49 protein-coding genes and 1 pseudogene (1 of these 50 cut by a window edge) are annotated in these 56,239 nt (G+C 72.6%); 25 read left to right on the top strand and 25 right to left on the bottom strand.

Annotated elements, in window-relative coordinates:
* Together ABZ454_RS17310 and ABZ454_RS17305 are read right to left on the bottom strand one after the other, a co-directional pair.
* Positions 1 to 1,159 carry the 5' portion of a GAF domain-containing protein gene (locus ABZ454_RS17310; RefSeq protein WP_359539095.1) on the bottom strand. The gene continues 101 nt to the left of window position 1, outside the view, so 1,159 of the gene's 1,260 nt are visible here — the first part of the coding sequence; its start codon is at positions 1,157 to 1,159; its stop codon lies off the left edge, out of view.
* Positions 1,160 to 1,434: 275 nt separating this feature from the next.
* Positions 1,435 to 3,072 carry an acyl-CoA dehydrogenase family protein gene (locus ABZ454_RS17305; protein ID WP_359538831.1) on the bottom strand — a complete coding sequence of 546 codons (1,638 nt, stop codon included), beginning with the start codon at positions 3,070 to 3,072 and terminating at the stop codon, positions 1,435 to 1,437.
* Positions 3,073 to 3,146: 74 nt separating this feature from the next.
* Between ABZ454_RS17305 and ABZ454_RS17300 the strand changes: the two genes are divergently transcribed.
* Entirely contained in the window at positions 3,147 to 4,259 is a 1,113-nt protein-coding gene (locus ABZ454_RS17300) for a YihY/virulence factor BrkB family protein (RefSeq protein WP_359539092.1), read from the top strand.
* Between the two features lie 15 nt (positions 4,260 to 4,274).
* Here ABZ454_RS17300 and ABZ454_RS17295 read toward each other — a convergent pair whose 3' ends face one another.
* Positions 4,275 to 4,631: a CU044_2847 family protein gene (locus ABZ454_RS17295; protein WP_359538829.1), complete on the bottom strand. Its 357-nt coding sequence runs from the start codon at positions 4,629 to 4,631 to the stop codon at positions 4,275 to 4,277.
* Positions 4,632 to 4,685: 54 nt separating this feature from the next.
* Here ABZ454_RS17295 and ABZ454_RS17290 point away from each other — a divergent pair, with 54 nt between their 5' ends.
* Positions 4,686 to 5,384 carry a helix-turn-helix domain-containing protein gene (locus ABZ454_RS17290; RefSeq protein ID WP_356312358.1) on the top strand — a complete coding sequence of 233 codons (699 nt, stop codon included), beginning with the start codon at positions 4,686 to 4,688 and terminating at the stop codon, positions 5,382 to 5,384.
* Here the strand turns inward: ABZ454_RS17290 and ABZ454_RS17285 are convergent.
* The 4 genes from ABZ454_RS17285 to ABZ454_RS17270 all read right to left on the bottom strand — a co-directional run bounded on the left by ABZ454_RS17285 (position 5,381) and on the right by ABZ454_RS17270 (position 9,338).
* On the bottom strand, positions 5,381 to 5,779 hold the full coding sequence (locus ABZ454_RS17285) for a VOC family protein (protein ID WP_359538826.1): 399 nt from the start codon (positions 5,777 to 5,779) through the stop codon (positions 5,381 to 5,383). The genes ABZ454_RS17290 and ABZ454_RS17285 overlap by 4 nt on opposite strands.
* A 199-nt stretch (positions 5,780 to 5,978) precedes the next feature.
* Positions 5,979 to 7,550 carry a 3-hydroxyacyl-CoA dehydrogenase gene (locus tag ABZ454_RS17280; protein ID WP_359539090.1) on the bottom strand — a complete coding sequence of 524 codons (1,572 nt, stop codon included), beginning with the start codon at positions 7,548 to 7,550 and terminating at the stop codon, positions 5,979 to 5,981.
* 46 nt (positions 7,551 to 7,596) lie between these two features.
* Positions 7,597 to 8,373, bottom strand: coding sequence for a CoA-transferase (locus tag ABZ454_RS17275; protein ID WP_359538824.1), 777 nt, complete (start codon positions 8,371 to 8,373; stop codon positions 7,597 to 7,599).
* A 47-nt stretch (positions 8,374 to 8,420) separates the two neighbouring features.
* A complete protein-coding gene (locus tag ABZ454_RS17270; protein ID WP_359539088.1) occupies positions 8,421 to 9,338 on the bottom strand; it encodes a CoA-transferase in 918 nt (305 codons plus the stop codon).
* Between the two features lie 158 nt (positions 9,339 to 9,496).
* Here ABZ454_RS17270 and ABZ454_RS17265 point away from each other — a divergent pair, with 158 nt between their 5' ends.
* A complete protein-coding gene (locus tag ABZ454_RS17265; RefSeq protein WP_359538821.1) occupies positions 9,497 to 10,393 on the top strand; it encodes a LysR family transcriptional regulator in 897 nt (298 codons plus the stop codon).
* 48 nt (positions 10,394 to 10,441) lie between these two features.
* Here ABZ454_RS17265 and ABZ454_RS17260 read toward each other — a convergent pair whose 3' ends face one another.
* From ABZ454_RS17260 to ABZ454_RS17235, 6 genes and pseudogenes are all read right to left on the bottom strand, one after another.
* Entirely contained in the window at positions 10,442 to 11,464 is a 1,023-nt protein-coding gene (locus ABZ454_RS17260; RefSeq protein WP_359538819.1) for a hypothetical protein, read from the bottom strand.
* Complete coding sequence (locus tag ABZ454_RS17255; protein ID WP_359538817.1) at positions 11,457 to 12,011, bottom strand: GAF domain-containing protein; 555 nt, start codon at positions 12,009 to 12,011, stop codon at positions 11,457 to 11,459. Before ABZ454_RS17255 ends, ABZ454_RS17260 begins: the two co-directional genes overlap by 8 nt.
* Positions 11,995 to 12,870, bottom strand: coding sequence for a S8 family serine peptidase (locus tag ABZ454_RS17250; RefSeq protein ID WP_356312376.1), 876 nt, complete (start codon positions 12,868 to 12,870; stop codon positions 11,995 to 11,997). The genes ABZ454_RS17255 and ABZ454_RS17250 overlap by 17 nt, the downstream gene beginning before the upstream one ends.
* Positions 12,867 to 16,139, bottom strand: coding sequence for an AAA family ATPase (locus tag ABZ454_RS17245; RefSeq protein ID WP_359538814.1), 3,273 nt, complete (start codon positions 16,137 to 16,139; stop codon positions 12,867 to 12,869). The genes ABZ454_RS17250 and ABZ454_RS17245 overlap by 4 nt, the downstream gene beginning before the upstream one ends.
* Positions 16,136 to 16,513: an aroma-sacti cluster domain-containing protein gene (locus ABZ454_RS17240; RefSeq protein ID WP_356312775.1), complete on the bottom strand. Its 378-nt coding sequence runs from the start codon at positions 16,511 to 16,513 to the stop codon at positions 16,136 to 16,138. Before ABZ454_RS17240 ends, ABZ454_RS17245 begins: the two co-directional genes overlap by 4 nt.
* Before the next feature lie 3 nt (positions 16,514 to 16,516).
* Positions 16,517 to 16,747: pseudogene (locus tag ABZ454_RS17235) on the bottom strand (helix-turn-helix transcriptional regulator); the annotation flags it as partial.
* A 261-nt stretch (positions 16,748 to 17,008) separates the two neighbouring features.
* On the opposite strand from ABZ454_RS17235, the gene ABZ454_RS17230 reads away from it, so the two are divergent.
* The 5 genes from ABZ454_RS17230 to ABZ454_RS17210 all read left to right on the top strand — a co-directional run bounded on the left by ABZ454_RS17230 (position 17,009) and on the right by ABZ454_RS17210 (position 22,989).
* Positions 17,009 to 17,206 carry an aroma-sacti cluster domain-containing protein gene (locus ABZ454_RS17230; protein ID WP_356312382.1) on the top strand — a complete coding sequence of 66 codons (198 nt, stop codon included), beginning with the start codon at positions 17,009 to 17,011 and terminating at the stop codon, positions 17,204 to 17,206.
* 104 nt (positions 17,207 to 17,310) lie between these two features.
* Entirely contained in the window at positions 17,311 to 18,675 is a 1,365-nt protein-coding gene (locus ABZ454_RS17225) for a radical SAM protein (protein ID WP_359538811.1), read from the top strand.
* A complete protein-coding gene (locus ABZ454_RS17220; RefSeq protein WP_356312388.1) occupies positions 18,675 to 19,268 on the top strand; it encodes a flavoprotein in 594 nt (197 codons plus the stop codon). The genes ABZ454_RS17225 and ABZ454_RS17220 overlap by 1 nt, the downstream gene beginning before the upstream one ends.
* Positions 19,269 to 19,375: 107 nt before the next feature.
* A complete protein-coding gene (locus ABZ454_RS17215; RefSeq protein WP_359538809.1) occupies positions 19,376 to 20,782 on the top strand; it encodes an MFS transporter in 1,407 nt (468 codons plus the stop codon).
* A complete protein-coding gene (locus ABZ454_RS17210; RefSeq protein ID WP_359538807.1) occupies positions 20,779 to 22,989 on the top strand; it encodes a radical SAM protein in 2,211 nt (736 codons plus the stop codon). The genes ABZ454_RS17215 and ABZ454_RS17210 overlap by 4 nt, the downstream gene beginning before the upstream one ends.
* Before the next feature lie 63 nt (positions 22,990 to 23,052).
* Here the strand turns inward: ABZ454_RS17210 and ABZ454_RS17205 are convergent, their stop codons facing one another.
* Positions 23,053 to 23,421: a VOC family protein gene (locus ABZ454_RS17205; RefSeq protein ID WP_356312397.1), complete on the bottom strand. Its 369-nt coding sequence runs from the start codon at positions 23,419 to 23,421 to the stop codon at positions 23,053 to 23,055.
* Positions 23,422 to 23,481: 60 nt separating this feature from the next.
* Between ABZ454_RS17205 and ABZ454_RS17200 the strand changes: the two genes are divergently transcribed.
* From ABZ454_RS17200 to ABZ454_RS17190, 3 genes are all read left to right on the top strand, one after another.
* Entirely contained in the window at positions 23,482 to 23,940 is a 459-nt protein-coding gene (locus ABZ454_RS17200) for a MarR family transcriptional regulator (RefSeq protein WP_359538804.1), read from the top strand.
* A gap of 185 nt (positions 23,941 to 24,125) precedes the next feature.
* The gene (locus tag ABZ454_RS17195; protein ID WP_359538802.1) at positions 24,126 to 25,352 is read left to right on the top strand and encodes an acetyl-CoA C-acetyltransferase; all 1,227 of its coding nucleotides are present in this window, start codon (positions 24,126 to 24,128) and stop codon (positions 25,350 to 25,352) included.
* 140 nt (positions 25,353 to 25,492) lie between these two features.
* Entirely contained in the window at positions 25,493 to 26,236 is a 744-nt protein-coding gene (locus ABZ454_RS17190) for an ATP-binding protein (RefSeq protein WP_359538800.1), read from the top strand.
* Between the two features lie 63 nt (positions 26,237 to 26,299).
* On the opposite strand, the gene ABZ454_RS17185 is transcribed toward ABZ454_RS17190, so the two are convergent.
* From ABZ454_RS17185 to ABZ454_RS17170, 4 genes are all read right to left on the bottom strand, one after another.
* Positions 26,300 to 27,757, bottom strand: coding sequence for a sialate:H+ symport family MFS transporter (locus ABZ454_RS17185; RefSeq protein ID WP_359538797.1), 1,458 nt, complete (start codon positions 27,755 to 27,757; stop codon positions 26,300 to 26,302).
* Between the two features lie 63 nt (positions 27,758 to 27,820).
* The gene (locus ABZ454_RS17180) at positions 27,821 to 28,501 is read right to left on the bottom strand and encodes an N-acetylmannosamine-6-phosphate 2-epimerase (RefSeq protein WP_356312603.1); all 681 of its coding nucleotides are present in this window, start codon (positions 28,499 to 28,501) and stop codon (positions 27,821 to 27,823) included.
* Positions 28,498 to 29,463, bottom strand: a complete 966-nt coding sequence (locus tag ABZ454_RS17175; protein WP_359538795.1) for an ROK family protein — start codon at positions 29,461 to 29,463, stop codon at positions 28,498 to 28,500. Before ABZ454_RS17175 ends, ABZ454_RS17180 begins: the two co-directional genes overlap by 4 nt.
* Positions 29,460 to 30,419: a dihydrodipicolinate synthase family protein gene (locus tag ABZ454_RS17170; RefSeq protein ID WP_359538793.1), complete on the bottom strand. Its 960-nt coding sequence runs from the start codon at positions 30,417 to 30,419 to the stop codon at positions 29,460 to 29,462. Before ABZ454_RS17170 ends, ABZ454_RS17175 begins: the two co-directional genes overlap by 4 nt.
* 152 nt (positions 30,420 to 30,571) lie before the next feature.
* Between ABZ454_RS17170 and ABZ454_RS17165 the strand changes: the two genes are divergently transcribed.
* Both ABZ454_RS17165 and ABZ454_RS17160 read left to right on the top strand, forming a co-directional pair.
* Positions 30,572 to 31,267: a FadR/GntR family transcriptional regulator gene (locus ABZ454_RS17165; protein ID WP_356312612.1), complete on the top strand. Its 696-nt coding sequence runs from the start codon at positions 30,572 to 30,574 to the stop codon at positions 31,265 to 31,267.
* 230 nt (positions 31,268 to 31,497) lie between these two features.
* A complete protein-coding gene (locus tag ABZ454_RS17160; RefSeq protein ID WP_359538792.1) occupies positions 31,498 to 31,902 on the top strand; it encodes a nuclear transport factor 2 family protein in 405 nt (134 codons plus the stop codon).
* Here the strand turns inward: ABZ454_RS17160 and ABZ454_RS17155 are convergent.
* The 4 genes from ABZ454_RS17155 to ABZ454_RS17140 form a co-directional block, all read right to left on the bottom strand.
* Positions 31,887 to 33,119 (bottom strand): FAD-dependent monooxygenase, encoded by a 1,233-nt coding sequence (locus tag ABZ454_RS17155; protein ID WP_359538790.1) that lies wholly within the window; start codon positions 33,117 to 33,119, stop codon positions 31,887 to 31,889. The two genes, ABZ454_RS17160 and ABZ454_RS17155, sit on opposite strands and share 16 nt — an antisense overlap.
* A 117-nt stretch (positions 33,120 to 33,236) precedes the next feature.
* Positions 33,237 to 34,676, bottom strand: coding sequence for an exo-alpha-sialidase (locus ABZ454_RS17150; RefSeq protein WP_359538789.1), 1,440 nt, complete (start codon positions 34,674 to 34,676; stop codon positions 33,237 to 33,239).
* Between the two features lie 314 nt (positions 34,677 to 34,990).
* On the bottom strand, positions 34,991 to 35,992 hold the full coding sequence (locus ABZ454_RS17145) for an acetylxylan esterase (RefSeq protein ID WP_359538788.1): 1,002 nt from the start codon (positions 35,990 to 35,992) through the stop codon (positions 34,991 to 34,993).
* A 187-nt stretch (positions 35,993 to 36,179) separates the two neighbouring features.
* A complete protein-coding gene (locus ABZ454_RS17140; protein ID WP_356312630.1) occupies positions 36,180 to 36,899 on the bottom strand; it encodes an FCD domain-containing protein in 720 nt (239 codons plus the stop codon).
* 170 nt (positions 36,900 to 37,069) lie between these two features.
* Here ABZ454_RS17140 and ABZ454_RS17135 point away from each other — a divergent pair, with 170 nt between their 5' ends.
* The 5 genes from ABZ454_RS17135 (at position 37,070) to ABZ454_RS17115 (ending at position 43,747) form a co-directional block, all read left to right on the top strand.
* A complete protein-coding gene (locus ABZ454_RS17135; protein WP_359538785.1) occupies positions 37,070 to 38,665 on the top strand; it encodes an ABC transporter substrate-binding protein in 1,596 nt (531 codons plus the stop codon).
* A 220-nt stretch (positions 38,666 to 38,885) separates the two neighbouring features.
* Complete coding sequence (locus tag ABZ454_RS17130; RefSeq protein WP_356312636.1) at positions 38,886 to 39,836, top strand: ABC transporter permease; 951 nt, start codon at positions 38,886 to 38,888, stop codon at positions 39,834 to 39,836.
* Position 39,837: 1 nt separating this feature from the next.
* A complete protein-coding gene (locus ABZ454_RS17125) occupies positions 39,838 to 41,811 on the top strand; it encodes a dipeptide/oligopeptide/nickel ABC transporter permease/ATP-binding protein (RefSeq protein ID WP_359538782.1) in 1,974 nt (657 codons plus the stop codon).
* Positions 41,808 to 42,815 carry an ABC transporter ATP-binding protein gene (locus ABZ454_RS17120; protein WP_359538779.1) on the top strand — a complete coding sequence of 336 codons (1,008 nt, stop codon included), beginning with the start codon at positions 41,808 to 41,810 and terminating at the stop codon, positions 42,813 to 42,815. The genes ABZ454_RS17125 and ABZ454_RS17120 overlap by 4 nt, the downstream gene beginning before the upstream one ends.
* Complete coding sequence (locus tag ABZ454_RS17115) at positions 42,812 to 43,747, top strand: dihydrodipicolinate synthase family protein (RefSeq protein ID WP_359538777.1); 936 nt, start codon at positions 42,812 to 42,814, stop codon at positions 43,745 to 43,747. Before ABZ454_RS17120 ends, ABZ454_RS17115 begins: the two co-directional genes overlap by 4 nt.
* A 73-nt stretch (positions 43,748 to 43,820) precedes the next feature.
* Here ABZ454_RS17115 and ABZ454_RS17110 read toward each other — a convergent pair whose 3' ends face one another.
* A complete protein-coding gene (locus ABZ454_RS17110; RefSeq protein ID WP_359538774.1) occupies positions 43,821 to 44,789 on the bottom strand; it encodes a chaplin in 969 nt (322 codons plus the stop codon).
* A gap of 505 nt (positions 44,790 to 45,294) precedes the next feature.
* Here ABZ454_RS17110 and ABZ454_RS17105 point away from each other — a divergent pair.
* The 6 genes from ABZ454_RS17105 to ABZ454_RS17080 all read left to right on the top strand — a co-directional run bounded on the left by ABZ454_RS17105 (position 45,295) and on the right by ABZ454_RS17080 (position 49,998).
* Positions 45,295 to 45,537 carry a hypothetical protein gene (locus tag ABZ454_RS17105; protein WP_359538773.1) on the top strand — a complete coding sequence of 81 codons (243 nt, stop codon included), beginning with the start codon at positions 45,295 to 45,297 and terminating at the stop codon, positions 45,535 to 45,537.
* A 100-nt stretch (positions 45,538 to 45,637) separates the two neighbouring features.
* Complete coding sequence (locus ABZ454_RS17100; RefSeq protein ID WP_359538771.1) at positions 45,638 to 45,922, top strand: hypothetical protein; 285 nt, start codon at positions 45,638 to 45,640, stop codon at positions 45,920 to 45,922.
* Positions 45,923 to 46,416: 494 nt separating this feature from the next.
* Positions 46,417 to 46,704, top strand: a complete 288-nt coding sequence (locus tag ABZ454_RS17095; RefSeq protein WP_359538770.1) for a hypothetical protein — start codon at positions 46,417 to 46,419, stop codon at positions 46,702 to 46,704.
* Between the two features lie 139 nt (positions 46,705 to 46,843).
* The gene (locus tag ABZ454_RS17090; protein WP_359538768.1) at positions 46,844 to 47,044 is read left to right on the top strand and encodes a hypothetical protein; all 201 of its coding nucleotides are present in this window, start codon (positions 46,844 to 46,846) and stop codon (positions 47,042 to 47,044) included.
* Positions 47,045 to 47,378: 334 nt separating this feature from the next.
* Positions 47,379 to 48,557, top strand: a complete 1,179-nt coding sequence (gene rsgA / locus ABZ454_RS17085) for a ribosome small subunit-dependent GTPase A (RefSeq protein ID WP_359538766.1) — start codon at positions 47,379 to 47,381, stop codon at positions 48,555 to 48,557.
* A 73-nt stretch (positions 48,558 to 48,630) separates the two neighbouring features.
* Positions 48,631 to 49,998, top strand: a complete 1,368-nt coding sequence (locus tag ABZ454_RS17080) for an AlkA N-terminal domain-containing protein (RefSeq protein WP_359539085.1) — start codon at positions 48,631 to 48,633, stop codon at positions 49,996 to 49,998.
* A gap of 98 nt (positions 49,999 to 50,096) precedes the next feature.
* Here ABZ454_RS17080 and ABZ454_RS17075 read toward each other — a convergent pair whose 3' ends face one another.
* Positions 50,097 to 50,579, bottom strand: a complete 483-nt coding sequence (locus ABZ454_RS17075; protein ID WP_356312664.1) for a DUF456 domain-containing protein — start codon at positions 50,577 to 50,579, stop codon at positions 50,097 to 50,099.
* A gap of 102 nt (positions 50,580 to 50,681) precedes the next feature.
* Positions 50,682 to 51,671: a helix-turn-helix domain-containing protein gene (locus tag ABZ454_RS17070; RefSeq protein WP_356312667.1), complete on the bottom strand. Its 990-nt coding sequence runs from the start codon at positions 51,669 to 51,671 to the stop codon at positions 50,682 to 50,684.
* Positions 51,672 to 51,880: 209 nt separating this feature from the next.
* On the opposite strand from ABZ454_RS17070, the gene ABZ454_RS17065 reads away from it, so the two are divergent.
* On the top strand, positions 51,881 to 55,651 hold the full coding sequence (locus tag ABZ454_RS17065; protein WP_359538762.1) for a S8 family serine peptidase: 3,771 nt from the start codon (positions 51,881 to 51,883) through the stop codon (positions 55,649 to 55,651).
* The last annotated feature ends 588 nt before the right edge of the window (positions 55,652 to 56,239 follow it).

The raw sequence follows: 56,239 nt of genomic DNA, 5'->3' as shown, positions 1-56,239 counted from the left end.
CGAAGCGGTACGGGCGGTGCGCCAGCACCTCCGCGAGGTGGCGCCGCAGCCGCGAGATCTCGGCCCGGACCGTCACCGTCCTGGTCGGATCGCCGAAGAGGTCCTCCGCCAGCTCGGACGCCGTACGCCCCTCGGGGCGCGCGGCCAGCGCGTACAGCAGCTCGGCGTGGCGCGGGGACAGCCGCTGCGTCCACGTGCCCACCGGGCTCACCACGTTCACCGCCAGGGCACGCGGCAGGCGCAGATCCAGCACGACCCGGCGCGGCGGGCTGTCCATCGCGCCGTCCGCCACCTGCACCAGCCAGCCGCCCGGCAGCGGCTCGACCCGGCACATCCCGAGCGAGGGCAGCCACACCCGGCCCGGCTGCACGGACTTCGGCAGCGGCAGCCGGTCCACCGGCGGCATCCCGGTGACCGCCGCCAGCCAGCCGTTGCCGTCCACCGCCAGCGCCCGGCCCCCCAGCCGGCACAGTATCGGAGCCGCCACCGAGCGCAGCCGGTCGATCGACTGGAGATGGCGGGACCTGATCTCGTGCTCCGCCAGCCGGGCCACCGAACCGACCAGGGCGAGCGTCGTGGGGTGGAAGGTGCTCGCCGGACCGCTGATGTCGACGATCCCCATCAGCCGCCCGTCCCGGGGGTCGCGCACCGGGGCAGCCGCGCACGTCCACCCGTGCAGACTGCGGACGAAGTGCTCCGCGGAGTGGACCTGCACCGGGGCGCGCGAGGCGAGCGCGGTCCCGATCGCGTTGGTGCCGGTGATCTCCTCCGACCAGGCGGCGCCCTCCGCCAGGCAGATGTCGTCGGCCCGGCGCAGCACCCCCGTGTTGCCCTCGCGCCACAGCACCCGGCCCTCCACATCGGTGACGACCATGATCTGCTGCGAGGCGTCCGCGATGCTGACCAGCCCGTCGCTCAGCAGCGGCATCACCTCGCCCAGCGTGGAACTCCGGCGCCGGTGCTCGACCTCCTCCAGCTCCAGCAGGACGCTCTGGGTGGACTGCTCAGGATCGATGCCGCTGCGCAGCACCCGGTCCCACGAGGCCCCGATCTCGGCCCGCGGCCGGACCGGCATCCTCTGCCCCGCGAGCCGCGCCTCCCGCGCGCGGTGCAGCAGGCGCGTGGGCCGGTCGGTCTCCTGCGCGGCCGGCCGCGTCATGTCGACAGGACCTGTCTCCACGTCGGTTCCCCCTAGGTACCGGCCCCCGGACCGTGCCAAGGGCCACGGCGTCCATCCTGCCGCCTCGGCGGCCCCGGTGTCGCAACTCCACACAATGGTTGCAACCCTCTGCAACTCTGGCGAGGGCCCTGCGACGGTACAAGAGTGGCGGTACACCGCACGGCGGGGCTTCGGCCCCGGAGTCCGGTGAGTACAGCATGGGGGGTGGTGCCGTGTCGGCGCAGCACCACCCCCCGTTGCTGGCTCCGCCCCCCTCAGCGCTCCACCGGCCGGGCCCGTTCCACCACCGACGCCAGGTCCAGGGTGTGCGGCAGCGTCCCGAAGGCCGAGCCCCGGTCCCCGCCCAGGCGTGACGCGCAGAACGCGTCGGCGACCTCCGGCGGAGCCCAGCGCACCAGCAGCGACCCCTGCAGCACCAACGCCATCCGCTCCACCAGCCGCCGGGCGCGCGCCTCGATCCCCTGCAGATCGGCGAGCTCCGTCAGCAGGTCCTTGATCGCCCCGTCGAGCCGGTGGTCGCCGCCGCGCGCCCGCCCGACCTCCTGGAGGAAGGCGTTCAGCGCCGGCGGCTCGCGCCGCAGGGCGCGCAGCACGTCCAGCGCCTGCACGTTGCCCGAGCCCTCCCAGATCGAGTTGAGCGGCGCCTCGCGCAGCAGCCGGGGCATGCCCGACTCCTCCACGTAACCGTTGCCGCCCAGGCATTCCAGCGCCTCGGCCACCAGCGGGGTGCACCGCTTCGTCACCCAGTACTTCGCCGTGGGCACCGCGATGCGCAGGAACGCCGACTCGGCCTCGGTCCCGGTGTCGTACGCGGCCGCGAGCCGCATCGCCAGGACCGTCGCGGCCTCCGACTCCAGCGCCAGATCGGCCAGCACGTTGCGCATCAGCGGCTTGTCGACCAGCACCCCGCCGAAGGCGCGGCGGTACGTGGCGTGGTGGACCGCCTGCGCCACCGCCTGCCGCATCAGCGCCGCCGAGCCGGTCACACAGTCCAGCCGGGTCGCCGCCACCATGCCGATGATGGTGCGCACCCCGCGCCCCTCCTCACCGATCCGGCGTGCCCAGGTACCGTCGAACTCGACCTCCGCCGAGGCGTTGGACCGGTTGCCCAGCTTGTCCTTGAGCCGCTGGATCGCGAACACGTTGCGCGTGCCGTCCGGCAGCACCCGGGGCAGCAGGAAGCACGTCAGCCCGCCGGGAGCCTGCGCCAGCACCAGGAAGCCGTCGGACATCGGCGCCGAGCAGAACCACTTGTGCCCGGTGAGCAGGTACTCCCCCTCCCCGGCCAGGGGCTCGGCGCGCGTGGTGTTGGACCGCACGTCGGTGCCGCCCTGCTTCTCGGTCATGCCCATCCCGAGGAGCGCCCCGCCCTTCTGCGCGGCAGGCCGCAGCTCCTGCTCGTACACGCGCGAGGTCAGCAGCGGCTCCCACTCGGCGGCCACCGCCGGATCGGTCCGCAGCGCGGGCACCGCCGCATGTGTCATGGACAGCGGGCACCCGTGACCCGCCTCGGCCTGCGTCCATACCAGGAAGCCGGCGGCCCGGCGCACATGCCCGCCGGGCCGGTCCCAGGCATCGGTGAGGCCCGCGGTGACGGCGTGGCCGAGCAGCCGGTGCCAGGCCGGGTGGAACTCCACCTCGTCGACGCGGTGCCCGTAGCGGTCATGGGTCCGCAGTCTCGGCGGATTCTCGTCGGCCTGCACCGCCCATTCCGCGGCCTGGGCGGATCCGGCGGACCGGCCGAGCTCGGAGAGCCCGCTCCGGGCGTCGTCGAGCCCGGCCGCCGGGAGGTGCCGCTCCACGGCTTCGGTGAGCACCCGGTCCGCGCCGAAGACGTCGTAGCCGAGGAGGGGAGGGGCCTGGTTGGACACTGTGTGGGTGGTGGCTGCCATGCCGATACGGTAAGGACGTGCAGGCAGCAAATGAAACACCCGAGCGGCCACCGGGCCGGCTCCACCGGGCCAGAGTGCTCTATCGCAACGTGTCCAAGCGGCAGCTGGCCTGGCAGTTGCTGAAGGACACCGTGAACTCGTGCATGGAGTACCGCATTCTGGGACTCGCCGCCGAGGCGGCGTTCTTCACTCTGCTGTCCCTGCCCCCGCTGCTCCTCGGGCTGATCGGCCTGCTCGGTTACGTCGACGAGTGGACCAGCACCACCACGGTCGCCTCCATCGAGCGCAACATCCTCAGCGCCGCCCACACGGTGCTCTCCGAGCGCGGTGTCAACGACTTCGCCAAACCGCTCCTGGCGGACGTCACCACCGGGGCCCGGCCCGATGTCATCTCGATCGGTTTCGCGATCGCGCTCTGGTCCGGTTCGCGCGCGGTCAACGTCTTCATCGACACGATCACGGTGATGTACGGGCTCGACGGGCAGCGCGGCATCGTCAAGACCCGGATGCTCGCCTTCCTGCTGTACGTGGTGGCGCTGCTGCTGGGCGCGGTCGTGCTGCCGCTGCTGGTGGTCGGCCCCGACCGGGTCGTGGAGTTCATCCCCTGGGGCACCGAGGTCATAAGCGTCCTGTACTGGCCCCTGGTGATACTGCTCTCCATCGCCTTCCTGACCACGCTCTACCACGTGTCCGTGCCCGTCCGCTCGCCCTGGATAGAGGACATGCCGGGCGCCCTGATGGCGCTGGCGATGTGGGTGGTCGGCAGCTTCCTGCTGCGGATCTACCTCACCAGCACGGTCGAGGGGCCCACGATCTACGGGTCACTGGCCGCCCCGATCGCGGTACTGCTGTGGATCGGCATCTCCGCGTTCGCGGTGCTGGTGGGCGCCGCCGTCAACGCGGCCATCGACCGGGTGTGGCCGTCGGTGGCGACGGCGGCGGCCCGTGCCGCCAACGACCGGGTGCGCGCGGTCCAGGCGGCCGAGTTCGTGGCCCGCGCGCAGGCGGAGAGCCGGTACGGCGTCCCGGACGACGACGGGGACGACGTCGACGACGGGGACAGCCCGTACATGCCGTCCGAGTTCCCGGAACGGTGGTCGCGGTTCCTGCCGCCGGACGACGTGAAGTCCCGGCTGCAGCCGACCCGCGAGAAGGAGTCGGACAAGCCGCAGCCGCACGGCGAGTGAGCGGCGGGAACGGTGTCAGCCGGTGGCGGGCGGCGCCGGCGGCGCCGCGGGGGACGAGTCCGGCGACCATGACAGCTTGACCGTCAGATGGCCCTCCAGCGCACTCTTCGCGATCACCGCCCCGGCCTCGGCGGTGATCTTCACACCGAATTCGAGCTCCACCCCGTCCGGCTTCAGGGTGCCGTCCCGGAACACCGCGAGCGCCGACTCGGCCGCCGACCGGATGCCCTCCAGGGCCTGGTCGAAGGTGCGCTCCGCCCGGGCCAGCGCATGACCGTCCCGGGCGACCAGCTGCGCGCCCGGAGCGTGCCGGTCGACCTCGACCGTCACCGTCTCGCCGCTGTCGGTGGTGAACTGCATCAGTGCCGCCATGACCGCCCCCGGGTGCCCGCTCCGCTCGCTCCGTCAGTGCACGACACTAGTGCCATGGGCGACCGGTACGAAGAGCGCGCGTCGCGGGTGGACGGTGCGAAGGTCTGGACCCTGACGGTGCCGCGGGGTTCGGTCCACCCGGTGCTCCCCGACGGCTGCATGGACCTGCTCTGGACCGGCGGCCGGCTCCTCGTCGCGGGCCCGGACACCCGCGTACAGCCCCCGACGGGAACGCACGGCGGCAGCTACGCGGGCATCCGCTTCGCCCCTGGCACGGCCCCCGCCCTGCTGGGCGTGCCGGCGCACGAACTGCGGGACCGCCGCGTCGCCCTGGCCGATCTGTGGCCGGCGGCCCAGGTCAGGGAGCTCACCGAGCGGGTCGCCGGCGCCGCCGATCCGGCCGCCGCACTGGACGGCATCGCCGTGCGCCGGGCAGCGGACACCGAGCCGCCGGACCCGGCGATGCGGTCCGTCGCCGCCCAGCTGGACAGCGGACGCACCGTCGCGCAGACGGCACGGACGGTCGGCCTCGGGCCCCGTCAGCTGCACCGCCGCTCGCTGGCCGCCTTCGGGTACGGCCCGAAGACGCTCGCCCGGGTGCTGCGGCTGCAACGGGCGCTGGCGCTCGTACGGACCGGGACACCGTACGCCGAGGCCGCGCTCGCGGCGGGCTGCGCCGACCAGGCCCACCTCGCGCGGGAGATGCGCGAACTGGCCGGCACCACCCTGACCGGGTACTTCGGCCCGCCCTAAGGGCCGTCGGCCGCGGCGAACAACGACACCGCGCAGCCGTCCGGATCGAGGACCACCGCGTACCGCTGCCCCCAGACCGCGTCCCAGGGCTTCAGACGGCCCCGGTATCCGGCGCCGGTCAGGTCGTCGTACACGGCGTCGACCTCCGCCGGGCTGTCGCAGAGGAAGGCGAGCCCCAGCCGCTCCCCGCCGTTCGCCCCGGCCCACTCCGGGTCGAAGGAGCGGACGACGTCCTCCGTGTCCCACAGCAGTCGTCGACCGCCCGGCAGCGTCACCTCGACATGGGGTGCGGATTGCGCGTCGGCGGGGATGTCGAGGCCGAGCCGGCGGTAGAAGGCGAGCGAAGCGGCCAGATCCGCGGTGGTGATGCCGATCGCGTCGAGTCGTGGAGTCATGCCGCGACCGTACGAAGGAACCCGCTGCCGGGTCTTGTACGAATCGGTCGTCACCCAGCCCGCGGGCGAGGACGCCGCACCGCCCGGCGCGGCGCCCTGCGGCTCCTCGGTGGTGCGTATGGCGGCGTCCTGCCGGCTCCCTGGTCCCGCGCGCGGGCTGACCCGACCGGGCGCGGGTCCGGGCAGGGCGCCGGGTCGTTCACACTGCGCTGTCGCCCTCCCCGCCGCCCAGGCAGTCCGCCGGCGAGGTGCCCGGGTCCGTCAGGGCCAGGCCGAGGGCCGCGCGTTCGGCGACCCAGCGGGTCGGGCGGTGACGCGGGTCGCCCGTCGTGGCGTACAGGGCCCGGTGCAGCTCCAGCATCCGGACCGCGCCGATCCGCTCGCCCCAGGCCAGCGGGCCCACCGGGTAGCCGAGACCGGTCGTCACCGCCAGATCGATGTCGGCCGGCGTCGCCAGCGCGCGCTCCGCGATCGACGCCGACACCGACACGATCGACGCGAGCAGCCGCTGCGCGATGGAGCCCGCCGTGTCCCGTACCACCGACACCGCGAACGGCTCCCCGCCGTCCGCAGCCCGCGCCAGCACCGCACGGGCGTCCCGGGCCGCCGCCGGCTCCGCGGCCGGGGTCACGGCCAGCACCCGGCGGCGCCCGGCAGTGGGCAGCGGGTCCACACCGAAGGTCCGCCCCGCGGGCAGCGCCTGCGCGGCCACGGCCGAGGCGACCGTGGTGCCCCAGACCGGAACCAGCACCAGCGCCCCGGCGGAGGGGGCCGCGCCGGTCCTGACCGTCGCGCCCGCCGCCGTCAGGGCCGCCCGGAGCGCGACGGCGTCCGCTTCCCCGGCCGGCGACGGGGCGACGACGTGCACCGGCCGCTCCGGGTCGCCGGTGACCGGCGCCTCCGGCGCGGGCGCGGCCGACTCGGAGCCGTACGGGAACCAGCCGCGCCCCGTCTTGCGCCCGTGCAGCCCGGCCGCCACCCGGTTCGGGGTCAGGTAGGAGGGGCGGAGCCGGTCCTCGTGCCGGAAGCCCGCCCAGATCGAGTCGATGACGGCGGCGGTCACATCGAGTCCGGTGAGGTCCATCAGCTCGAACGGGCCCATCCGCAGGCCCAGGACGTCCCGCGCGATGCGGTCGATGCCCGCCGGGTCGGTGACCGTCTCCTCCAGCAGGGCGAGCGCCTCCGTCACCAGTCCGCGCCCGGCGTGGTTGACGAGGAAGCCGGGGGTGTCGGCGACCGTGACCGCGCGGTGCCCACAGCTCTCCACGAGCGCGGTCAGCATCGGCGCGATGTCCGGGCGCGTGGCGGCGCCGGGCACCACCTCGACGATCCGCATCAGCGGGACGGGGTTGAAGAAGTGCAGCCCGGCCAGGCGCGTCGGGTCCTTCAGCGCGGCGGCGATCCGGGTCACCGACAGCGAGGAGGTGTTGGTGGCGAAGACGGCCGAGGCGGGCAGCGCCCGCTCCAGCCTGCCGAAGACCTCCGTCTTGGTGGCCAGGTCCTCCCGTACCGCCTCGATGACCACCTCGACCCCCGGGCCCTCGGCCCACGGGTCGTCCAGCGGGACCAGCCGGTCCAGGGCGCCGGCCGCGTCCGCATCGGACATCCGGCCCTTCGCCACGGCCCGTTCGAGCATGGAGCGCACGAATTCGGCCGCCTCCGTCACTGCCTGGGGCCGTACGTCGCCCAGCTCGACGGTGTGTCCGGCGACGGCCGCCCACTGGGCGATGCCGCGGCCCATGGCTCCGGCGCCGACGATCCTGATACGCATGGTGGTCATGGTCCTCTCGATGGTGCGGGACAACCGGCAGGGGGCTCTAGCGCAGGTACACGCGCTCCGGATCGACATCCTCGCGCAGCAGCCGCAACTCCGCCCGCGTCGGGGGCGGTACCTCGTCCACCGTGTCCGCGACCCGCAGGTCCCAGCCGGTCGCGGCGCGGACCTGCTCCACCGTGACGCCGGGCTGGACGGCGACCAGACGCAACTCCTCGCCCACGCCCTCGCGGGCCAGGATGCCCAGTTCGGTGACGACCCGGGTGACGCCGGCCCCCAGCGGTCGGATGCCCTCGGCGAGGGCGCGGTCGGGCCCCGGGGTGGTGCAGAAGTCGAGCTCCGCCGGGAAGGAGCGCGGATGGTGACGGCGCATCACCACGAAGACCTCGCGCGCGTTGGCCATCACCTCGACGCCGCCGCCCGAACCGGGCAGCCGCACCGACGGCCTGTCCCACGTGCCGATCACCGAGGTGTTGAGGCTGCCCCAGCGGTCGATCTGCGCCGCGCCGAGGAAGCCCACGTCGATGTGACCGCCCTGGAGCACGCAGCCGAACAGCACGGGCATCGGGATCACCGCCTCCGCCCCCGTGACCAGGACCGCGTCGGCGATGGTCTCCGGCAGCCGCGAGGGGTGGGCCCCGCAGACCCCGGACTCGTACACCACCTCGATGTCCGGGGCGACCGTCAGACGGGCCAGTTCGGTGGCGAGGGTCGGCAGGCCGATGCCGGCGAACACGGTGCGGCGCCCGGCCAGTTCGCGGGAGGCGACGACCGAGAGCAGCTCGGACGAGGTGACCGCGCCCGGGGCGCTGACGGTCATGGCCCCTCCCTTCCCGCGTCCCGCGGCGGCGGTTCCCCCGGACGCGCTCACAGCCGGCGCCCGTAGTCCACCGGCGCGCTGAGCGCCTCGCCGACCGCGAGCCCGGCCCAGAACTCCTCGCCGAGCCGGTCGACGTACTCCGCGTGGTCCGCCGTCCCGCGCACCCATGTGTCCAGCCAGTCCTGGAGGCGCCGCGGGTCCTTGCTGATGTGCGACCAGGCCCGGTAGAAGGCGTTGTCCCGGTCGTAGTAGCCCTGCGCGAACGAGGGATGCGCCCCACGCGGGCAGCAGACCACCGCGTCGACCGCGTGCGCGGGGACGAGCGTGCGGTTGGGGTCCGAACGGATCACCTCGTCGTCGACGATCTCCTCCACGACCACGACCGCCGTGTCCGCCGCGTACACCGCCTCGGCCTGCACGCCGGTCAGCCCCCAGATCTGGGTGTTCCCCCGGCGGTCGGCGCGCTGGGCGTGGATGATCGTCACGTCCGGGTTGACGGGCGGCACGACGTAGATCTGCTCGGGCTCACCGTCCGGACCGGGGTACGGCGAAGTCACCTTGCGCAGGCCGCTGTTGACGTTCGGCAGATCGCTGCCCGCGTAGGAGCGCAGCGGGTGGAACGGCAGGCGCTGCGCCCCGGCCAGATAGCGGCAGACCATCCCGTAGTGGCTGTACTCCTCGAAGGCGAGGGGCGCCGGGTCCGCGCTCTCCACCCGGCGCCGGAGCTCGCCGAGCGAGCCGGCCGAGGAGTTGCCCACGAACGAGGAGACCAGCCGGGTCACACAGCCCGCGGCGATCATCTGGTCCACCACGATGTCCGCGGTCATCCGCACGACGGTGAGGTCGCGCCGGCCCTGACGGATGATCTCGTGCCCCGCGGCGGTCGGGACGAGATGGGTGAAGCCTTCGAGGCAGACGGTGGCGCCGTCGTGGACGAAGGCGGCGATCGCCGCCTTCATCGACATCGTCTTGTCTTTCCGGTCCGTCGGGGCCACGGTGCTCCTCTGCGTGGGCGGGCGCGCGCGTCGCCCCACGGTGTCAGCGGCCTTTGTACGCTGTCCAATACCGAATTAAGCTCGGATCAAGACGTCGGACGGATCAATGGGTGCCGGAAGGGGTGGGCATGGAACTGCGCCACCTGTTCGCTTTCGTCGCCGTGGCCGAGGAGCTGCACTTCGGCCGGGCCGCGAAGCGCCTGCAGATGGCCCAGCCGCCGCTGAGCCAGCAGATCCGTCAGCTGGAGAAGGAGCTGGGCGTCCAGCTGTTCGAGCGCAACACCCGCTCGGTCCGGCTGACCAGTGCGGGGGAGTCCTTCCTCCAGCCGGTGCGGACCGTGCTCGACGACCTCGACACCGCCGTACGGGCCGCGAAGGCGGCCGGCCGCGGCGAGTTCGGGCGGGTCAGCATCGGCTTCGCGGGGGCCTCCAGCCACGCGACGCTGCCCCGGCTGACCCGGGCGGTGCGTGCCGCCCACCCCGCGATCGAGCTCGCCATGACGGGCCAGACGTACGCCAACGTCGCGCTCGCCCGGGTCGCGGACGGCTCGCTCGACCTGGGGTTCGTCCGCCTGCCGGTGACGCAGCCGGGCGTGAGCTTCCGGGTGATCGACGAGGAGGAGCTGGTGTGCGCGCTGCCCTCCGACCATCCGCTCGCCGCACGGGCGAGCGTCCCGATCGCGGTGCTGGCCGGGGAGCCGTTCGTCTCGTTCCCGGCCAACACCGGCTCCACCGTGCGCGACGCGATGGTCGGGGCCTGCGAGGCCGCCGGGTTCAATCCGCGGGTGGTGCAGGAGGCCCCGGACTCGTACACGATCCTGGCCCTGGTCGCCGCCGGTGTCGGGGTGACTCTGACCGTCACCTCCGTCCAGCACATCCAGCAGAGCGGACTCGTCTACCGGCCGCTCGCCGGGCCGCCGATCAGACGGCAGGCGGCACTGGCCTGGCGGGCCGACAACCCCTCGGCCGCCCTGCGCGCGGTGCTCGCCGTCGCGGAGAGCGCGCTGCCCACCCCCACCCGCTGAGCCGGCCGCCCCATGGGGCGGGCCCCCGGTCCCCAGCGCGGGCCCGGGTCACGACAGGGGCGGAGGGTGCGCGGGCGCGCGGGCACCGGAGCCCGCGCCGAGGAAGGCCAGCAGGTTGACGGCCGCGGGGCGGGGGTCACCCACGGCGGACCAGTGGAGGTCCCGTACGGTCCGCACGACGGCCCGGGTCACCAGGTCGACGCCGGCCTTGCGCTCGAACCACTGCCAGTCGCCGTGGGTGTTCATCTCCAGGAACACGGCCTCGCCCCGGTCCGAGAGGACGTCGAAGGCCCCGTAGACGAGGCCGGCCGCCCCGGCGAGGGCGCGTACCGCCGCGGCCACGGCGGCCGGGGGGCGGACGTGCCGCACGCGCACCTGGTCCGGACGGGTCCAGATGTCCCGCGGGTGCGCCTTGGCCACCTCGAAGGCATGGAGCTCACCCCCGGCGAAGTAGACCCGGAACTCGGCCTCGTGCTCGACGTACTCCTGGAGCACGACCGGCGTGCCGCGGGGCAGGCCGGGCAGGCCGGCGAGCTGGGAGCGGTCCAGCACCTGCGGCAGGTACCAGGCGAGCCGGCCCGGCTCCGGTTCCACGAAGTGCCGGTCCAGGACCTTCAGTACGTACCGTTCGGCGGGGAGCAGGCCGGCGGCGCCCGCGGGGTCGGTGGTCACCACGCCCCGCGGGGTCCGCACGCCGAGCGCCCGCGCCTGGGCGTGCTGCACCAGCTGACCGGGATCGGCGGCGCCGATGGCGGCCGGGGACGCGAGGGCCAGCTGCCGGGCCAGCACGGTCCACGCGTCGCGGTACACCATCCGGCCGCCGACGGGACCGGCCGGTGAATCGTCCGGTGCGGCCCGCAGGGAGAAGTGCCGCAGCCAGGTCACCGTGGGGGCGAAGCGGTGGCCGTCGAGGGTCAGCGTGTCGTCGGGCGCGAGGAAGGCCTCGACGCCCGCCAGGCCGTCCGCGTCGAGTCGGTGGACGGGCACGCCGATCCGGCGCAGCAGGGAGGCCGCCTCGGTGGCCTCCCCGTCGCCGCGTCGGCTGAGGATCAGCACGCACCGGTCAGCCATGGGGCTCGGCCAGCAGCGACTCCGCCAGGTCGAGGAGCTGGAGGGCCTTGCCGGAACGCCGGCTGGGCCCGGCGGCGCGCAGCCGGGTGAGCAGTTCCAGGCCGATGGCGGCCTGGTCGGCCAGCAGGCCGAGGAGTTCGACGTCGGCCATGTCCCTGACGCCGCCGCCTCCGCGGTCCAGCACCTCCAGCACGCCGACGCACTCGTCGTCGCTGAACAGGGGCGCTGCCATGATGCTGTTGGGTACGTACCCGGTGGAAGCGGCCGCCTCGCCGGAGAAGTGCTTGGAGTCGCGCAGGTCGTCGACGAGCATCGACTGGCCGGAGGCGGCGACCCACCCCGCGATGCCGGTGCCCGCGGGGAAGCGGGACCCGACGAGCTGGTCGTCCCCCTCGCCGGCGACGGCTTCGAAGACCAGGTCACCGGCCTCGGCGTCGATGAGGAAGATCGAGGAGGCCGCCGCGCCGAAGACGTGGCGCGCGACTTCGACGATGGACTGCAGCAGGCGGCGCTCCGTGGGCGTCGCGGCATCATGAGAAATTGTCATGCGCACCTCCAAATTGACCGGTCATGTTCCCGGCGCAGAGGAACAGCACCGTCTTGAGCTGGAAGGGTGTGAGCCAGGGGTGCTTGCCGAGGATCAGCGCGCACAGGCCCGAGATGTGCGGTGCGGCGAAGCTGTTGCCGGTCGAGCGGATGGTGCCGCCGCCGGGCCACGCCACGGGCACGCGAACGCCGCGGGCGTGGAACTCCACGGGCGGCGAGGGGTTGTAGTAGTAGGTCATGGGGTCGTCCTCGTCGTGGCTCGCGACCGAGATCACCGAGGAGAAGGACCAGGGATAGCTGGGCACGGGCCGGTTGTGCGCGGAGACGACGAGCGTGCACCGGCGGAAGTAGGCCCGGTCGACGAGTTCGTGGAGCTGAGCCGTCAGGGCCGGCCGGGTCGTCGCCAGGCTCAGGTTGATGACGTCGAAGTTCTGGTCGATGGCCCAGGCCAGCCCGGCGATCAGGGCCGGGCCGCTGCCCGTCTTGCCGTCGGTCAGCACCTGGGCGGACGAGACGGAGACCTGCGGGGCGACCGAACGGATCAACCCCGCGCAGGCGGTGCCGTGCCCGGCGCGGTCGGTGGGGTCGCACGGTTCCATGTCCACCCCGCCGTCCTCGTTCTGCACGGCGGTCACCGCGCGGTCGACCGTGCCGACCAGCGGATGGCCGCCTTCGACCCCGCTGTCCACGACGCAGACGCGGACGCCGGAACCGTCGGCGCCGCCCCAGGCCCACTCGGGGGAGATCGAGTCCATCGGTACCGTCGAGAACGCCTGCAGCGTCTGCGCGCGGGTCGCGCCCCATGCCGGAACTCCCGGCGTGGAGGCCCTCGGCGACCGCCTCCAGGGTGGATCGCTCATCGGTTCTCCTCCAGCTCGGCCGTCCACGCGCGTACCGTCCGGGCGGGAAGGACGGCCTCCTTCGCCGTCAGGGCGGCCAGCGCCCGCTCGGCCGCCCGCCGGGCGCGCACCGGCTCACCGGCGGCGTCCAGGACCCGGGCCGCCTCGAACCAGACGTCGCCGACGAGGCAGGGGTCGTCGGTGCGGTCCAGGGTGGCGGTGGCGCGCTCCGCGGCCCCGACCGCTTCCCCGAACGCACCGGCCCGCGCGCGCACCCGCGCCCGCAGGGCCAGCCGGACGGCCTGGGTGCGCGTCTCCGAGGGCGTGTCCGCGGGCGGATCGGCGAGCACGGCCGCGTCGATGCCGCAGCCGGCCCGGAACCGCTCCCGGGCCGCGTACAGGTGAAGGGTCGCCGCGGTCCTCGTCTGGCCGAGCCCGGCGAGTCCGGCCGCCGCCGCCGCGTAGTGGCCGGCGGCCGGCAGGTACGCACCGGAGAGGGACTCGACGAACCCCGCCGTCTGGTCGGCCGCGATGCCGCCGAGGGTCAGCGCCAGGTCGTCGGAGTGCCGGCGGGCCAGCGCGACGTCCTCGCGGGCCGCGTCGACCCGGCCCGACAGGGCCAGATGACGGGCCCGGGTCAGCAGGATCGGCACGAGCAGGCCGCGGTCGCCGTCGAAGCGCCGGACCAGGTCCTCGCACAGCGCGATCGCCTGGGTCAGGGGGGTCGGCGACCACTGCGTCAGTTCGCAGATGGACGCGAGGATCCGGTTCCCCTCGTACGTGTCGCCGAGTCCATGGGCCCGGGCGAGCGCCTTGCGCATGGCGCCTTCGGCGGCGCCGATCCGGCCCTCGGCGAAGCTCCGCAGCGAGACCAGCTGATGCAGTCTGCACCAGCTCAGGTCGTCTGCCGGTCCCGGCGCGGCGTACGGGGCGCCGGGGACGTCCGCGGCACCCGGGGTGTGGAGACCCTCCGGCGCGTACGCGGTGCCGCGGTCGTCCCCGGGCTCCGGTTCGCCCGAGCGCAGCGCGATCAACTGCCGCAGGATGGCGCAGGTGTCGTGCGTCGGGAGGTCGCCCACGTTCCTGCGCTCGGCCTCGGCCACGGCCTGCCGGGCGCTGCCCCAGCGGCCCAGCGCCGCGTACGCGTCGGTGATGCGGGCGGCGAGAACCCGGTGCTGGGGATCGCCGTCCGGCGTCAGGTCGCGGCCGTGTTCCATCAGCGAGACGGCGGCGGGCAGGTCGCGGCGGTGCAGCGCCCGGTACCCCGTGGCCACGAGGGCACGCGCCGCGCGGCTGGTCAGTGCCGGCAGCCTCGGGTCGCCCGGGTCCGCCTCGGAGAGCAGCCGGCACGCGGATTCCAGGTGGTGGGCGAGGTCGCCCTCCGCCGCCGGGCCCGGTACGGACGCGCCCCGGGGCCGTGCTTCGAGCCGGTCCGCGAGCACGGTGTGCCAGGCCGCGCGCCGGGCCTTGGACGTCATCTCGTACAGCGTGTCCCGGGCGAGCATGCGGGTGAACCTGTACGCGCCGGGCGGCCCGTACAGGTGGATCACCCGGGACCGCCGCAGCCTGCTCAGGGCGTCGTCCAGGACCTGGCCGGCCAGCGCGGGCGCGTCCTCGGCGAGCGCGCGCACGTCCTCGGTGGTGAACGACCCGCCGACGCCCGCCGCGCGCTCCAGCACGGCGCGGTCGGCGGCCGGCAGGCGGTCCAGCCAGGCGGTCAGCAGGACCCGGATCGTCGTGGGGACGCCCTGGGCCACGGACCGGTGGCCGGTCAGGTTCTCCAGCAGCAGCTCGGCGAACAGCGGATTGCCGTCGCACTCCCGCACGACGCCGGCCAGCGCCTCGTCGGTGCAGACCGCCTCCTGCGCGGCGACCTCCGTCCGGTCCGCGAGGAGGCCGACGAGCCGTTCGGTCTGATCGGGGGGCAGCGCGTCGAGACGCAGTGTGAGGCCTTCACCGGGCGTCCGCGCGGCGGCGGCGACCACGGCGCGCGGCACGTCGGGCGGCATGGGCGACGTGCCGCCCGCGGGGCCTTCGGGGGGATCGGCGGTCTCGGCGCGGGCCACGCGGATGATCAGCAGCTCGGTGTCGTGGGCCCCCTCGGACAGGTCGGCGATCGTGTCGGCGAGGGTCGGCTGCGCCCACTGGAAGTCCTCCAGGACCAGGACCACGGGGGTACGCCGTCCCAGGGCCTCCAGCAGCCGCCGGAACGCCCACCCGATCTCGTCGACGCTCACCGGGAGCCCGCTCTCGCCGCGGACGCCCAGGGCGACGGCGAGCGCGGTGACGGCACGGTCGGCGCTCGGGCGCAGGGTCTCCAGCGTGCTCCGGACCTCCTCCCAGCCGCCGGGCAGGGTCCAGACCGCCTCGGCCAGCGGGCGGTAGGCGAGCTTGGCGCCGTACGCCTGGCAGCCGGCGCGCAGGATCACGGCGTCCTCGTCGCGGTGGCCGGCCAGGAACTCCCGCACGAGCCGCGACTTCCCGATGCCCGCGGGACCGGTGACCGTGACGAGACGGCTGCGGCGCTCGCGGCGCACCGCGCCGAACTCCAGGATCAGCGCGTCCAGTTCGGCTTCGCGGCCGACGAGCGGTACTAGGTCCTCCTGGCTCGCTCCGTCGAGGACTCCGAGGACCCGCCAGGCGGGGACGGGGTCCCTCTTGCCCTTCACCCGGAGCGGGGTGACGGCCTCCAGACGGACCCTGCTGCCCACCAGGCGGGCCGTTTCGCCGCCGATGAGGATCTCGTGCGGTTCGGCGTGGGACTGGAGGCGGGCGGCGGTGTGCACGACGTCGCCCACCACCCGGGCGGCGCCGCCGAGAGCTCCCGCCACCACGGCCTCTCCCGAGACGATCCCGCAGTGGGTGTCGAGCCGTACCACCCCGCCGGACCCGCCGGACCCGGACGCGGCCCCGGTCTCGATGGCCGCCACGGCCTCCCGTACGGCGTACGCGGCCTGGACCGCGTGCAGGGCGTCGTCCTCATGGCTGACGAACGCCCCGAAGACGGCCATCACGGCATCGCCGATGAACTTCTCGACCACGCCGCCGTGTTCGGTGACGGCTGAGGTGCACGCCGTGTAGTACCGGTCCATCGTGCGCCGCAGGGCCTCGGGGTCGAGGGTCTCGGCGAGCACGGTGGAACCGACGAGGTCGATGAAGACTGCCGTAACGATTCTGCGGCTGTCCGAGGAGGGCGCCCCCGCCGTGAGCGGCGTGCCGCATTCCGGGCAGAACCGGGCTCCGGCCGGCACCGCGGTACGACAACTGCCGCACCGTGCGACCTCGTTCACAGGAGCTTGAGGTCCTGACCCTCCACCTCTCCCGTCACCGCTTCCAGGCGCCCCTTGACCGAGTTGAGCACCTGGACCTCGTGCTCGCTGAGCTCGGAGAGGACGGAGCGCTGCTCGACCGCCAACAGGTCCACCGGGTGGCCGGCCTCACGTAGTGCGTGCAGGGCGTCGAAGGTCATGGCGACCGGTACCTCGTTCCCGTAGTGCGGCCAGTCGAGCGTGGCGCCGACCGGTCCGATCGAGCACTCCGCGACCGCTGCCGCCGCGAGGGCGCCGAGGGCCTCGGGAGCCTCCTGCCGCTTCCGCTCCTCCGCGGGCAGCGGCGGCCAGGTTCCCTGGACCAGAACGCCTTGGGCGTACAGTCGCGCAATCATTTCCGTACGGTTCGACGCGCCCGTTCTCCGAAGCATGTTGCATAAATGTGCCGCCACCGTGTGCGGGCTGATGCAGAGGTCTTTCGCGATATGCCGGTTCGAGAAACCGGCGGCCACGAGCGAGGCGATCAAAATCTCACGTCTGGTCAAACCTCTGGCCTCCGCCTCCGTCTGCGAAGCGTGAACCCGCAAGCGAATTTCGTCACTCACGGAGCCAGAATAGCTGCGGGTCATGTTCCGGACAAGAAGGCAATTTCATCGGATGAACCGTGACGGTTTCAAGTCACCGACCGGGTCGCTCTGCCCCTTTTGGCACTTTCTGCGTGGCCGGTTTCCACGCCCCCGGCTGCCGGACCGATCGAGACCGGCCGACTTCGCGCCGGGGCTCCCGCCCCTGCCGCCATCCATAGTCGATTGAGGGATAGGAAGCCGGGTGGCACCGGAGCAGCCTTGCCGTCGTACCAGCCAGTGCCCCTCTCCACGAAGGAGTGACACATGTCGCAAGCACCCCTCGAAGCACTGCGCCGCGCCGGCACGCCGGTCGAGCTGCTGTCCGAGTCCGAGCGTGAGGTCTTCACCGCCCTGAGCCCGGACGAGGTCGCGGTCCTGGGCTCGATCCAGGCGCGGCTGAACGCCGTGTCGGCCGCGGTCGAGGGCCAGCAGGCGGACTCCAACACGAACGTCGTCTGCTGATCCCAGCCGGCGTACGCGCCCGGTCCGGCGGCTCCGGCCGCCGGACCGGGCGCGGGAACGCGCGCCGGGACCGCCGTCTGCCGGGACACAGTGGGAGGGTTGGGATGGACCAAGTCAGCAGATACCTGGTGATGAGCGACCGTGCGTACGCCGACGACACGGGCGCGCGGGTGCGGCTCGCGTACAGCACCCGCACCGCGAACACCATGGCGGTCGACCTCGCCACCGCCCGGGCGCTGGAGGCCGGGGATCCGGCCGCCCTCGCCCCGGCGTGGGCCGGCGCACTGCGTACCGCGGAGATGCTCGTACCGGCCGGCGAGGACGAACTGTCCGCCGTACTCGACCGCAACCGGCGCGCCTCGGCGGACCGCTCGGCGGTCCACATCGCCCTGCTGCCGACGTCCTACTGCAACATGGGATGCGCCTACTGCGGGCAGCAGCACACCCGCGGCGGCCTGTCGCACACCCACCGCAGCCGCGTCCGCGACCGGGTGCTGCGCGCCGTGGCCGCCCCGCACACGCGCAGCGTGCGCATCGACTGGTTCGGGGCCGAGCCGATGATGGGCTACGCGATCATCCGCGATCTGGCCCCCCGGTTCGTCCGGGCCGCGGCCGAGCGCGGGGTCGCCTACTCGTCGGTGATCGTCACGAACGGCTCACTGCTCACCCCGGCGAAAATCGACACCCTCATTCGCTCGTGCGGGGTCAACCATTTCGAGATCACGGTCGACGGCCCACCGGAGATTCACGATGAGCACCGGCCGCTGAAAAGTGGCCAGGGTTCCTTCTGGAAAATAGTGCGCACCGTGCGTTCCGTACTCGACGAACCGGATTTACAATCCGCCCATTTCACGTTCCGCACGAATGTGGACGCGCACAACCAGGACGATGTCCCCCGCTATATCGAGCTGATGGCGGAGCTGGGTTTCGACCGCCCCAATGTGTCCTTCTCGATCGTTCCCGTCCACTCGTGGGGGAACGACGTGTCGGCGATCGAGGTGTCCAAGCAGGCCTTCGCGGAGCAGGAGACGCACTGGTTGCGGCTGCTGTCGGAGCACGGCCTCCACGCCCAGCTGCTCCCGAACGTCGCGAAGAAGGTCCTCTGCCCCGCCACGACCACCTCGTCGGAGATCATCAGCAGTACGGGCAACATCTTCTCGTGCAGCGAGTACCCCCTCGTCCCCGAGGCCGAGCGGACCCTCGCGCTGACGCACATCGACCGTGCGGGGCCCGAACCCGTGCGACCGGTGGGGCCCTTCGACGGCTGGAACGACGAGATCGAACGGGGCAGTACCTGGTGCAAGGGCTGCGTGTTCATGCCGACCTGCGGCGGATCCTGCCCCAAGGCCTGGCAGGAAGGGCATCCGCCCTGCCCCGGCTACAAGTTCAACTTCCAGGACCGGCTGGACCTCGTCGCCTCCCAGTGCGGTCTGAGCCCCGCGCCAGGTGAGGCCTCCGGAGTCCGGTGATGACGAAGGCCGCCACGGGCGGCCCCCCGCGCCGCCTGCTCCTCGGGGTGTGCGGCTCGGGAAACGTGCTCGCGCTGCCGCAGTACCTCATGGCCCTGCGGACCGGCCTGGGCGACGGCGTCGACATCCGCATGGCGATGACGCGCTCCGCGGCCGCGCTCGTACCGGCCGCGACCATGCGACTGCTGTGCCCGGAGGTCTACTGCGACGGCGAGGACGAGATGACGACCGGTCATGTCGCCCCCGCCGTATGGGCGGAGCGGTTGGTCGTGCTTCCCGCCACGGCCAACATGCTCGGCCAGGCGGCCCACGGACTCGCCTCCGGACTCCTCAGCTCGGCGCTGCTGGCCCACGAGCGCCCGGTGCTGTTCTTCCCCAGCATGAACCGCCTGATGTGGGAGCGGCCGGCGGTGCGCCGCAACGTGGCCCAGCTGCGGGCGGACGGACACGCCGTCGTGGACCCGGTGCCGGCCCCCGCCTGGCAGGTCGCCGCCCAGGACGTGCAGAAGAACCTCGGCCTGCCGCCGCCCGCGACCGTGACCGCCGTGATCAGCGAGTTCCTGCACATGGACGTGGGCCCGCTGGGCGGCTGAGTGCCGGAGGAGGCACGGCGGAAAGGGCGGAACAGGACGGGCATCCCCCACCAGCGGAAGCAGGAGGACGAGACGTGGCACCAGCCGGTCAGAGGATCCGTACGGCCATGGCGAGCGGACCGATGTCGGTGCGCGGCTTCCGGCTGCTGCTCGCCGGACAGCTCTCGTCGACGGTCGGCGACTACTGCTACGCCGTCGCACTGCCCTGGCTGATCCTGTCCGGCGACGGCGGCCCGGTGCTGCTCGGCACGGTCCTGGCCTGCTACGGCATCCCCCGGGTCGTCACCATCCCGCTGGGCGGGGTGGTGGCCGACCGGATCGGCGGACAGCGGGTGATGCTGATCGCCGACCTGGTGCGCGCCGTGGCCGTCGGCATCCTGGCGGTGGTGGCCTTCACCGGGACACCGACGCTGGCCCAGCTGGCGCCCATCGCGGTGGTCCTGGGCGCCTGTTCCGGTGTCTTCATCCCCGCGTCCTACACCCTCCTGCCCGCCTTGCTGACGAAGGAGGACCTGGGCCAGGGCAACGCTCTGTCGACGATGGTCAACCAGGTCGGCGGGCTCCTCGGGCCGACGGTCGGCGGCGCCCTGGTGGCCGGCTTCGGGGCGGGCCCGGCGCTCACGGTCGACGCCGCGTCCTTCCTGGTGTCCGCGGTGGTGCTCGCCCGGATCCGTACCGGCGCCGGCCCGGCCGACGAGGCGGCGCGGGCGCAGGACGGTCCGGTCGGGCAGGACGGCGGCGCCGACGAAGCAGACGGCACAGGCGACGCCGGAAAGAACACGGCCCGCAAGCCGTCCTTCGTCGAACTGCTCCGCCACGGACGGCTGCTGCACGTCGTCCTCGTGGTGGCCCTGGTCTGCAACCTGGCCTTCAACGGCACCATCGAGGTGGCCCTGCCCGAACTGGCGCACCAGGGCATGGGCGCCGCCGGTTACGGAGTCCTGCTGACCTGCCTGAGCCTGGGCGGACTGGCCGGCTCCGTGCTGGCCGCCCGCAGCCGGCCGGTGGACTCGCCCGCCTATCTGTTCGCCGCGCTCGCGGTGGTCATGGGCGTGGCCCTGGGGGCCGTCCCGTACGCCGGGGGCCTGGTCGGAGCCGCGGTGTGCGTCTGCGTCTACTCGATGGCCAGCGGCTGGCAGAACATCGTCGTGGTGACGATGCTTCAGGTGTGGGCCCCGTCGGCGCTGATCGGCAGGGTCATGAGCCTGGTGATGCTGGCCGTGATGGGCACCTTCCCGATCTCCGTCGCCGTGGCCGGGTTCGGGGTCCGCCACCTCGGGGCGGCGCCGTTCTTCCCGGTGGCGGGCGCGGCCATCGCGCTCGCCGTGCTGGGCGCGCTCACGCAGAAGGCGTTCCGCAACCACCGCTCGGGCACCGAGTACGTGCCCCAGGCCCCCGCGCCGGCGCCGGCGCCCGTGACGGCCCGGGCCCCGGCCGACCTGCCGGCACCCGACGTGCCGGCCGTCCGCTCCACGCATCCACGGCAGGACAACAGTCAGGAGTCACAGCGATGAGCGTGTTCGTTCCGTTGGGCATGCCCCCGTCCGCACCGGAGCCGGACCGTGCGCGGCGGCCGGGGCAGGGGCGGGCCACGGCCGACACCGCGTACCTGCTGGTCAATCCGCCGGTGACCGACCCGACGACCGCCTACCACTCGATCCCGTACCTTGTGGGCGCCGCCCGCGAGGCCGGTCACACCGTGTACGGCTGCGTGGACGCCAATCTCGACGCCTTCGAGTACCTCGCCGATCCCGAGCGCTTCGGCGCGTCGCTCGAAGCCGCCCGCCGGACCCGTGCCGAGATCGGGGGCAGGCAGGCGGCTCCCCGCCGCCACGACGAGATCCGGTTCCGCCAGTCCCTGGCCGCCGAGGGCCTGACCGCCACGTCGGCCCGCGACGCGATCGGCGTGTTCAAGGATCCCGAGCTGTTCTACCACCCCCCGACCTACGCCCAGGCGGTGGCGGTGATGAGCAGGTGGTGGGACCTGCTCGCCCTGGAGATGCCGCCCGGCTCGGCCGACGGGTTCTCGATGCGGGCGAAGTCCACGGTCAACCTGTGCAGCACGGCGGACCTGTCCGACCCGGCGGCGGTAGCGGCTGTCGCCCGCCCCTTCGAGGGCTACTTCGCCGACGAGTTCGTCCCCCGGCTGCGGATGAGGCCCTGGGCGATGGTGGGCCTCTCGGTCAACTACACCAGCCAGCTGCCCGTCGCGCTGCGGATGGCCCGCCTGATCCGGACCGTGCTGCCCGACACGGTGATCGTCTTCGGCGGGACCGAGGTCGGAGACGTGGTCAAGTACGCGGCGGACCCCTCGGCGCCGTGGCAGGTGTTCCAGGACGCCGACCTGATCGTCCCCGGCGAGGGCGAGACGGCGCTCATCGGCATCCTCGACGCGATCGGGGACGGCGCGGTCAGGGGCGGCGCCGCATTCGACGGCATCGGCGGGGTGATGACCCGGTCCCGGCCCGACCCCGTCATCGCGTACGGCAGCGTGGCGGCGCTCGCCGGTCCCGCGTACGACGTGTGGGACTGGGAGCGGTACTGGGCGCCCGAGCCGGTGATCCTCTACAGCCCCACCCGGGGCTGCTACTGGAACAAGTGCACCTTCTGCGACTACGGCCTGAACACCGACCGGCCGACCTCCCCTTCGCGTGAACGCCCCGTGGCCGCCGTGCTGGAGGACCTGAGGGAAGCCAGCCGCTTCGGCAGGACCCTGTACTTCGCCGTGGACGCCATGTCCCCCCGCTACCTGCGCGCACTCGCCGCGGCGCTCGCCGAATCGCCCCTGGACCTGCGGTGGTCCGCCGAGCTCCGGCTGGAGCGCACCTTCCCCGAGCGCGCCGTCGGCGAACTCCTCGCCGCCTCGGGGTGCGTCGCCGTCTCCTTCGGTTACGAGTCCGGCACCCAGCGGGTCCTCGACCTGATCGACAAGGGCGTCAAGATCGACCTGGTGCCGGACGTCCTGGCGGAGCTGGCGCGCAACGGCATCGCGGCACAGATGATGGGCTTCACCGGCTTCCCCACCGAAACCCGGGCGGAGGCGCTGGCGACGTACGAGTTCCTGCAGGACCACGAGAAGCTCTGGACGACCTCGGGCATCGGCGTGTTCTCCCTGACGCCCGGTTCGATCGTGGCCAAGGACCCGGGGAGGTTCGGCGTCGAGCTGATGCCGCTGTCCGCGTCCGACGACATCCGGCGCTACGTGCCGTGGCGTGACCAGAACACGGGGGAGGTGCACTGGCCGGTGCCGGAGGATCCCCGCATCCCGCGGGAGTACATCGCGAGCAATCGCAAGGTGAGCTTCGACCGGCCCTTCGTCGGCGGCATCGACTCCGCGCACAGCCTGCTGTACTTCGCGCGCTTCGGGCGGGGACTGCTGCCGGACGCGCCGCCGGAGGGGACGGGGCGCGAGGAGGAGCCGCGGGTCCGCCTGGTCGAAGAGCCGGTGGTGAGCGTCCCGTTCGCCTCCGTCGAGGGACTGACCGGCGTCGACGACCTGATGGCGGAGGTGGGACGCCGGAGCAGGGAGCACCTGGACACGACATCCGCCGCGTACGGGGACTGGCTGGACGGAGCCGGCACGGCCCGTCCCGGTACCTGCGGGGTGCTGGTCCTCGCCCACGGGGAACTCGTCGAGGTGCCCGCCGGGGTGGACTTCGGCGCGGACAACGCGATGACCCGCGCGCTTCGCCTCATGCTCGCGACCCAGGCCCGCACCTGACGCCCTCCCCGGCCCGGCGGCCCTCGTCTACGGCGTCGATGCCCATGCCCTCCACGGGGCCTGTCAGGCGCGGTCGTGGAGAGTGACGTGGTAGCCGTCCGGGTCGGCGAAGGTGAACGTCCGGCCGAAGGGGCCGTCGACCGGTGCGGAGACGATGGGGTGACCGTCGGCGGCGAGGGCGTCGTGGATGGCCTGGACGTCCGTGGCGTGGAGCCAGAGCGCGGCGCCGATGCCGGGCTGAGCGACGGAGTCGAGATCGGTGCCGGGTACGACGTCGCGGAGAGCGAACGCGATCGGCTTCGTCTCGAAGACGACAGCGTGCGGAGGTCCGGTCTGCGAGCGGACGAGGCCGAGGTACTGCTCGTAGAACGCCTGCGAGGCGTCGAGGTCGCGCGCTTGGAGCGAGATGAAGTCGGGGCCGGTGACGGGCATGGTGCTCCTCCTGGTCATGTCAGTATTCTGACACGGCTCACGGTATGTCAGAATGCTGACATGAGTCAAAACGGTGCGGGCGTCGACCTGGAGACCTCGCTGGGCTACCTGCTGAAAGAGGCTTCGAGCGCGCTCCGCGCAGCCATGGAGGAGGTGCTGCGGCCGCTCGGCATGAGCGTGACCCACTACGCGTGCCTCGAACTGCTGGCTCAACGACCGGGCCTGTCGAACTCCGAGCTCGCGCGGGGCGCGTTCGTGACACGGCAGTCGATGAACGTGCTGCTCCAGGCCCTGGAGCGAGACGGGTACGTGACCAGGCCGGCGAAGGCGCCCGTCGGGAAGGTTCTCCCCACGCGCCTCACGCCTCGCGGCCGACGGAGCCTCGACACGGCGACCGTGGCGGTCCGGTCCGTCGAGGACAGGATGCTGGCCGGCATGACCGGGGCCGAGCGATCAGGCGCGTTCCGGATCCTGCGCAGCATGATCCGTTCCCTGAGCGAGGGGGACGAGAGCGCGTAACGCGTGGTGCCGCGCAGCGCACGGCTCGTCGCGCGGGAGCCGTGTCGTCGGCCCGGGGCCACCGGGTTCATTGAGACGATGGGCGTCTCGAACCAGGGGGAACTGGATATTGGACCGGCTCAGTCGATGGGTGCGAAGGTCATGGCACACCCTTGTCCCCTGCTGTTCCCCGGAAAGGCCCCGCCGTGCCCGACCAGAACGACGTCGTGATCTGCGAACCGCTGCGCACCCCCATCGGCCGCTTCGGCGGGGCGTTCGCCGGACAGAAGCCGGCCGCGCTCGCCGCCCGTGTCATCGCCGAGGTCGTCGCCCGCACGGGAATCGATCCGGACCGGGTCGACGAGGTGATCCTCGGACACGCCTACCCGTCCTCGGACGCCCCGGCCATCGGCCGCGTCGCGGCCCTGGACGCCGGGCTCCCGCAGACCGTCACCGGGCTCCAGACCGACCGCCGTTGCGGATCGGGCCTGCAGGCCGTCCTGGACGCGGCGATGCAGATCCGGGCCGGGTTCAGCGACGTGGTGATCGCCGGCGGCGTCGACGTGATGAGCGCCGCCCCGTACTACACGCACGACGGCCGCTGGGGCATCAAGGGCCCCGGCCTCCAGCTCCACGACTCGCTGGCGCGCGGCCGGGTCACCGCCGGCGGCGTCAACCACCCGGTGCCCGGCGGCATGATCGAGACGGCGGAGAACCTCCGCCGCGCGTACGGCATCAGCCGCGCCGACCAGGACGCCCTGGCCCTGCGCTCGCAGCAGCGCGCCGGCCGGGCGGCGGCCGAGGGGTGGTACGACGCCGAGACCGTCGCGGTCACCGTGACGACCCGGAAGGGCGAGACGGTGGTCACCGCTGACGAACATCCCCGCCCCGAGACCACCGCCGAACAACTCGCCGCACTCCGCCCGATCCTGCTCAAGTCCGATCCGGAGGCGACGGTCACCGCGGGCAACGCCAGCGGCCAGAACGACGCGGCCGCCGCCTGCCTGGTGACCAGCGCCGCCACCGCCGCCCGCCTGGGCCTCACCCCGCTGGTCCGGCTGGTCTCCTTCGCCCGCGCGGGCGTTCCCGCCGCCACCATGGGCATCGGCCCCGTCCCCGCCACCCACGCCGCGCTGGCCCGCGCCGGGCTCACCCTCGCCGACCTCGACCTGATCGAGCTCAACGAGGCCTTCGCCGCCCAGGTGCTGGCCTGCACCCGCGAACTGGGCCTCGGCGAGAAGGACCACGAGGAGCGGATCAACGTGAACGGTTCGGGCGTCTCGCTCGGCCACCCCGTCGGCGCCACCGGTGCCCGCATCCTCGCCACCCTCACCAGGGAACTGCACCGCCGCGAGGCCCGCTACGGCCTGGAGACGATGTGCATCGGCGGCGGCCAGGGCCTCGCCGCGGTCTTCGAGCGCATCGCGGACTGACTCCTGCCGCTGCCGCGGGCCGGCTCACCGGAGCGTGCGGGGCGACCAGGATGACGGCGCCCACTCCTGTCCCCACTGCCGTGCATCCTTCACGGCCCGCGACCGTGGCGGGCCGCTGCCGTACCCGGCAGGATGGACCCGTGCCGAAGAACCCCCCGGATCGGACGCAGCACCACCCGCGCCGGCGTCCGAACCGCCATGTCCGGGAATGCCGGCCCCACCCCGGCGACGACAGCTACCAGGACACCGACCTGCCCGGCGGACTGCCGACCGGCTCACCGGAGGAGGTTCTCGACTGTGCGTGCGACCTCCACCTCACCGCTCCCGCGCCGGTCATGCGGGTGGCGGCGGGGCTTGTCGTCCTCGTCGGCCCGCCGGCCTCGGGCAAGACCAGCTTTGTTCGGGCCCTGGTCGCGCGCCGGCAGATCGACGCCGAAGCGGTGGTGTCCAGCGACGAGATCCGCGCGGAGTTCTTCGGCGCCTCACCCCCGGAAGCGGAATCCGACGCGGCGGACGCACGGATCTTCGAGGAACGTGACCGTCGGATCGTGGCCAGGCTCGCCACCGGACACAGCGCGGTCGCGGAGTCGACGAACGTCACACCGCAGGCGCGCGCACGACTCGTCGCCATCGCCAGGCGCTTCGACGCCCCGGTGACCATGCTGCGCTTCACCCCGGACGTCACCGGCCTCGTCCAGCAGTACACCGAGCGAGGCCGCACGGACCTCACCGCTGCGGACGTCCGTGCCTACGCCGCCCTCATGACCCGGGATGCCGGGCCCGACCAGCTTCGCTCCGAGGGTGCGACCGCCGTCCACGACGTTCCGGGTCGGCGCCAAGGGATCACGCCCGCCGAAGCCGCCGCGCGTTTCTCCTTCGCCTGATACCTACGACGCGTCCAGGCCTGCCCGCCGGCCCCCGGCAGAACCCGGCCGGCCCCCGGGCCGCTACCGGTCCACGGGGACGCGCTCGCCGGCGGTCTGCGGCGCCGCCAGGTGGTCGTTCCCGGCGTCCGGGTCCGTCAGCCGGTTCAGCCGTGCCGGCACGTCGAAGCCGACCAGCAGGACCACGATCACCGTGCCGGCGAACGTCAGGACCGCCAGCGCCTGACCCAGGTCCATCCCGGAGGCGAGGTGGGCGCCCAGCACCGGCGCGACGGCCCCGCCGAGGGCTCCCACGTTGTACGTGAAGCCGAGCGCCGCACCCCGGCTCGCGGTCGGGAAGTGGCCGCCGATGTAGCGGGGAAGCAGCCCGGAGATGCCGAAGCTCGTGGCCTGGAGCAGGAAGAGCAGGATGCCGAGCAGCATCAGGTTGTTCTTGACCGCGAAGACCGGATAGACGAAGGCGAGCGAGGCCAGCAGCGTCAGCGCGTACGCCTTCTTCGTACCGATCCGGTCGCCGAGGAAGCCCGCGACCCAGCAGCCGACCATGGTGCCGAAGCCGGCGAAGTACAGCACGTCCGTGACCTGGTCCGTCGTGTAGCCCAGCTCGGTCTTCAGATACGTGGGCAGCAGGGCCTGGATGGGCCACGAGTACAGGAACGCGAAGAACAGCGTCACGATCATGGACAGGTACAGCACCCAGCTGCGCCTCCCGCCCATCTGCACGGCGAACGCGGCGAGCGAGAGCCCGGCGATCACGGAGAGCACCGGCACCATGCCGGCCCCGCCCGGGGTGAAGACGAGGAACAGCGAGACGGTGGCGACGACGACCAGGACCGTGTTGGCGGTGGCCCGGGCCCGGGTGAGGAACAGCGGCCGGAACGGGTTGGGCTTGGCGCCCTGGTCCGCGACGGACTCCGTCCACTCCTCCGCCTCGGGCAGCGCGCGCCGCATCCACAGCGCGATGGCGATCGGGACGAGGCCCAGGTAGAACATCCAGCGCCAGCCGAGCGAGGGCACCACCCAGTCGTAGACCTGGGCGGCGAGCACCGAGCCGACCGAGAAGCCCGAGATCAGAAAGCCGCTGGCCCGGTTGCGCAGAGCGGGGGGCCAGCTCTCCATGACGTACGTGGAGCTGGCGCTGTACTCACCGGCCATGCCCATCCCGATGGCCAGCCGGGCGGCGAACAGACTGGTGTAGTTCCACGCGAACCCGCAGGCGAAGGTTCCCGCCGAGTACAGCAGGATGCTGAGCACCATGGAGAGCTTGCGGCCGTAGCGGTCACCGAGGGCGCCGAGCACGGCCCCGCCCAGCCAGCGGGTGATGAAGGCGCCGGAGATCAGGCTGGCCGCCTGCACGGTGCTCAGGCCGAACTCGTCACTGATCTCGGTCAGCACGAGGGTGATCAGCACGAAGTCGAAGCCGTCGAGGACGTAGCCGATCCAGGCGGCGAAGAACGACTTCCACTGGGCGCGGCTCAGCCGGCGGTACCAGGGGGGTGTGGGGGGTGTGGTGGTCTGCACGGTGACTCCAGGATGCGGGACGGCGCTCTTCCTTGAACAGCCGTCCCGCGTGGTGGGGACAGATCAGGTCCGGGCCATGCCCTCGACGAAGCGGGCGGTCAGGGCCGTGGGAGCGGTGATGGCCGTCCCCACGACGACGCTGTGGGCGCCGCGCGCCAGGGCCTCGGCCGCGTCCTCGGGGGTGTTGATACGGCCTTCGGCGACCACCGGGACGTCGATCGCGGCGGCGAGCGCCGAGACCAGCGCGAGATCGGGGCCGGTCCGCTTCGGCGTGCCGGGAACGTAACCGGACAAGGTCGTGGAGACGAAGTCCGCCCCGAGCGCGGCCGCCGCGACGCCCTCGGCCAGGGTCGAGACGTCGGCCATGACGAGGGCGCCGGCCGCGTGGACCGCCTCGACGAGCGCGGCGAACGCCGAGCCGTCGGGCCGCGGCCGGTCGGTGGCGTCCGCGGCGACGACGGCGGCGCCGGCCTCGGCCACCGCCAGGGCGTGCCGGACGGTCGGCGTGATGTACACCCCGGTGTCGCCGTCCTTCCACAGACCGATGACCGGCAGGTCGACGGCCGCGGTGATCGCGGCGACGACCTCCGGCTCGTTGGCGCGGATCGCGGCGCCGCCGCCGGCAACCGCCGACTGCGCGAGCCGCACCAGCGTGGACGTCTCCCGCATCGGATCGCCGGGGGGCGCCTGACAGGACACGATCAGCTTGCCCTGGAGGGAGGCGGCCAGTTCCTGCGCGGTCATCGAAGAGCTCCCGGGTGGTGGAGGGGAAGGGTGGTGGTGAGGGCGGCGGCGCCGAGCACGGCCGCGTCGTGGCCGAGGAGCGGGGACCGGGGGACGAGCCCGCGCAGCGGGGGCATCAGCTCCGAGGCGAACGCGTCGCGCAGAGCGTCCTCGTACAGGGCGCCGATGCGCGGGACCCCGCCGCCGACGACGACCCGGTCGGGGCCGAGCGCGTTGGCGAGGCCGCCCAGGACGTGCCCGGCGGCGGCGGCGCCGGTGGTGATCGCGGTGACGGCGTGGGCGTCGCCCTGCGCGGCGCGCGCGGCGACGGTCTCCAGCCGGTCCACGGGGGTGCCGGTGAGCCGTGCGTAGTGGGCGGCGATCCCGGGCCCGGAGGCGATGACCTCCAGATGGCCGGGGGCGCCGCAGGTGCAGGTCAGCCCGGCCGCCTCGGGGCTGGGCAGGTGGCCCAGGTGCCCGGCGATGCCCGCCGCGCCGTGCAGCATCCGCCCGTCGACGGCGAGGGCGCCGCCGACCCCGGTGCCGATGGCGGCGAAGATCAGCGAGCCGTGGTCCGCGCCGTCCGCGTGCAGGGCGGCGAGCTCCGGGCCGGCGGTGGCGCGCACGTCGTTGTCGCAGGCCACCGCGTAGCCGGTGCGGTTGGCGAGCCCGACGCCCAGCGGGGTGCCCGCCCAGCCGCGGAGGGAGTCGGTGGCGCTGGTGACCATGCCGGTACGGGGATCGATGACCCCGGCCGCCGCGATGCCCAGCACCGCCGCGGTGTGACCGGGGTCGACCGCGGCGGCGGCCGCGGCGAGCGCGTCGAGCACCGCCGCCGCGCCCTCCCGGGCGGGGGTGGGCCGGCTGTGCCGGGCCAGGACCGTGCCGTCCGCCCCGAGGAGCGCGGCGGCGATCTTCGTGCCGCCGAGGTCGAGGCCGACGACGGGTCCCCCGGCGGGCGCCGGGCGTGCCGCGGTCGTCATCGGACCGGCGGCAGACCGGCGTCGCGCAGCCGTCCGGAGACGAGCGCGACGGATTCCGCGGACAGCTGGATCTGCGGGAACGCGGTGTCCCCGCAGTCGATGACGCCCAGCAGCCGGAGCGCCGCCTTGAACGAGCCGAGCGCCGAGGAGCTGCGGCCCATGTCCGCCTCGGGGCCGGCGTCGACCATCGCGAACAGCTCGATCAGCCGCTCCTGCTCCTTCGCGGCCAGCGCCCAGTTCCCGGCCCGCGCGGCCTCGTAGAGCCGTACGTATCCGGCCGGGTCCACGTTGCCGATCCCGGGGACGACGCCGTCGGCGCCGGCGAGCAGGGCCGCGTCGACGGTCAGCTCGGAACCGGTGAGGATGCTGAAGCCGGGCACCGGGCCGTCGGCGCGGCCCTCGCGGCCGCCCAGCTCGACGACGAGCCGGCGCAGCCCGCCCTCGTCGCCGCTGCTGTCCTTGAGCCCGGCCAGGGTGCCGTCCTCGGCGAGCTCGCGGACCGTCGCGGTGGAGAGCTTGCTGTGCACGGCGACCGGGATGTCGTACGCGAACAGGGGCAGGTCCACCTCGGCGCGCAGCCGGCGGAAGTGGCCGGCGATCTCCTTGGCGTGGGTGCGGGTGTAGAAGGGCGCGGTCGCGACCAGGGCGTCCGCGCCCAGGGCGGCGGCGGCCTTGGCGTGCTCGACGACCCGGGCCGTGGTGGTGTCGATGACCCCGGCCAGGACCGGGACGCGGCCGTCGGTCGTGCGGACGACGGTCTTCAGGACGGTGGCGCGCTGTTCGTCGGTGAGGTAGGCGACCTCGCTGGTGGACCCGAGCGCGAAGAGTCCGTGCACACCCCCGCCGATGAGGTGCTCGACGAGCCGGGCGAGGGAGGAGGTGTCGACCTCCCCACGGGAGTCGAGCGGGGTGCAGACCGGCGGGACGACGCCGCGCAGGGGTGCGGTCAGAGGCATGGTGAAGGGCTCCAGCTGGTCGGGAATCCGATCCGCGGCCTGAGCGGCTACCCGGATCGAGACGTGAGACGTAAGATGTCCTACGTCTGGCTTCACCTTAATCAGATGCTCCTGCGAACGGTCAAGGGGCAACGGCACCTCAGGAGGACGTTGTGGCGCGGCCCACCATGGCTCAGGACATCGAGCGCCGGCTCAAGGAACTGATCCTGGAGCGACGGCTCGCGCCGGGCGACGCCCTGCCCACCGAAAGCGAGCTGATGGAGCTCTTCGAGGCCGGCCGGGTGTCGGTGCGCGAGGCCCTCAAATCGCTGCAGGCGGTCAACGTCGTGGAGATCCGCCGGGGATACGGCACCTTCGTGGGCTCGCTCTCCCTGTCACCGTTCGCCGAGGGCCTGGCCTTCCGCGCGGCCGTGCGCCACCGCCAGGGCGAGCCCGGGCTCGCCGAGCTGATGAAGGTGCGGGAGGCGCTGGAGGCCGGGCTCGTCGGGGCCGTCGCGGCGGGCGTCCCGGACGAGGACCTCGAGGTGCTGCGCGCCCTGGTCGCGAAGATGGAGAAGGAGGCCGGCGCGGGCCGGGTGGCGCGCTCCACGGACCGGGCGTTCCACCTCGCGCTCTACGCCTCGCTCGACAACCACCTGCTCAGCGAGGTGCTCGACGCCTTCTGGGCGGCCATGGACCGGGTGCGCGAGGACTTCGACGACGGCCACCAGGACCCCTCGGTCACCTGCGCCCAGCACCGCGAGATCGTCGCGGCGGTCGCGGCGGCCGACGGCGAGCGGGCGGTACGGGCGATGCGCACCCACTTCGACGGCATCCGCACCCGGCTGGAACCGTCCCTGGTCCGGTAGCTCCGCGCCAGGAGGGAATCCGGCATCACATCGTCGTCGGACCCCCCGGGTGAGCCCGGCCGAAGGGCGCCGAAGGCGCGGCGGACTCCGCTGTCCGCCGAGAGCGCTGCCTGCCGCGCCCCGCTCCGGCCGGCTCGCGGCTTGTGCGCATGTCGGCACGGTTCCAGGGGCGCTCATGGATCAGGATCTGATGGGCCCGCACCGCATCACCGACCGGGAAGACCACACGCATGACAGCAGAGTCACCGACGCAGACCGTGCAGCGCCTCTTCCCGCTGCTCGCCGAGGGGAAGAACGCGGAGGCGGCGGCACTGTTCGCCGACTCGGTGTCGTTCTCGGTCCCGCACCCGCCGGGCATTCCGTGGGTACCGGAGGCCGACTCGGGGGAGGGCATGCGAACGTTCTTCGACCTGCTGCGGACCCATGTGCGCGCCAAGGAGTTCGACCTCCGCCAGGTCGTCGCCGAGGGTGACGAGGTGGTGATCTTCGGGCGCATGGTCTCCGAGGTCAGGAAGACGGGCCGGGACATCGACACGGCGTTCGCCCTGCACACCACGGTCCGGGAGGGACGGATCACCCGCTACCACCTCTATGAGGACAGCTACGCCGTCGCCCGGGCCTACTTCGGCGACTGATCGGCCGAGGCACGAGCCGGGGCAGCCCTGAGGCCGTCGTTCCGCTGGAGGCCGCCGTACAGATAGCTGCCGGCGCCGTCCAGCGTGGCCCGGCTCCATTCCGCCACCTCCGCAGGACCCATCGCCGCCCAGTCCGGCGTCCGTTCGACCATGGCGTGTCCCAGCCTGCGGCCCAGGGCGACGAGCCGGGCCCCCTCGCCCGACCGCTCGTCGGCGTACCGGCACAGCGCCTCGGCGGCCGACGAAGAGCTACGCAGGACCCGTTCCAGACAGAGCGCGTCCTGCAACGCCTTGGTCGCGCCGCTCGCGGTGTGCGGCCGGGTGACGCTCGCCGCGTCGCCGGCCAGCAGGAACGGCGCTTCCGCGACCCGGGGCACATGGAAGTCGGCGATGTCGTGGCACGTCAGCGAGGTGTGCGCGCCCCGGCCCACGACCTCGGCCCAGTCCGCCGGGAAGTGCTCCTCGGCGACGCGCCGCACGTACTCCTCGCGCCCGGCGGTCCACGACGGCGGGGGAGGCGGCCCGTACACGGCGTAGGCCAGCAGCCGCGCCCCCTCGCCGGCACCCGGAATCAGGTAGAACACACCGTGCCCGCCACGGAAACCGAGGGTGATCCAGGCGCTGCGCACCAGCTCCAGCACATGAGGGTGCCCCGCCAGAGCGTGCAGCGGGAGGGTGCCGCGCCACACCACGTACCCCGCCGGAACCGGCCGTACCGCCGGGGCGAGCGCCGCCCGGGTGACGGACCGGGGGCCGTCCGCCCCGACGACGATGTCGTACCGCTCCCGCGAGTCCGCCGTACGGATCACTGCGCCGCCCGACGGGTGGCGCAGTACCTCCGTGACGGGACGCCCGCGGTGGTACGTCACGCCGTCGGCCTTCGCGCGCAGCGTGCGCCACAGCAGACCCCAGTGGCAGGGCGTCACCGCGCTGTCCTGCCGGGCCAGTTCACGCGCCCGCCGCTGTCCGCGTTCCCGCGTCAGCCAGATCCGTGAGGGCACGGGGGCCGTCGGCATGCCCGCGTCCAGATAGCCGGCCGCGACCAGCTCGGCGTGGAGCGGCGGCGGCACGACGATGCCGAACCCCCGGTCCTCCAGCGCCCCGCCGCTGCGCTCGTACACCGTGACGTCGGCCCCGGCCCTGGCCCCGGCGATCGCCATCGCACAGCCGGCGACGCTCCCGCCGACCACCCCGATGCGTAACCCCGTCCCCGCCATGTCCGCCACCACCTTCTCCGGTCGCTCCGCCCGCTGTGCGTCGCGCCCATTGAAGGGGGTGGCGGCGACCCGCGTCCAACCGCCCCGCGGCGGCCGGACGCGGCGCCGTCATCCGGGCTACGGGGTGACCGTCACCGTCGCACTGCCCGAGGCCTGCTTGCCGTCCGCCCGGTAGGTGGCGGTGAGCGTGGCGTTCCCCGACGCGCCGGCGGGCACGGTGACCGGGACCTTGACGTTGGCGCCCTCTCCCGGACGTGTCGCCGGGAAGGCCACCTGCCGGGCGGTCCAGCCGCCGGGCACGGCCAGATCGACCGTGCCCGCGCTGCGCCGCACATCCATCCGGTTGACGACCCGGACGGTGACCTCCGCGGTCGTGCCGGCCTTCAGTGTGGCCGGCGGGGTGAGGGTGATGTCCGCGCAGGTGCCGCCCAGCCACTTCAGGTCGAACGAGGAGTACGTCATGTGCTCGTAGGCGCCCCGCTCGTACAGCAGCCCGAGCCGGCCGTCGGGCAGCCGGGTCAGCGTCGAGTAGGCCGCGGCGCCCGGGTCGACGACCTTCCTGATCGGCCAGGTCTTCCCGTTGTCGCAGGACATCTTGACGGTGAGGTTGCGCCGGGACGCGGTGTCCTCGGTGTTGCTGAACAGCAGCCAGGACGACTGCGGGTTCGAAGCCGCGGCGTCGGGTGCGTAGCGCATGACCGAGGCGTTGTTCGCCGGGTCGGGGAGCTCGGTGTCCTGGACGAACGGGGTGTAGGTGACACCGCCGTCGCGGGAGTACGCGATCGTCCGGTAGGGCTTCGAGCGGTTGTTGAGCATGACCGTGCCGTCGTTCAGCTCGACGGTCTTGTTCTCGTCGCCGCCAGGATCGACCGGTGTGCCCGTCTTCCAGGTCGCGCCGTGGTCGTCGCTGTACGCGCTGACCGCGTAGTTGGCCCCGTTGTCGCGGATGGCGTACTGCTGGATCAGCCGGCCCTTGTGCGGCCCGTTGCGCAGTTGGATGCCCTCGCCGGACGCCGCGAACATGCCGCCCCAGGCCGGGTTCTTGATCTGCTGGGTGATGCGGCGGTGGGACCAGGTCAGCCCGTCGTCGTCCGAGTAGCTGTAGTCCGCCTGGAGGACGTTCGGGTCGCTCTCGTCGTTACCGGTGGCCGAGCCGAAGAAGCCCTGGTTCACACCCGCGGCGTAGAACAAAAAGATGCGGCCGGTCGTCCGGTCGACGAGCAGGCTCGGGTCTCCGTAGCCCTGAGGAGCGGGGTCCTTGCGGACCACCTGCTGCGCCTGCCAGGTCGTCCCGCCGTCGGTGCTGCGCCGCAGCACGATGCCGATGTTGGACGGCAGGTCGCCGAGGGTGGGGCGGGCGTCGTAGGCCGCCAGCAGGGTGCCCTTGACCGACGTGGTCAGGGCGGGGATGCGGTAGTGGGGGGAGCCGACGCCGTCGACGGTCAGGTCCTGGGAGGTGAGCGTGCCGGGGGCGGGTGACGCGGCCTGTGCGGTGCCGGTCGTGGCCACCACCAGCAGGGCGGCGCCGAGCAGGGCGGCCGGGACTGTTCTCTTCATGGACGATCTCTCTTCTCGGAAGGGGTGGGGCTTCTCGAAGGGTGGGAGAGGGCGAGCGCGCCGGGCCTACGGGATGTGCAGGGAGCAGACCCGGCTGCTCGCGTCGAAGATCCGCAGGTCCTTGATCATTTTCAGGACGATGCGATGAGGGCCCCGCTCGTCGGGGTGGAGCCCGTCGCTGAGCAGGGACAGGGGGACCTGGCCGCCGTTGCCGTGCCGTGCCGTGCGTGATGCTGGGCCCGCCAGGGCGTGCCGAGGGCCGCCGCGCCTGCGGCGAGAAGCATGGAACGTCTGCGCACGGAAGGCGCCCGCGGTCAGGAGTGGCCGGCCTGCCCCGACGGCGGGCCTGCGAACAGGGAGCGCACCCAGGCGAGTTGTTCCCGCTGCTGGTACTCCGCGCCGCCCTCGTGCCCGTTGAACGCGTAGATCCGCACGTCCTTGGGGCCGGCGTAGCCGTTGTAGGCGGTGAAGCACGTGGAGGGCGGGCAGATGTCGTCCATCATCGCGATGGAGAACAGGGCGGGAGCCGTCGCCCGGGTGGCGAACAGTGCGGCATCGAAGTACGACAGCGTGGAGAAGACGGACTCCGCGCGGTCGCGGTGGAGCATGAGGTACTCGGCGATCTCGGTGAACGGCGGGCGGCCCGAAATCTCCGCCCCGCGACGGAAGTTGCAGAGGAACGGCACATCCGGCATCACACCCGCCAGCCCTGGTACGAGCCCCGCGACCGCCAGCGCGATGCCGCCGCCCTGGCTGACCCCGGTCACCACGATCCGGTCCGGGTCGATCCCGGGCCGGCCGCGCACCGCGTCGACACAGCGCACGGCGTCGGTGAACAGCCGCCGGTAGTAGTACGTTCCGGGGCTCTCGATGCCCCGGGTGAGGAAGCCGGGTACGACTCCGGCCGCGCCGCCGTCCGGATCGGCGGTGTCGCCGCCGGCGGCGGACCAGCCCTGGCCGCGGGTGTCCATCAGCAGATGCGCGTACCCGGCCGACGCCCACAGCAGGTTCTCGTGCGCCAGGCCCCGCCCCCGGCCGTACCCCAGGAACTCCACGACGCAGCCCAGCGGTTCGTCCGCCCCGGCCGGCATCCGCAGCCAGCCGCGCACCGGCTGTCCGCCGAAGCCGGGGATGGTCACGTCGTACGTCCGGACCTGGGTGAGCCCGGTGTCCACCACCGCGAACACGGGCTTGTCCGCCGCGCAGGACCGGGCCTCGTCCAGGGTGCGCGACCAGAAGGCGTCGAAGTCCGCCGGAACGGGCAGCGCCGGCCGGTAGTCGCGGCAGTCCGCGAGCGAGAGATCCGTAAGCGGCATAGGGGTGCCCTCCTGGGGGCGCGGCGGGAAGTGCCATGGGCGAGGTGGTGTCCTGGGCATCAGACGGATGACGTCAGATGTCCTGTCGGCACACGGACCCTAGGCACCCGCCGCGGGGGCCGTCAAGGGTCCGCCGGGGCGATCTCGCCGGGCTTCCGTGAGGTGTCCAGGGGCCGGGCCGGCCGGCTCACTGCCGGGCGCGGGCCTCCGAGATCCGGCGCCTGACGGGGGCGTAGTGCTCGCCGAGCGCCTTGATGAACCCGGTGATGTCGCCGGCCCGGGCGGCGTCCACGATGTTCTGGTGGGCGGCGATGGTCTCCGTCTCGTCGGCGCGCGTGAAGCCGTCCAGATGCGGGGCGACGATCGCGTACACGTCCCAGAACGCCATCGAGAGCTGCCCGATCAGGTCGTTGCCGAGCGGCGCGACGAGCAGGGCGTGGAAGGCGCGGTCGGCGTCGACGAAGCCGTGCCCCTCCTGGGCGCCGGTCTCGCGCATGGTGGCCACCAGGCCGTCCAGGGTGCCCAGCTGCTCCGGGGTGAGCAGCGAGACGATCCGGTCGGCCATCCCGCGCTCGAACAGCTCGCGCACGTCGACCAGGTCGGCCATCACCTGGAAGTCGTCGTCCGGGGAGAGCAGCCCGCGGAAGGTCAGGCTCTCCACCAGTGCGGACAGGCTCAGCCGGCCGACGTACGTGCCGTGGCCGTGGCGCACCTCGACGATGTCCAGCGCGTTGAGGATCTTGACGGCCTCGCGGACGCTGGAGCGGCTGGCGCCGAGCGCCTCGCACAGGGCGGGCTCGGTGGGCAGTGGGTCCCCGGGGCGCAGCCGCTCCTCGAGGATGTACCGCTTGATGCCGTCGACGACTTCCTGCCGCAGCAGCTGCCGGCCGGGCCTCGTTCCGGACATATGTGAACTCCCCACCTCTTGACCCCTCTCGATTGTCAAGCTACGTTCCCACGCTATCAAGGCATCAGACATCTGACGTCTGATGCTTCGGGTTCGGCGGTCCCCGTGAACCCGTGCCAGCCCCCTCGTCCCTCATCCACGACGCCCCACCTCAAGTCCCTGGAGGACCCGTGCCCGAGCTGAAGTCAGCCGGTGTCGAGCGCCGCACCTTCCTGCGTTACACCAGTGCTGTCGGTGCCGCGGCCGCCATCACGGCGAGCCTGTCCGCATGCGGCGGACCGTCCTCGACCGCCAACGGCTCGACGGGCAAGGGCAGCGGCAGCGATCTCATCGAAGCCGGTCTGTCCTACCCGCTGTCGACCGGCTTCGACCCGATGATCACCTCGGGCGCGACCCCGTACGCCGCCAATATGCACATCTTCGAGGGGCTGGTGGATCTCGATCCGGCGACACTCGTGGCGCGGCCCGCCCTCGCCACCGAGATGCCGAAGAAGATCAACGCCACCACCTACCGCGCCACGCTGCGCAAGGGGGCGACCTTCCACGACGGATCAGCCGTCACCGCGGACGACGTCGTGTTCAGCTTCGAACGCATCCTGGACCCGAAGAACGCCAGCCTGATGGCACAGTTCGTGCCCTTCATCGACACCGTCGAGGCCGTCGACGCCGGCACGGTCGAGTTCAAGCTCAAGTACCCCTTCGCGCTCTTCCCCTCCCGCATCGCCGTGGCCCGGATCGTGCCGAAGAAGATCGTCGAGCCCGACCCGAAGGCCTTCGACGCCAAGCCCGTCGGCTCGGGTCCGTACGCGTTCGTCTCGGCGACCCGCGAGGACAAGATCGTCTTCGAGAAGTACGACAAGTACAAGGGCGCGCACCCCGCCAAGGCCAAGAAGATGGTCTGGCGTCTGATCTCGGACCAGTCGGCCCGGGTCAGCGCCATGCAGTCCGGCCGCGTCCAGGCCATCGAGGACGTCCCGTACATCGACGTGAAGGGGCTCTCCGCCACGGCGAGGACCGAGTCCGTGCAGTCCTTCGGTCTGCTCTTCCTGATGTTCAACACCGCCGACAAGCGGTTCGCCGACAAGCGGGTCCGCCAGGCCCTGCACTACGCGCTGGACACCGAGAAGATCATCAAGACCGCCATGGTCGGCAACGCGACGGCCGCCACCGGCTACGTCCCCGCCACCCACCCCGACTACCACAAGGCGGCCACGGTCTACACGCACGACGTGGCCAAGGCGAAGCAGCTGCTCGCCGACGCGGGGGTGAAGGACCTCACGTTCACCGTCCTGACCACCGACACCGGATGGGTCAAGGACATCGCCCCCCTGATCAAGGAGAGCTGGGCCGCGGCCGGCATCGAGGCCACCCTCGGCATCGCCCAGTCCGCCGCCCAGTACGCCAAGGTCGACAGCGGCGACTTCGAGGTCCTCGTCGCCCCCGGCGACCCCTCGGTCTTCGGCAACGACGTGGACCTGCTGATGCGCTGGTTCTACTACGGCTTCTGGCCGGAGAAGCGCTACAGCTGGTCCACGACCGCCGCGTACAAGAAGGTCAAGCAGCTCCTCGACAAGGCCGCCCAGGCCGGCGACGAGGCGACCCGCAAGCAGCTGTGGGGCCAGATCACCGACGTCGTCGCCGACGAGGTCCCCCTCTACCCGATCCTGCACCGCAAGCTGCCCACCGCCTGGAACGACAAGGGCCTGACCGGCTTCAAGCCGCTGCCGACCACCGGCCTCTCCTTCATGGACGTCGGCCGCGCCTGACCGGCTCCGTCCCCCGGGCCCGTACGGCAGCCCCGCACAGGCCGCCGTACGGCCCGGCCCCCACACCTCCCGTCCGGATCACGCCGCCCCCCGTCCGGCCCGGACCGGACGAGAGCCACAGACCGGCGCCGCCCGTCGCGCGCCCGATAACCCGGTCCAGGACACCGAACACCCCCGGTGTCCTGGACCGGATGACCGCCCAACCGCAAGGAACCCGACGATGGTTGCTTTTCTCCGGCTCGCGCTGCGCCGCGTCGCGATGATGCCGGTGATGATCCTCGGTATCGCGTTGCTCGTCTTCGTGGTGCTGCAGTTCTCGCCGGTCGACCCGGCCTTCAACGCGCTCGGGGAGAGCGCCACCCCCGAGGCCCGGGAGGCCTTCGCCGAGGCCAACGGGCTCAACGACCCGCTGCCCGTCCGCTACTTCCACTTCCTCGGCCGGCTGCTCCACTTCGATCTCGGCTCGACCGTCCCGCCCAGCCAGCCCGTGACCGACCGGATCACCGCCGCCTTCCCGCTCACCCTCCAGCTCACCGTCCTCGGGCTCGTCATCGCCGTCGTGCTCGCCGTCATCGGCGGCGTCCTGGGCGCCATGTACCGCGACCGCTGGCCCGACCAGCTCTTCCGGGTGCTGTCCATGGCCGGCGTCGCCATCCCCTCCTTCTGGCTCGGCGTCCTGCTCATCCAGCAGTTCGCCCTGAACACCCAGATCTTCCCGACCGGCGGATACACCAACATCGCCGACTCGTTCGGCGGGTGGCTCCGCACGATGCTCCTCCCCGCCGTGTCGCTCGCGGTGCCCGTCGCCGCTTCGCTCGCCCGGCTCATCCGCACCTCGATGGTCACCGAACTCGACCGGGACTACGTCCGCACCGCCCAGGGCAACGGCCTGCCGGTCCTCCTGGTCATCCGCTCCGTGCTGCGCAACGCGCTCGTCACCCCGCTCACGGTGCTCGGCGTCAAGGTCGGCTACCTGCTCAGCGGCGCCGTCGTCATCGAAGCGATCTTCGACCTGCCCGGCATGGGCAAACTCATCCTCGAAGGTGTCACCGGAGGCGACGTCGCCCTGGTCCAGGGCACCGTACTGACCATCGCCATCGCCTTCCTGGTGGTCAACGTCATCGTCGACCTGCTCTACCTGCTGGTCAATCCGCGCATCAGGACGGTGTGACATGTTCGCCACGGGCCGTCTGGCCAAGAAGCTCTCCCGACCGGGCGTCGCCTTCCGCGCCCTCCCGGTAACCTCCCGCGTCGCCCTCGGCGTCCTGATCGTCGTCGTCCTCGGCGCGATACTCGCCCCCCTGCTCACCCAGGACCCGCTGGCCACGGGCAACCCCGTCCAGGCCCCGAGCGGTGAACACTGGTTCGGCACCGACCGGGCGGGACGCGACGTGTTCGCCCGGGTCGTGCACGGATCGCGCTACTCCCTGATCATCGGCCTCGGCGCGACCGCCTGCGCCCTGATCGCCGGATCCCTGCTCGGCTCGCTCGCCGCCACCTCGCGCAAGCTCGGCGACGAGTCCGTCATGCGCACGCTCGACGTCATCATGTCGTTCCCGCCGATCGCGCTCGCGGCCGTCCTCGTCGCCGTGTTCGGCACCAGCATCCCGGTGATCATCTTCACCATCGCCTTCGTGTACACCCCGTCGCTGGCCCGCGTGGTCCGCGCCAACGTCCTCTCCCAGTACGGCGAGGACTACGTCGCCGCCGAGAAGGTCATCGGCGCCCGGCGGGGCTACATCGTGCTCCGCCACGTCGCGGTCAACTGCATGGCCCCGGTCATGGTCTTCGCGACCGTCATGGTCGCCGAGGCCATCATCTTCGAGGCCAGCCTCTCGTTCATCGGCGCCGGTGTGCAGGACCCCGACCCCAGCTGGGGCAGCGTCCTCGCCTACGGCCGGCAGATCCTCCTGGCGGGCGGCTGGTGGGCCACCTTCTTCCCCGGCCTGGCCCTGCTGATCACCGTCCTCGCGCTCAACATCCTCTCCGAGGGCCTCACCGACGCCTCCGCCGCGCCCAAGAGCGCCCGCCCCGCCGTCGACCCCACCGCCACCACGGCGCCGGACCCGGTCGAGGCCGCCGCCACCGTCGACATCGACGCCGCCCTCGCCAAGCTCGCCCGGCACATCGACGCCACCGAGCCCACCATCACACCGGTGCGCGGGGACGCCGCCGAACTCCTCGTCGTACGCGACCTGGCGATCCGCTTCCCGGACCGCTACGGCGAGATCCCCGTCGTCGACCAGCTGAACTTCACCGTCCACGAGGGCGAGACCCTCGGGCTGGTCGGCGAGTCCGGCTGCGGTAAATCCATCACCAGCCTCGCCGTCATGGGTCTCCTCGCCCGCAACGCCGAGGTCAGCGGCGAGATCCTCTACCGAGGCCGGGACCTGCTGAAGCTCCCGCCCAAGGAGCGCCGCGCCCTGATGGGCCCCGAGATCGCGATGGTCTACCAGGACGCGCTCTCCTCCCTCAACCCCTCCGTGCTCGTGGGCACCCAGCTCAGGCAGCTGACCTCGCGCGGCGGTACGAAGACGCCCGCCGAGCTCCTGGAACTCGTCGGCCTCTCGCCCGAGCGCACCCTGCGCAGCTACCCGCACGAGCTCTCCGGCGGCCAGCGCCAGCGCGTCCTCATCGCCATGGCCCTGTCCCGCAGCCCCCGCCTCCTCATCGCGGACGAGCCGACCACCGCCCTCGACGTCACCGTCCAGGCGCAGGTCGTCGAACTCCTCATCAGGCTCCGCGACGAGCTCGGCTTCGCCATGGTGCTGGTCTCGCACGACCTCGCCCTCGTCGGCGACCTCTCCCACCGGGTGGCCGTGATGTACGCGGGACGGCTCGCCGAGGTCGGCGACACCCGGGCGGTGCTCACCGACCCCGCCCACCACTACAGCCGCGGTCTCCTCGGCTCAGTGGTCTCCCTGGAAGCCGGCGCGAAGCGGCTTCACCAGATCCGCGGCGTCGTCCCCGCACCCCAGGGCTTCGGTACGGGATGCCGCTTCGCAGGCCGCTGCGGCGCGGCGACCGGCCTCTGCCGCACCACCACACCCGCACTCACCGGGCGCGGCGCCACGAAGGACCACGGCTTCGCCTGCCACCACCCGGCCGGGGCCACCGCGAAGAAGCTCGAAGGGAGCGCCCTGTGATCAGGCTCGACGGCGTTCACGTACGCCACAAGGCACGCAGCGGAGGCCTCTTCAGCCGCGACGCCGTCCACGCGCTGACCGACGCCACGCTGGAGGTGAAGCGCGGCGAGATCGTCGGACTGGTCGGCGAGTCCGGCTGCGGCAAGTCGACGCTGGCCCGGGTACTGACCGGCCTGCAGAAGCCCACCGAGGGCACGGTCACCTTCCACGGCAAGGACCTGTGGGAGATGTCGGGGTCCCAGCGGCGCGACGACTTCGGCTCCGCCGTCGGTGTCGTCTTCCAGGACCCGTCCACCGCGCTGAACCCACGGCTCACGGTCCGTCAGATCCTGCGCGACCCGCTGGACGTGCACCGCCGGGGCACCCGCGAGGAGCGCGAGGCACGCGTCGAGGAACTCCTCGACCTGGTCGGTCTCCCGGCGCACACGCTGGCCGCGCTGCCCGGCCAGCTCTCCGGCGGACAGCGCCAGCGCGTCGCCATCGCCCGGGCCCTGGCCCTCGAGCCGGAACTGATCGTCGCCGACGAGCCCACGTCCGCGCTCGACGTCTCGGTCCGCGCCCAGGTCCTCAACCTGCTGGTGGACCTGCGCGAACGCCTGGGCCTCGGCATGGTGTTCATCTCGCACGACATCCAGACCGTGCGCTACCTCGCCGACCGCATCGCCGTCCTCTACCTCGGCCGCATCGTCGAGGAGGGGCGCGCGGCCGACGTCGCGGGCGCTCCCTCGCACCCGTACACCGAGGCACTGCTCTCCGCGACCCCCAGTCTGCTGGAGACCACCGAGCGCATCGTGCTCACCGGCCCCGTCCCCTCGGCGACCAATCCGCCGACCGGCTGCCCGTTCCGCACCCGCTGCTGGAAGGCCGACGACGCGTGCGCCACGGTCTTCCCGGTCCGCACCGACGGTCCCGAGGGCCATCGCTGGCACTGCGTCCACCCCCAGACCCCCGCGTCCCCCTCCGGGGACCCGACCCCCGTACCGTCCGCAAGGAGCACCGCATGACCGCCCGAACCCCCCGCTACCCGGGAGTGATCCCGCCCGTCGTCACTCCGCTCACCGCGGACGGCGAGCTCGACCGCCCCTCCCTGGAGCGGGTCGTGGGGCATCTCCTCGACGGTGGTGTCAGCGGGCTCTTCGCCCTCGGCAGTTCCGGCGAGACCGCCTACCTGACGCCCGGACAGCAGGACGAGGTCATCGAGGTCGTCACGGCGGCCGCCGCGGGCCAGGTGCCGGTCCTCGTCGGCGCGATCGAGACCACCACCAACCGGGCGATCGAACGCGGCCGGCGCGCCGCCGCGCTCGGCGCGGACGCCGTCGTCGTCACCGCGCCGTTCTACACCCGCACGCACGACCTGGAGATCGACCGGCACTTCCGGGACGTCGCCGCCGCCGTCGACCTGCCGCTCCTGGCGTACGACGTGCCGGTCTGCGTCCACAGCAAGCTGGACCCGGAACTGCTGCTGCCGCTCGCGGCCGACGGGGTGCTGGCCGGCGTGAAGGACTCCAGCGGGGACGACGGCTCGTTCCGCCGCCTGGTCATCGGCGCCCGTGAGCTGCCCGGCTTCTCCGTCCTCACCGGCCATGAGCTGGTCGTCGACGCGATGATGCTCAGTGGTGCCGACGGCTCGGTCCCGGGGCTCGGCAACGTCGACCCGCACGGGTACGTACGCCTCCACCACGCCGCGGTGCGGGGCGACTGGGCGGCGGCGAAGGCCGAACAGGACCGGCTCGTCGCGCTCTTCGACATCATCCGGGCCGCCCGCCCCGGCACCGCGTCCGCCACGGCGGCCGGACTCGGCGCGTTCAAGACCGCGCTGATGCTGCGCGGGGTCATCTCCACCAACGTGATGAGCCCGCCGATGCGCCGGCTGGACGCCGCGGAGACGGCCACGATCGCCACCTGCCTCGACCGCGCGGGGCTTTCCCGGGTCTGACGCCCGGACATGAGAAGGTCCGGCCGGACAGCTTCGTGCTGTCCGGCCGGACCTTTTCGCGTCGGGGGCTACATCACTTCTGAGCGGCGCGGCTGCGGCGCATCAGCAGGCCGCCACCGAGCACCAGCGCGGCGCTGGCGGCGCCGGCGATGCCCAGGTTCTCACTGGCGCCGGTGTGCGCCATCTGCGGCGGCTTGTGGTGCTTGGTGGGGGTGTGGTGCCAGGTGTGGGTCGGCGGGTTGTGCGGGTGCCAGGTGTGCGTCGGCGGGTTGTGCGTGGGCGGGTTGTGGTGCGGGGGGTGGGTCGGCGGGTTGTGGTGCGGGGGGTTGTGGTGCGGCGGCTTGTGGTGCTCCGGAGGGCAGTCGCTGTCGTGGTCGTGACCCTTCGGCGGCTTCGGGTGCTCGTGGTGCGTGGGCGGCTTGTGGTGCGTCGGCGGCTTGTGGTGGTGCGGGGGCTTCGGGTGGTGGGCCTCGCCCGACTCGTTCTCGCACTCGTTGCCGAAGGTGGGGTTCAGCGCGCCGACCACGTCGACCGTGTTGCCGCAGGCGTTGAGCGGGAGGTCGAGCGGGGCCTGGACCGCGTTGCCCGACAGCGCGCCGGGAGAACCGACGGCCACAGCGTGGGCCTCCGCACCCTTGTGGCCTCCGCCGGAGTGGCCCTCGTCAGAGCGGCCCTTCTCAGCGCGGCCCTCGTCAGAGCGGCCCTTGTCGGAGTGGCCCTTTTCAGCGTGGCCCTTGTCGGAGTGGCCCTTGTCGGAGTGGCCCTTTTCAGCGTGGCCCTTGTCGGAGTGGCCCTTGTCCGCGTGGCCCCCGTGACCGTGGCCGCTCTCGTTCTCGCACTCGTTGCCGAAGGCGGGGTTCAGCGCGCCGATCACGTCGACCGTGTTGCCGCAGAGGTTGACGGGAATGTGCAGCGGCGCCTGTGCGGCGTTGCCCGAGGCGAAACCGGGTGACCCGACCGCGACGGCGTCGGCCGACGCGTCCGCGAGGGCACTTCCGCCGGTGGCGGTCAGGATGCCTGATGCCGCGGCCATGACGAGCATGCTTTTACTCAAGGCTTTTCGCACTTAATTTGCCTTTCAAATGCCTGCACCTGGGTCGCCTCGCAGGCGCGAGGGTCCCTGTAGGCGGTGCGGTTTCTGGGTGGTGCCAGGACATCCGGCGAGCCGTCGTTCAGGCGTTCCCTGGACGACACCCCTAACGACTGAAGGAGGCCGAGGAAACTCGAAGTCGGGAAAAAACTTCGTATTACCTCGAACGGGTTACGAGCGTGAGTTCGCTTGCCCGGTCCGGCCGGTCGGGCGCCGCGGCTGCCGCCGGATTGTGAGGTCCGCCCCGAAGCGCATCAGCGCGGTCTCCGCCGGAGAATGCCGATGCGGCCGAGGCGTGCGGCTTCACTCGTCCGGCGCACAACCGAAATAAGTGCGCCTTCGTTTGTCAGGGTGGCGATTGCAGAAATCGAGGCGTGTCGTACGGGCCTCAACGAATTCTGATTGCCGACGGAAAAAGTGTCCACAGTCACTCAAACGATGGAGTTATCCGGTGTTCGTGAAACGCATTGCCGCCGTCTCGCTGTCTGCCGCGGCCCTCATGGTTGCCGGGGCGGGCGCGGCTCAGGCGCACGACGAACCCAAGTTCCAGAACAACACGCAGATCCTCTCGTGCCTGAGCCTGGAGGTTCTGGACATTCCGATCGCGTCCGCGGCGAACAACAACATCGACTGCTCGCGCAATCACGTGTCCGAGCAGACCATGACCTACGCCGCGGGAACCGACCGCGTCGAGGACTGAACGTAAGCGGCCCCGGCGCGGCGGACTCGCCGGAGGGCCTTCGGCCTCCGGAAGTCGGGCGCGCGCCTGCACCCCCCACCACGCAGAAGGAGAAAAGGGCATGAACCTCAGGAAGACCGTTGCCTGCACCGTCGCCGCACTGGCCTTCGCCGGGGCCGCTGCCGGTTCCGCCCAGGCAGCCGACGACGGCTCGGCGAAGTTCGTGAACAACACCCAGGTCCTCAGCTGTGACACGGTCGAAGTTCTCGACATTCCGATCCTGTCGGCCGCCAACAACAGCATCGACTGCTCGGACAACGCCAAGGAGAAGGCATCCGCGAACGTTCTCCACGTCGATGAGGAGCACGCACAGGCGGGCGCAGCCGCAGCCCCGCGTGGCCGCTGACGCCTGGCAAGCGTCACTGGACCACCGGCCCGGCCATCTCGCCGGGCGCCGGCTCCTCGCGCCGCATGCCCCCTCGGCCTGGAATTCTTCCGGGTCGAGGGGGCATGCGTGCGTCAGCCGTTGCGCCGAAAACCGGCTGGTGCTTCCCGCCCTGTCGCACGGGCGCTGCCGGCGAATGTCACGCCGAACGGCAAAAGTGTCGAAGTGGCCAGTGGAAACCGAGAGGTTCGGCCGCGGCGGGACCGGTTCGTAATGATTAACCCGATTGGGGCAATACCTCAGGGAATCGGTTTCGTTTACTGGTTGGAGACATCGGGGCGCAGCATCGTCCGGCAGGCGCAATAAGGCGCATGGATGGGCCGATGAGGTGCTCCGGAGTCCCGGTCGTGCATGACTTCAGGTTTTTCGCCGGTGTTTCAGGATTTCCTCCCGGAACCACCTCGGTTCCATGAAACAAGCGGGCGAGATCCCCCATAACCAAGAAGGAGTTCCCTATGAACATCAAGAAGACGATGGCCTGCACCGTTGTCGCCCTGGCCTTCGCCGGTGCGGCCGCCGGTACCGCCTCGGCGGCCGACAACGACTCGCCGAAGTTCGAGAACAACACCCAGGTCCTCAGCTGCGACGTGGTCGAGGTCATCGACATCCCGATCCTGTCGGCCGCCAACAACAACATCGACTGCTCGGACAACGTCAAGGAAGAGCACACGCTGAACATCACCGACATCGACGAGGAGCACGCCCAGGCCGCCGCGGCCGTCGTCGCGCCGAACCGGCACTGACACCTCACGGTGACACGCCGCCGTCCCGGCTTCTGCCGGGGCGGCGGCTTCTTCATGTCCGGGCCGCGCGCGGCATGTGCGTTGCGCCGGATGACGTAAGGACGGCTGCGGTCCGGTGCCGGGCGGGTAACGCACCTTCATGGACCAGTACGACAGTCAGCAGCCGTGGATGCGTCATCGGGACGCGGAACCCGACACCCCGATCTATGACCGACTGGTCGCCGAGTGGCGGTCGGCGGCTTCAAGCCCTCAGCCCCTGCCGGCCTCCCCGCCGCGGCCCCCGCGCGTGCGCGGGTTCGTTCCAGCGGCCCGCGCCGCCGCGGACGGAGCCGCCGGCTGAACGAACGGCGCCCGCGCCGGAGCGCACGCCCTGTCCGGCGCTCCGGCGGCTCCGGCGCCCCGCCAGGAACGGGCGGACGGGAAAAAGGTGTTGACGCCGTCCGGGACGGCCCGGCTAAGGTGTGCAGCGTTCCGCACCGGGCCGTGACCACCATGGCCGGCCGGAGGCGGAACCACAGGAAACCGGAGGTGAGGACATTGATGACTGTCGTTGCGGTGGGCGCTGCCCACAAGCCGAAGAGCATCGTTCCCACCCCCGTGGCCACCGGCTGACCGACTCGAGAACCTCCGCGCCGCAGTGCGCACCGCCGGGGCCACCCTGTGAAGGGTTTCCCTTGTCTTTCCCGTCTTCTTCTCCTTCTTTCTCCTCCGGACTCCAGGGCTCCTCGGCGTCGCACCCCCTGACCGCCTACGGCTGGGACGACGGCTGGGCGGCCGAGTTCGCCCCCTACGCCGAACAGGGGCTGCTGCCCGGGCGCGTGGTGCGGGTCGACCGCGGGCAGTGCGACATCGTCACCCCGCACGGCACGGTCCGCGCGGACACCGCGTTCGTCGTGCCCCGTGACCCGATGCGGATCGTCTGCACGGGCGACTGGGCGGCCGTCGATCCCGACGGCGACCCGCAGTTCGTCCGTACGCTGCTGCCGCGGCGCACCGCTTTCGTCCGCTCCACCTCGTCCCAGCGCTCCGAGGGCCAGGTGCTCGCCACCAACGTCGATCACATCGCCATCTGCGTCTCGCTGGCCGTCGAACTCGACCTCGGCCGGGTGGAGCGCTTCCTCGCCCTGGCGATGTCCGCCGCCGGCGGTGACGCGCTGCTCCGGGACGGGGCGGCGGACGGGGGCGGGGCCCCCGAGACCCTCGTCGTCCTGACCAAGGCCGACCTGGTCCCGGACGCCGTCACGCTCTCCCACCTCGTACAGGACGTCGAGCGGCTCGCGCCCGGCGTGCAGGTGCTGCCCGTCAGCTCCGCCACCGGGGAGGGCGTCGACGTGTTCGCCGCCATCGTCTCCGGCGGTACGAGCGTGCTGCTCGGCGCCTCCGGTGCGGGCAAGTCCACCCTGGCCAACACCCTGCTGGGGCGCGACGAGATGGAGGTGCAGGCCACCCGGGACATGGACGGCAAGGGCCGGCACACCACGACGACCCGCAATCTGCTGGTGCTGCCCTCCGGCGGGGTTCTCATCGACACCCCGGGACTGCGCGGCGTCGGCCTGTGGGACGCGGAGACCGGCGTCGGGCAGGTCTTCTCCGAGATCGCGGAACTGGCCGCGACGTGCCGGTTCCACGACTGCGCCCACGAGGCCGAGCCCGGCTGCGCGGTGATGGCGGCGATCGAGGACGGATCGCTGCCCGAGCGGCGCATGGACAGCTACCGCAAGCTGCTCCGCGAGAACCAGCGCATCGTCGCCAAGACGGATGCCCGGGTCCGCTCCGAGATCCGGCGCGACTGGAAGCGCAAGGGGGCCGAGGGCCGGGCCGCCATGGAGGCGAAGCGCGGCCGGGTGCGGTAGCCCGGAACGGCCCTGGTCGACGTCCGAAATCCGCGAGTGCGGCGGGGCGCGTTGTCGCACACTGGACGGTGTGATGGACGAAGAGACCAGGTACGAGGCGGTGAGCAGCCGCGACGCGCGTTTCGACGGGGAGTTCTTCTTCGCCGTCGAGACGACCGGCATCTACTGCCGGCCGAGCTGCCCCGCCGTCACCCCCAAGCGCAAGAACGTCCGCTTCTACCCGACCGCGGCCGCCGCCCAGGGCAACGGCTTCCGGGCGTGCCGGCGCTGCCGCCCGGACGCCGTTCCCGGCTCCGCGGACTGGAACGTCCGGGCGGACGTGGTCGGCCGCGCCATGCGGATGATCGGCGACGGTGTGGTGGACCGGGAAGGCGTCCCCGGCCTCGCCCACCGGCTCGGGTACAGCGCGCGGCAGGTCCAGCGGCAGCTCAACGCCGAGCTGGGCGCCGGGCCGGTCGCCCTGGCCCGCGCCCAGCGCGCGCACACCGCACGCCTCCTGCTCCAGACCACCGCGCTGCCCGTCACCGAGATCGCCTTCGCGGCCGGCTTCGCCAGCGTGCGCCAGTTCAACGACACCGTCCGGCAGATCTACGCCCGCACTCCGAGCGAGCTGCGGACCGAGGCCGGCACCGGGCTCGGCGCCGCCGTCCGGGAGGCCCGCACCACCGGAATCCCGCTCCGGCTCGCCCATCGGGGGCCGTACGCGGCCCGTGAGGTCTTCGACCTGCTCGCCGACGAGACGGTCGCCCGGATCGAGGAGGTCAGCGGGGAGCCCGGTGCCCGGACCTACCGCCGCACCCTGCGCCTGCCGCACGGGACCGGCATCGCCGCCGTGGACGAGCGGTCCGCGGGCGGCTGGCTGGAGGCGCGCATCCACCTCACGGACCTGCGCGATCTGACCACCGCGGTGCAGCGGCTGCGCCGCCTCTTCGACCTGGACGCCGATCCGTACGCCGTGGACGAGCTGCTGGGCGGCGATCCCATGTTCGCGGCCGCGGTAGCCGCCCGCCCGGGAGTGCGCTCGCCCGGTACGGCGGACCCCGAGGAGTTCGCGGTACGGGCGCTGCTGGGCCCGGCTGCCGCCGCGGATCTGGTCGAGGCGTACGGCAAGGTCCTGGACGTGCCCTGCGGCGGGCTCACCCATGTCTTTCCCGAACCGGGCGTCCTGGCCGGTGCGGTGGGCGATCCCGCGCTGCGGGCGCTCGCCGCCGCCCTCGCCGACGGCGACGTACGGCTCGACGCGGGCGCCGACCGGGACGAGGCCGGGCAGGCGCTGCTGCGGCTGCCCGGTATCACCCCCGCCACCGCCGCGCTGATCCGCATGCGCGGGCTGGGCGACCCCGATGTGGACCCGTACGGGACGCCCGGCTCGGACCGGTGGCGGCCGTGGCGCTCGTACGGTGTCCGCCGCGCGGAGCTCATGGCACGGGTGCCCGCGTAACGGGGGTTCAGGCCGGCAGGCCCCGGCGCGGCGCGGGTTCGTCCGCCGTGACCGGGCGGAACGGAAGTCATGGACGGTGAGGCCCTGGGGGCGTGCCGTCAGCCCCAGATCACCGCGCCCAGCCACGCGCCCGCCACCAGCAGGCACGCGAACAGCTCGACGAGCACGGAGTAGCCGGTCGCCCGCATCACCGAGCGGACGGACGCCCAGCCGGCCCCGCGGCTGCCCAGTCGCAGCCGCTCCGCCCCGTAGATCACGCCCACGTACCCGGCGATCGCTCCGACCACCGGGAGCACGAAGAATCCGGCGATCGCGCCGATCCCGCCGAGCATCAGCGTGCGCCGCGGCGCCCCGGACTCGCGGGGGCGGCGCGGGGGCAGGAGCGGTTTCAGCGCCTGGTTCAGCAGCAGCAGCGCCGTGGCCCCGATCAGTACGCCCCAGGCAGCCGGCGTCATGTCCGTCAGCGCCCACCACAGGACGGCGGCCCAGACGATCGCCTGCCCGGGCACACCGGGCGCCGGCACGCCGATCAGGCCGAGCAACATGACCAGACCGACGGCGACGAGCTGCCACACACTCATCTGACCAGCCTGCCGGAATCCGGCCGGTCCCGCCCGTCGTCACGGCCCGGCCCAGGCCCGTCAGCGCAGCTCAGAGGCACGACGCCGGGGGCTCGGGCCCGTTCAGGGCCGCGGTTCGCGGGCGACCCAGCCCCGCTCGTACGCATGCCAGCCCAGCTGCAGCCGCGTCGAGACCCCGGTGAGCTCCATCAGGCCCTTGACCCGGCGCTGCACCGTGCGCAGCCCCAGATCCAGCTGCTTCGCCACGCTGGCATCGGTCAGGCCGGCCAGCAGCAGTGACAGGATCTCCAGATCCGTCGGATCGGGTCCGGTCGGCTGCTCACCGACCCGGCCGCTCTCGGCGAGCCGCAGCGGCATCGCCTCGCGCCACACCGCCTCGAACAGCCCCGTCAGCGACTCCAGCAGCCCCGACCCGTGCACCACCAGGGCCGCGGGCTCCGCGCCGCGGCCGGTCAGTGGCACCATCGCCAGCGCCCCGTCCGCGATGACCAGCTTCGTCGGCACCCGGTCCACCACTCGGCACTGCTCGTCACGGCTCAGCGCGGCCGACAGCTCCACGATCCCCGAAGGCAGCCCCAGCACCTCGCGCTCGACCACCACCCGGAACGACACCCCACGGGTGGCGGCCTGCTCCTCGGACTCGTTGTCGAGCCCGCTGACCGCGATCGGGTTCCCGGTGACCAGGGCGCACACCTCGCTCGCCGCCCCCAGCTGCAGCTGATGGAAACGATGGGCCACGGCGCTCGCCCCGGTGACCACCTCGACCAGATCGTGCACGGCGGGCTCGGCTGCGTCCGCCCGGTACTCCTCGGCCAGCAGCGCCGCGGCCAGCTCCGCCTGCTCCAGTTCATGGCGCTGCTGCGTCAGCAGCGCCCCCAGCGCGACCCCGGGCGGAGCCGCCACCCACCGCTCGGTACGGGCCGACGACTGGGCGGCCAGCCCGTGCTGCTCCAGTCTCCGCAGCGCCCGCTCGGTGTCCCGTTCGGACAGGGCCAGCCGGTGCGCGAGGTCGGAGACCTCCGCAGCTCCCACGGCCACGAGCGCGCGGTAGGCCGACTCCTGTGTCTCGTCGAGACCTATGGCTCCCAGCATCCCCGGACCTCTCCGACCGCGTGGCTTCCCTGTGATGTCGTGCTGCTCGGCGGGCATCCGTGGCGGAAAGCAGCCACGGCGTAAACCCGCCGTGGCACATCATCCCTGTACCGCCCGTCACTCTGCCAATGTGGCGCCACCGCAGCACCAACAACCTCCGGAATGCTGGCGTTTGAGCCAGTTCGTTCCGGTCCTACTTGGGGAGAGCGATGCGTCCGATATCGCGCACGGCACTGGGGGCGGCCACCGCCGCCGTCCTCGCCGTCACGGTCATCGCACCGTCCGTGGCAGCGCCACAGGGCGACGCGACCACGAAGAGACCGCTGACCGGCAGCGCCGCCGCCACCGCCCAGGGGGACCGCCCGGTCACCGTCACGCTGGTCACCGGTGACAAGGTGCTGGTGAGCACCGACGGTTCGGGCAACGCCTCCGCCACCGCGCAGGCTCGCGAGGACGGCACCGTCCCCCTCGTGCAGACCCGCCGCTCGGGCAAGGACCTCTACGTCTACCCGGACACCGCGGCGAAGGCGCTCGCCGCCGGCACCGTCGACGAGGAGCTCTTCAACGTCACCGGGCTCATCCGCCAGGGGTACGACGACGCGCACGCGGACTCCGTACCGCTGATCGCGACCTACTCCCAGGACACCGCGCGCAGCGCGCCCGCCACCCCGCGCGGCGCCGAGCGCGGCCTCGCCCTCCCGGCGATCGACGGTGTGGCGCTCAAGGCCGACAAGAAGCTGACCGCCGGGTTCTGGTCGGACATCGCGGGAACCACCCGGGCCCGCTCCACCACCGGGCTGAAGAAGCTCTGGCTCGACCGCAAGGTCGAGGCCAGCCTCGACCGCTCCACCCGGCAGATCGGCGCCGACCTCGCCTGGGCCGCCGGCTACGACGGCAAGGGCACCAAGGTCGCCGTCCTCGACACCGGCGCCGACGCCGAACACCCGGACCTCAAGGGCCGGATCACCGCGTCGGAGAACTTCACCGACTCCGACACCACCGACGACCGCCAGGGCCACGGCACCCACACGCTCTCCACCGTGGGCGGTTCCGGCGCGGCCAGTGACGGCAGGAAGAAGGGCGTCGCCCCCGGCGCCGACCTGCTCGTCGGCAAGGTGCTCAACGACAGCGGGTCCGGCGACTCCTCCTGGATCATCGCGGGCATGCAGTGGGCCGTCGACCAGAAGGCCGACGTCGTCTCGATGAGCCTGGGCAGCCAGACCCCCACCGACTGCACCGACCCGATGAGCATGGCCGCCGAGGAACTCGGCAAGAGCAAGGACACCCTGTTCGTCATCGCGGCCGGCAACGCGGGACCGTCGCTCAACACCGTCTCCTCGCCCGGGTGCGCGCCCAGCGTGCTGACCGTCGGCGCGGTCGACCGCGACGACTCCACCGCCCCGTTCTCCAGCCGCGGCCCCGCGATCGTCTCGCACACCCTGAAGCCCGAGATCGCCGCCCCCGGCGTCGACATCTCCGCCGCCGCGGCAGGCGGCCGCGGCGTTTACGCGTACCAGTCGATGTCCGGTACGTCGATGGCCACCCCGCATGTCGCGGGCGCCGCCGCCATCGTCAAGGAACGGCATCCGGACTGGACGGCCCAGCAGGTCAAGGCGGCCCTGGTGTCGTCAGCGAAGAGCGACATCCCCGGTGACGTACGCGAGACCGGCGGCGGCAGGCTCGACGTCAAGGCCGCCATCGACACGACGCTCACCGGCGCGCCCGCCGTCCAGGGCGGCACCTTCAACTGGCCGCAGGACAAGACGGACCGCACCACCGTGCGGATCCCGTACACCAACACGGGCGACAAGCCGGTGAAGCTCTCGCTCACCCTCCAGGGCGTCACGGGCAACGACGGTTCCGCCGTCCGGTCCGCCGTCGCCGCGCTCGGCGCGAAGAGCGTCACCGTGCCCGCCGGCGCGACGGCCGAGGTCCCCCTGAAGCTCGACCCGACCGCCCGCCTCCAGGACAGCCAGTACGGTGACGTCACCGGCCGGGTGCTGGCCACCGCCGCCGGCGGCGTCAAGGTCTCCACCCCGTTCTCGCTGTACGTCGGGGCCGAGACCGTCACCCTGCGCGTCAAGCTGATCGACCGCAACGGCGAGCCCGCCACCGGCTCGTCCTCGCTGGACGTCATCGGCACCGACACCGCCACCGGCGAGCGCCGCTTCAACGACGGCTCGGCCGACCAGGTGTACGAGGTGCGCCCGGGCGCCTACTTCGTCTCCAGCTTCATCGTCTCCGCCGACCCCGACGACGCCACGGGCCGCCTCGCGGGTTCCGTCGGCTACCTCGCCAGGCCGCAACTGGACGTCACCAAGGACACCACCCTGGTGCTCGACGCCCGCACGGCCCACCGGATCAAGGTGAAGACCGAGGACCGCACCACCGAGACCCACGGTGCCACCCTCGCCTTCGGCCGCAGCTGGGACGACGTCTGGCTGCACTCCGGGTCCATCGCCGGCAGCGGCGCTGTCAAGGACTACCTGGTCGACATCCAGGGCAAGGCCCGGGACGGCGACTTCGAGTTCGACAGCTTCTGGCGCGCCTACGCCCCGCAGATCGAGAAGCTCGCGGTCGTCGGAGGCGCCACGCTGCACCCCACCCCCGCTTCCTCCGGTTCCGTCAACCTCGACGGCACCGGGCAGGCCGCACTCGTCGACGCCGGCACCGGCACGCCGGACGAGCTGAAGGCCGCCGGCGTCGCGGGCAAGATCGCCCTGATCGGGGTCACGGACGACGGCCTCATGGCCGTGCAGGCACGCGACGCCAAGGCCGCCGGCGCCGTGGCGGTCATCGCGCACCGTCCCTCGGCCGGTCCGTGGAAGCCGTCCGTCGGTTACGGCGCGGCGCCTCTGCCCTCCCTCGGCATCCAGGCGGACGAGGCGTCCGGCCTGAGCGCCGCGCTGGCAGCCGGGCCGGTGAAGCTGAGCTGGAAGGCCACCGCGGTCAGCCCGTTCGTCTACAACCTGTCCTTCCCCGAGACGGGCACCGTCACCTCCGACCGCACGTACAAGGTCAAGGACAGGACCCTCGGCACGGTCGAGTCCACCTACGAGTCCATGGGCGTCCGGGCCGACTACGTCGACTCGCTGCTCGCCGCCCGCCCTTACGGCACCACGTTCGGCGTCGGCGCCTTCGACAGCGTCGCAGCCCCGAGCAGGCGCACCGAGTACTACTCGTCGGGTGAGGGTTCCTGGCAGCGCTACGTCTCCTCCAGCTTCCCCTGGGGCGAGTTCATGGTCGACCGGGTGCGCACCTACCAGGCCGGTTCGCACCGCACCGAGCACTGGTACGGGGGCGTCCTCGTCCCGTCCGCGCCGCGCGACAGCCAGGGCAGGGAACTGCTCGCCGCCGAACGCCAGGACAACCTGATCGGCGTCGCCCCGGGCTTCTGGAGCGACAGCGAACACGGCGGCCTCCAGGGCTCCTTCGGGGACATGGGCAACATGCGCCTCAGCAGCGGCGGCACCGTGCTCGGTGAGTCCGGCTGGCCGTCCGGGGTGTTCACCGTCCCGGCCGAGGACGCCGCGTACGAACTCACCATGATGACCACGAAGGCGGGTCAGCCCGCCGCCGTGTGGAAGCGGTCCACCCGGACCGAGACCACGTGGAGGTTCCGCTCGCACCGGGACGAGAACGCCTACTCGCAGGGCATTCCGCTGCTCTTCCCGCACTACGGCCTGCCCTCGGACGGCATGAAGACCCTGGCGGCGAAGGACGGCCTGCAGATCGGCCTGAGCGCCTCGGGTCACGCCGGTTACACGCCGGGCGCGCTCACGGACGCCAAGGTCTCGTACTCGTACGACGGTGGCGCGACCTGGATCGCCGCCACCACCGCACAGCGGCAGGGCCGTTGGACCGCGACCGTGAACCACGCGGACGCGGCCGGCAAGCCGGTCACGCTGCGCACCGAACTGACGGACACCAACGGCAACTCCGTCGTCCAGACCGTCACCAACGCCTACGCCGTCCGCTGACGCGGCGTCACCGACCGGTCCGCCGGGGCGTCCTTCCCGTGGGGGGTGGGGCCGCCCGGCGGACCTCTTCCGTGACGCGCCCCGCCCCTTATTTGCCGATGCCCCGTTTTCGCACGGCCTCCGCGGTGGACAATAAGGGCATGAGTCAGCAGGGGGAGAGGCCCGCCGCCCACGAGGACGACTGGTGGCGCAGGCTGTATGACGAATCCGCCCCGGACACCGGGGCGAGCCACGTGGCCGACAGTCTCGACGACCGCTTCGACTCGGCGTCGGGCGCGGTGGGGCCCGCCGGCGGCGCGGCGTACGAGACCGCCGCCCCGGTGCCCGGACCGAGGCCGGAGTCGTCCGCCGTCACCCGAACGGCGGCCGCGTCGCCGGCTCCACCGCCCGAGGTGACCGCGCGCGCCCCGTGGGAGCCACCGGCCGGCCCACCCCGGCCCCGCACGTTCGCAGCGCCGCCGCCTCCGCCTTCCGTGCCGCCTGCGCCGCCCGCTTCCGTGCCGCCTGCGCCGCCCGCTTCCGCGCCGCCTGCGCCGCCCGCTTCCGCGCCGCCTGCGCCGCCCGCTTCCGCGCCGCCTGCGCCGCCCG

The sequence above is a fragment of the Streptomyces sp. NPDC005803 genome (assembly GCF_040630435.1).
Lineage (GTDB): Bacteria > Actinomycetota > Actinomycetes > Streptomycetales > Streptomycetaceae > Streptomyces.
Note: the sequence above shows the minus strand (reverse complement) of the source record. Positions and strands in the feature narration are given on the sequence as shown.

Excerpts from the sequence above, each read along its gene's own strand:
- ABZ454_RS17305 (WP_359538831.1), bottom strand. The coding sequence starts at position 3,072 with ATGGCAGCCACCACCCACACAGTGTCCAACCAGGCCCCTCCCCTCCTC.
- ABZ454_RS17295 (WP_359538829.1), bottom strand. The coding sequence starts at position 4,631 with ATGGCGGCACTGATGCAGTTCACCACCGACAGCGGCGAGACGGTGACG.
- ABZ454_RS17290 (WP_356312358.1), top strand. The coding sequence starts at position 4,686 with ATGGGCGACCGGTACGAAGAGCGCGCGTCGCGGGTGGACGGTGCGAAG.
- ABZ454_RS17285 (WP_359538826.1), bottom strand. The coding sequence starts at position 5,779 with ATGACTCCACGACTCGACGCGATCGGCATCACCACCGCGGATCTGGCC.
- ABZ454_RS17280 (WP_359539090.1), bottom strand. The coding sequence starts at position 7,550 with ATGCGTATCAGGATCGTCGGCGCCGGAGCCATGGGCCGCGGCATCGCC.
- ABZ454_RS17275 (WP_359538824.1), bottom strand. The coding sequence starts at position 8,373 with ATGACCGTCAGCGCCCCGGGCGCGGTCACCTCGTCCGAGCTGCTCTCG.
- ABZ454_RS17270 (WP_359539088.1), bottom strand. The coding sequence starts at position 9,338 with ATGTCGATGAAGGCGGCGATCGCCGCCTTCGTCCACGACGGCGCCACC.
- ABZ454_RS17265 (WP_359538821.1), top strand. The coding sequence starts at position 9,497 with ATGGAACTGCGCCACCTGTTCGCTTTCGTCGCCGTGGCCGAGGAGCTG.
- ABZ454_RS17260 (WP_359538819.1), bottom strand. The coding sequence starts at position 11,464 with ATGGCTGACCGGTGCGTGCTGATCCTCAGCCGACGCGGCGACGGGGAG.
- ABZ454_RS17255 (WP_359538817.1), bottom strand. The coding sequence starts at position 12,011 with ATGACAATTTCTCATGATGCCGCGACGCCCACGGAGCGCCGCCTGCTG.
- ABZ454_RS17250 (WP_356312376.1), bottom strand. The coding sequence starts at position 12,870 with ATGAGCGATCCACCCTGGAGGCGGTCGCCGAGGGCCTCCACGCCGGGA.
- ABZ454_RS17240 (WP_356312775.1), bottom strand. The coding sequence starts at position 16,513 with ATGATTGCGCGACTGTACGCCCAAGGCGTTCTGGTCCAGGGAACCTGG.
- ABZ454_RS17230 (WP_356312382.1), top strand. The coding sequence starts at position 17,009 with ATGTCGCAAGCACCCCTCGAAGCACTGCGCCGCGCCGGCACGCCGGTC.
- ABZ454_RS17225 (WP_359538811.1), top strand. The coding sequence starts at position 17,311 with ATGGACCAAGTCAGCAGATACCTGGTGATGAGCGACCGTGCGTACGCC.
- ABZ454_RS17220 (WP_356312388.1), top strand. The coding sequence starts at position 18,675 with ATGACGAAGGCCGCCACGGGCGGCCCCCCGCGCCGCCTGCTCCTCGGG.
- ABZ454_RS17215 (WP_359538809.1), top strand. The coding sequence starts at position 19,376 with ATGGCGAGCGGACCGATGTCGGTGCGCGGCTTCCGGCTGCTGCTCGCC.
- ABZ454_RS17210 (WP_359538807.1), top strand. The coding sequence starts at position 20,779 with ATGAGCGTGTTCGTTCCGTTGGGCATGCCCCCGTCCGCACCGGAGCCG.
- ABZ454_RS17205 (WP_356312397.1), bottom strand. The coding sequence starts at position 23,421 with ATGCCCGTCACCGGCCCCGACTTCATCTCGCTCCAAGCGCGCGACCTC.
- ABZ454_RS17200 (WP_359538804.1), top strand. The coding sequence starts at position 23,482 with ATGAGTCAAAACGGTGCGGGCGTCGACCTGGAGACCTCGCTGGGCTAC.
- ABZ454_RS17180 (WP_356312603.1), bottom strand. The coding sequence starts at position 28,501 with ATGACCGCGCAGGAACTGGCCGCCTCCCTCCAGGGCAAGCTGATCGTG.
- ABZ454_RS17175 (WP_359538795.1), bottom strand. The coding sequence starts at position 29,463 with ATGACGACCGCGGCACGCCCGGCGCCCGCCGGGGGACCCGTCGTCGGC.
- ABZ454_RS17170 (WP_359538793.1), bottom strand. The coding sequence starts at position 30,419 with ATGCCTCTGACCGCACCCCTGCGCGGCGTCGTCCCGCCGGTCTGCACC.
- ABZ454_RS17160 (WP_359538792.1), top strand. The coding sequence starts at position 31,498 with ATGACAGCAGAGTCACCGACGCAGACCGTGCAGCGCCTCTTCCCGCTG.
- ABZ454_RS17155 (WP_359538790.1), bottom strand. The coding sequence starts at position 33,119 with ATGGCGGGGACGGGGTTACGCATCGGGGTGGTCGGCGGGAGCGTCGCC.
- ABZ454_RS17150 (WP_359538789.1), bottom strand. The coding sequence starts at position 34,676 with ATGAAGAGAACAGTCCCGGCCGCCCTGCTCGGCGCCGCCCTGCTGGTG.
- ABZ454_RS17145 (WP_359538788.1), bottom strand. The coding sequence starts at position 35,992 with ATGCCGCTTACGGATCTCTCGCTCGCGGACTGCCGCGACTACCGGCCG.
- ABZ454_RS17140 (WP_356312630.1), bottom strand. The coding sequence starts at position 36,899 with ATGTCCGGAACGAGGCCCGGCCGGCAGCTGCTGCGGCAGGAAGTCGTC.
- ABZ454_RS17130 (WP_356312636.1), top strand. The coding sequence starts at position 38,886 with ATGGTTGCTTTTCTCCGGCTCGCGCTGCGCCGCGTCGCGATGATGCCG.
- ABZ454_RS17125 (WP_359538782.1), top strand. The coding sequence starts at position 39,838 with ATGTTCGCCACGGGCCGTCTGGCCAAGAAGCTCTCCCGACCGGGCGTC.
- ABZ454_RS17115 (WP_359538777.1), top strand. The coding sequence starts at position 42,812 with ATGACCGCCCGAACCCCCCGCTACCCGGGAGTGATCCCGCCCGTCGTC.
- ABZ454_RS17110 (WP_359538774.1), bottom strand. The coding sequence starts at position 44,789 with ATGCTCGTCATGGCCGCGGCATCAGGCATCCTGACCGCCACCGGCGGA.
- ABZ454_RS17100 (WP_359538771.1), top strand. The coding sequence starts at position 45,638 with ATGAACCTCAGGAAGACCGTTGCCTGCACCGTCGCCGCACTGGCCTTC.
- ABZ454_RS17095 (WP_359538770.1), top strand. The coding sequence starts at position 46,417 with ATGAACATCAAGAAGACGATGGCCTGCACCGTTGTCGCCCTGGCCTTC.
- ABZ454_RS17090 (WP_359538768.1), top strand. The coding sequence starts at position 46,844 with ATGGACCAGTACGACAGTCAGCAGCCGTGGATGCGTCATCGGGACGCG.
- ABZ454_RS17080 (WP_359539085.1), top strand. The coding sequence starts at position 48,631 with ATGGACGAAGAGACCAGGTACGAGGCGGTGAGCAGCCGCGACGCGCGT.
- ABZ454_RS17075 (WP_356312664.1), bottom strand. The coding sequence starts at position 50,579 with ATGAGTGTGTGGCAGCTCGTCGCCGTCGGTCTGGTCATGTTGCTCGGC.
- ABZ454_RS17070 (WP_356312667.1), bottom strand. The coding sequence starts at position 51,671 with ATGCTGGGAGCCATAGGTCTCGACGAGACACAGGAGTCGGCCTACCGC.
- ABZ454_RS17065 (WP_359538762.1), top strand. The coding sequence starts at position 51,881 with ATGCGTCCGATATCGCGCACGGCACTGGGGGCGGCCACCGCCGCCGTC.